This is a genomic window from Devosia sp. Leaf64 (assembly GCF_001421945.1).
Classification (GTDB): Bacteria; Pseudomonadota; Alphaproteobacteria; order Rhizobiales; family Devosiaceae; genus Devosia.
In genome coordinates this window covers 739,174-794,998 of sequence record NZ_LMLO01000021.1, presented here as the reverse complement: position 1 = coordinate 794,998, position 55,825 = coordinate 739,174, and the positions used below count along the sequence as shown (strand labels likewise).

Annotated in this window: 57 protein-coding genes and 1 tRNA gene (2 of these 58 running past the window's edge); 29 read left to right on the top strand and 29 right to left on the bottom strand. The window is 61.4% G+C overall.

Annotated features, from left to right (window positions below):
• The 10 genes from ASE94_RS16855 to greA form a co-directional block, all read right to left on the bottom strand.
• Positions 1-212 carry the 5' end (the start) of a TatD family hydrolase gene (locus ASE94_RS16855; protein WP_062631314.1) on the bottom strand. It extends 568 nt beyond the left edge of the window, so 212 of the gene's 780 nt are visible here — the first part of the coding sequence; the start codon lies at positions 210-212; its stop codon lies beyond the left edge, outside the window.
• Positions 213-214: 2 nt separating this feature from the next.
• On the bottom strand, positions 215-1,765 hold the full coding sequence (gene metG, locus ASE94_RS16850; protein WP_062631313.1) for a methionine--tRNA ligase: 1,551 nt from the start codon (positions 1,763-1,765) through the stop codon (positions 215-217).
• Complete coding sequence (locus ASE94_RS16845) at positions 1,765-2,787, bottom strand: AAA family ATPase (RefSeq protein ID WP_062631312.1); 1,023 nt, start codon at positions 2,785-2,787, stop codon at positions 1,765-1,767. Before ASE94_RS16845 ends, metG begins: the two co-directional genes overlap by 1 nt.
• The gene (tmk, locus tag ASE94_RS16840; RefSeq protein ID WP_062631311.1) at positions 2,784-3,470 is read right to left on the bottom strand and encodes a dTMP kinase; all 687 of its coding nucleotides are present in this window, start codon (positions 3,468-3,470) and stop codon (positions 2,784-2,786) included. The genes ASE94_RS16845 and tmk overlap by 4 nt, the downstream gene beginning before the upstream one ends.
• A gap of 216 nt (positions 3,471-3,686) precedes the next feature.
• Positions 3,687-4,829, bottom strand: a complete 1,143-nt coding sequence (locus ASE94_RS16835; RefSeq protein ID WP_244484092.1) for a D-alanyl-D-alanine carboxypeptidase family protein — start codon at positions 4,827-4,829, stop codon at positions 3,687-3,689.
• 58 nt (positions 4,830-4,887) lie between these two features.
• The gene (locus ASE94_RS21595) at positions 4,888-5,931 is read right to left on the bottom strand and encodes a septal ring lytic transglycosylase RlpA family protein (protein WP_280137178.1); all 1,044 of its coding nucleotides are present in this window, start codon (positions 5,929-5,931) and stop codon (positions 4,888-4,890) included.
• Positions 5,932-6,116: 185 nt separating this feature from the next.
• Positions 6,117-6,677, bottom strand: coding sequence for a GrpB family protein (locus ASE94_RS16825; protein WP_062631309.1), 561 nt, complete (start codon positions 6,675-6,677; stop codon positions 6,117-6,119).
• A 200-nt stretch (positions 6,678-6,877) separates the two neighbouring features.
• On the bottom strand, positions 6,878-7,450 hold the full coding sequence (locus ASE94_RS16820) for a DUF1643 domain-containing protein (protein WP_062631308.1): 573 nt from the start codon (positions 7,448-7,450) through the stop codon (positions 6,878-6,880).
• The gene (gene folD / locus ASE94_RS16815; protein ID WP_062631307.1) at positions 7,447-8,349 is read right to left on the bottom strand and encodes a bifunctional methylenetetrahydrofolate dehydrogenase/methenyltetrahydrofolate cyclohydrolase FolD; all 903 of its coding nucleotides are present in this window, start codon (positions 8,347-8,349) and stop codon (positions 7,447-7,449) included. Before folD ends, ASE94_RS16820 begins: the two co-directional genes overlap by 4 nt.
• Positions 8,350-8,637: 288 nt before the next feature.
• Positions 8,638-9,123 (bottom strand): transcription elongation factor GreA, encoded by a 486-nt coding sequence (gene greA, locus ASE94_RS16810; RefSeq protein WP_062631306.1) that lies wholly within the window; start codon positions 9,121-9,123, stop codon positions 8,638-8,640.
• A 438-nt stretch (positions 9,124-9,561) separates the two neighbouring features.
• Here greA and ASE94_RS16805 point away from each other — a divergent pair, with 438 nt between their 5' ends.
• Positions 9,562-11,037 (top strand): AMP nucleosidase, encoded by a 1,476-nt coding sequence (locus ASE94_RS16805; RefSeq protein WP_062631305.1) that lies wholly within the window; start codon positions 9,562-9,564, stop codon positions 11,035-11,037.
• Between the two features lie 86 nt (positions 11,038-11,123).
• Positions 11,124-11,306, top strand: coding sequence for a CsbD family protein (locus ASE94_RS16800; RefSeq protein ID WP_061906747.1), 183 nt, complete (start codon positions 11,124-11,126; stop codon positions 11,304-11,306).
• A gap of 274 nt (positions 11,307-11,580) precedes the next feature.
• Here ASE94_RS16800 and eno read toward each other — a convergent pair whose 3' ends face one another.
• Together eno and ASE94_RS16790 are read right to left on the bottom strand one after the other, a co-directional pair.
• Entirely contained in the window at positions 11,581-12,858 is a 1,278-nt protein-coding gene (gene eno, locus ASE94_RS16795) for a phosphopyruvate hydratase (RefSeq protein WP_062631304.1), read from the bottom strand.
• Positions 12,859-12,951: 93 nt separating this feature from the next.
• On the bottom strand, positions 12,952-13,908 hold the full coding sequence (locus ASE94_RS16790; RefSeq protein WP_062631303.1) for an NAD-dependent epimerase/dehydratase family protein: 957 nt from the start codon (positions 13,906-13,908) through the stop codon (positions 12,952-12,954).
• Between the two features lie 92 nt (positions 13,909-14,000).
• Between ASE94_RS16790 and ASE94_RS16785 the strand changes: the two genes are divergently transcribed.
• Complete coding sequence (locus ASE94_RS16785) at positions 14,001-14,432, top strand: VOC family protein (protein WP_244484090.1); 432 nt, start codon at positions 14,001-14,003, stop codon at positions 14,430-14,432.
• Between the two features lie 161 nt (positions 14,433-14,593).
• On the opposite strand, the gene ASE94_RS16780 is transcribed toward ASE94_RS16785, so the two are convergent.
• Positions 14,594-14,995: a rhodanese-like domain-containing protein gene (locus tag ASE94_RS16780; protein ID WP_062631301.1), complete on the bottom strand. Its 402-nt coding sequence runs from the start codon at positions 14,993-14,995 to the stop codon at positions 14,594-14,596.
• Positions 14,996-15,074: 79 nt separating this feature from the next.
• Between ASE94_RS16780 and ftrA the strand changes: the two genes are divergently transcribed.
• Positions 15,075-16,043 (top strand): transcriptional regulator FtrA, encoded by a 969-nt coding sequence (ftrA, locus tag ASE94_RS16775; RefSeq protein ID WP_082461281.1) that lies wholly within the window; start codon positions 15,075-15,077, stop codon positions 16,041-16,043.
• Between the two features lie 114 nt (positions 16,044-16,157).
• Here the strand turns inward: ftrA and ASE94_RS16770 are convergent, their stop codons facing one another.
• A complete protein-coding gene (locus ASE94_RS16770) occupies positions 16,158-17,447 on the bottom strand; it encodes an MFS transporter (RefSeq protein WP_062631299.1) in 1,290 nt (429 codons plus the stop codon).
• 199 nt (positions 17,448-17,646) lie between these two features.
• Here ASE94_RS16770 and ASE94_RS16765 point away from each other — a divergent pair, with 199 nt between their 5' ends.
• Positions 17,647-18,675, top strand: a complete 1,029-nt coding sequence (locus ASE94_RS16765) for a serine hydrolase (protein WP_062631298.1) — start codon at positions 17,647-17,649, stop codon at positions 18,673-18,675.
• A 68-nt stretch (positions 18,676-18,743) separates the two neighbouring features.
• Positions 18,744-19,415: a hypothetical protein gene (locus ASE94_RS16760; protein WP_062631297.1), complete on the top strand. Its 672-nt coding sequence runs from the start codon at positions 18,744-18,746 to the stop codon at positions 19,413-19,415.
• A 13-nt stretch (positions 19,416-19,428) separates the two neighbouring features.
• Here the strand turns inward: ASE94_RS16760 and ASE94_RS20735 are convergent, their stop codons facing one another.
• The 6 genes from ASE94_RS20735 to tpiA form a co-directional block, all read right to left on the bottom strand.
• A complete protein-coding gene (locus ASE94_RS20735; protein WP_082461260.1) occupies positions 19,429-19,605 on the bottom strand; it encodes a DUF4169 family protein in 177 nt (58 codons plus the stop codon).
• Positions 19,606-19,621: 16 nt separating this feature from the next.
• On the bottom strand, positions 19,622-20,101 hold the full coding sequence (locus tag ASE94_RS16755) for a GNAT family N-acetyltransferase (protein ID WP_062631296.1): 480 nt from the start codon (positions 20,099-20,101) through the stop codon (positions 19,622-19,624).
• 25 nt (positions 20,102-20,126) lie between these two features.
• Positions 20,127-20,438 carry a gamma-glutamylcyclotransferase family protein gene (locus ASE94_RS16750; protein WP_200913676.1) on the bottom strand — a complete coding sequence of 104 codons (312 nt, stop codon included), beginning with the start codon at positions 20,436-20,438 and terminating at the stop codon, positions 20,127-20,129.
• A gap of 26 nt (positions 20,439-20,464) precedes the next feature.
• Positions 20,465-22,093, bottom strand: a complete 1,629-nt coding sequence (locus ASE94_RS16745; protein ID WP_061906756.1) for a CTP synthase — start codon at positions 22,091-22,093, stop codon at positions 20,465-20,467.
• Positions 22,094-22,206: 113 nt separating this feature from the next.
• Positions 22,207-22,824 (bottom strand): preprotein translocase subunit SecG, encoded by a 618-nt coding sequence (gene secG, locus ASE94_RS16740; RefSeq protein ID WP_082461259.1) that lies wholly within the window; start codon positions 22,822-22,824, stop codon positions 22,207-22,209.
• A gap of 110 nt (positions 22,825-22,934) precedes the next feature.
• Positions 22,935-23,690 (bottom strand): triose-phosphate isomerase, encoded by a 756-nt coding sequence (gene tpiA / locus ASE94_RS16735; protein WP_200913674.1) that lies wholly within the window; start codon positions 23,688-23,690, stop codon positions 22,935-22,937.
• Positions 23,691-23,812: 122 nt separating this feature from the next.
• Here tpiA and ASE94_RS16730 point away from each other — a divergent pair, with 122 nt between their 5' ends.
• From ASE94_RS16730 to ASE94_RS16695, 8 genes are all read left to right on the top strand, one after another.
• Complete coding sequence (locus ASE94_RS16730; RefSeq protein ID WP_062631294.1) at positions 23,813-25,684, top strand: SurA N-terminal domain-containing protein; 1,872 nt, start codon at positions 23,813-23,815, stop codon at positions 25,682-25,684.
• A 21-nt stretch (positions 25,685-25,705) separates the two neighbouring features.
• Positions 25,706-27,214, top strand: a complete 1,509-nt coding sequence (gene trpE, locus ASE94_RS16725) for an anthranilate synthase component I (RefSeq protein ID WP_062631293.1) — start codon at positions 25,706-25,708, stop codon at positions 27,212-27,214.
• Between the two features lie 78 nt (positions 27,215-27,292).
• Positions 27,293-27,892, top strand: a complete 600-nt coding sequence (locus ASE94_RS16720) for an aminodeoxychorismate/anthranilate synthase component II (protein ID WP_062631292.1) — start codon at positions 27,293-27,295, stop codon at positions 27,890-27,892.
• Positions 27,889-28,911: an anthranilate phosphoribosyltransferase gene (gene trpD, locus ASE94_RS16715; RefSeq protein ID WP_062631291.1), complete on the top strand. Its 1,023-nt coding sequence runs from the start codon at positions 27,889-27,891 to the stop codon at positions 28,909-28,911. The genes ASE94_RS16720 and trpD overlap by 4 nt, the downstream gene beginning before the upstream one ends.
• Positions 28,908-29,720, top strand: coding sequence for an indole-3-glycerol phosphate synthase TrpC (trpC, locus tag ASE94_RS16710; protein ID WP_062631290.1), 813 nt, complete (start codon positions 28,908-28,910; stop codon positions 29,718-29,720). The genes trpD and trpC overlap by 4 nt, the downstream gene beginning before the upstream one ends.
• Complete coding sequence (moaC, locus tag ASE94_RS16705; RefSeq protein ID WP_062631289.1) at positions 29,720-30,202, top strand: cyclic pyranopterin monophosphate synthase MoaC; 483 nt, start codon at positions 29,720-29,722, stop codon at positions 30,200-30,202. Before trpC ends, moaC begins: the two co-directional genes overlap by 1 nt.
• Positions 30,199-31,401 (top strand): gephyrin-like molybdotransferase Glp, encoded by a 1,203-nt coding sequence (gene glp / locus ASE94_RS16700; protein ID WP_062631288.1) that lies wholly within the window; start codon positions 30,199-30,201, stop codon positions 31,399-31,401. Before moaC ends, glp begins: the two co-directional genes overlap by 4 nt.
• Positions 31,402-31,572: 171 nt before the next feature.
• Positions 31,573-32,394 (top strand): DUF1295 domain-containing protein, encoded by an 822-nt coding sequence (locus tag ASE94_RS16695; RefSeq protein ID WP_062631287.1) that lies wholly within the window; start codon positions 31,573-31,575, stop codon positions 32,392-32,394.
• 180 nt (positions 32,395-32,574) lie between these two features.
• On the opposite strand, the gene clpA is transcribed toward ASE94_RS16695, so the two are convergent.
• Both clpA and clpS read right to left on the bottom strand, forming a co-directional pair.
• A complete protein-coding gene (gene clpA / locus ASE94_RS16690; RefSeq protein WP_082461258.1) occupies positions 32,575-34,914 on the bottom strand; it encodes an ATP-dependent Clp protease ATP-binding subunit ClpA in 2,340 nt (779 codons plus the stop codon).
• A gap of 9 nt (positions 34,915-34,923) precedes the next feature.
• Complete coding sequence (gene clpS / locus ASE94_RS16685; RefSeq protein WP_062631386.1) at positions 34,924-35,289, bottom strand: ATP-dependent Clp protease adapter ClpS; 366 nt, start codon at positions 35,287-35,289, stop codon at positions 34,924-34,926.
• A gap of 386 nt (positions 35,290-35,675) precedes the next feature.
• Here clpS and ASE94_RS16680 point away from each other — a divergent pair, with 386 nt between their 5' ends.
• Positions 35,676-37,244 (top strand): D-alanyl-D-alanine carboxypeptidase, encoded by a 1,569-nt coding sequence (locus tag ASE94_RS16680; protein WP_156352178.1) that lies wholly within the window; start codon positions 35,676-35,678, stop codon positions 37,242-37,244.
• An 84-nt stretch (positions 37,245-37,328) separates the two neighbouring features.
• A complete protein-coding gene (locus tag ASE94_RS16675; RefSeq protein ID WP_061906767.1) occupies positions 37,329-37,601 on the top strand; it encodes a hypothetical protein in 273 nt (90 codons plus the stop codon).
• A gap of 168 nt (positions 37,602-37,769) precedes the next feature.
• On the opposite strand, the gene ASE94_RS16670 is transcribed toward ASE94_RS16675, so the two are convergent.
• Positions 37,770-39,128, bottom strand: a complete 1,359-nt coding sequence (locus ASE94_RS16670; RefSeq protein ID WP_062631286.1) for an MATE family efflux transporter — start codon at positions 39,126-39,128, stop codon at positions 37,770-37,772.
• 316 nt (positions 39,129-39,444) lie between these two features.
• On the opposite strand from ASE94_RS16670, the gene ASE94_RS16665 reads away from it, so the two are divergent.
• Positions 39,445-39,528: transfer RNA gene (locus ASE94_RS16665), tRNA-Leu, on the top strand.
• Positions 39,529-39,559: 31 nt separating this feature from the next.
• Here ASE94_RS16665 and ASE94_RS16660 read toward each other — a convergent pair.
• Positions 39,560-39,832 (bottom strand): hypothetical protein, encoded by a 273-nt coding sequence (locus ASE94_RS16660; protein ID WP_061906769.1) that lies wholly within the window; start codon positions 39,830-39,832, stop codon positions 39,560-39,562.
• A 136-nt stretch (positions 39,833-39,968) separates the two neighbouring features.
• On the opposite strand from ASE94_RS16660, the gene ASE94_RS21030 reads away from it, so the two are divergent.
• The gene (locus ASE94_RS21030; protein ID WP_156352177.1) at positions 39,969-40,169 is read left to right on the top strand and encodes a hypothetical protein; all 201 of its coding nucleotides are present in this window, start codon (positions 39,969-39,971) and stop codon (positions 40,167-40,169) included.
• A gap of 35 nt (positions 40,170-40,204) precedes the next feature.
• Here the strand turns inward: ASE94_RS21030 and ASE94_RS16655 are convergent, their stop codons facing one another.
• Complete coding sequence (locus tag ASE94_RS16655) at positions 40,205-42,676, bottom strand: penicillin-binding protein 1A (RefSeq protein ID WP_082461257.1); 2,472 nt, start codon at positions 42,674-42,676, stop codon at positions 40,205-40,207.
• 99 nt (positions 42,677-42,775) lie between these two features.
• Complete coding sequence (locus ASE94_RS16650) at positions 42,776-44,005, bottom strand: N-acetylmuramoyl-L-alanine amidase (protein WP_162236109.1); 1,230 nt, start codon at positions 44,003-44,005, stop codon at positions 42,776-42,778.
• Positions 44,006-44,289: 284 nt separating this feature from the next.
• Between ASE94_RS16650 and ASE94_RS21165 the strand changes: the two genes are divergently transcribed.
• The 4 genes from ASE94_RS21165 to ASE94_RS16635 all read left to right on the top strand — a co-directional run bounded on the left by ASE94_RS21165 (position 44,290) and on the right by ASE94_RS16635 (position 48,498).
• Entirely contained in the window at positions 44,290-44,688 is a 399-nt protein-coding gene (locus tag ASE94_RS21165) for a hypothetical protein (protein ID WP_156463935.1), read from the top strand.
• Positions 44,618-47,323, top strand: coding sequence for a ribonuclease E/G (locus tag ASE94_RS16645; protein ID WP_062631384.1), 2,706 nt, complete (start codon positions 44,618-44,620; stop codon positions 47,321-47,323). Before ASE94_RS21165 ends, ASE94_RS16645 begins: the two co-directional genes overlap by 71 nt.
• Before the next feature lie 40 nt (positions 47,324-47,363).
• The gene (locus ASE94_RS16640) at positions 47,364-48,056 is read left to right on the top strand and encodes a YafY family protein (RefSeq protein WP_062631285.1); all 693 of its coding nucleotides are present in this window, start codon (positions 47,364-47,366) and stop codon (positions 48,054-48,056) included.
• A gap of 70 nt (positions 48,057-48,126) precedes the next feature.
• On the top strand, positions 48,127-48,498 hold the full coding sequence (locus tag ASE94_RS16635; RefSeq protein ID WP_062631284.1) for a VOC family protein: 372 nt from the start codon (positions 48,127-48,129) through the stop codon (positions 48,496-48,498).
• Here ASE94_RS16635 and ASE94_RS16630 read toward each other — a convergent pair.
• On the bottom strand, positions 48,495-49,001 hold the full coding sequence (locus ASE94_RS16630) for a GNAT family N-acetyltransferase (RefSeq protein WP_280137177.1): 507 nt from the start codon (positions 48,999-49,001) through the stop codon (positions 48,495-48,497). The genes ASE94_RS16635 and ASE94_RS16630 overlap by 4 nt on opposite strands.
• Positions 48,998-50,152, bottom strand: coding sequence for an aminotransferase class I/II-fold pyridoxal phosphate-dependent enzyme (locus ASE94_RS16625; protein ID WP_200913672.1), 1,155 nt, complete (start codon positions 50,150-50,152; stop codon positions 48,998-49,000). Before ASE94_RS16625 ends, ASE94_RS16630 begins: the two co-directional genes overlap by 4 nt.
• 155 nt (positions 50,153-50,307) lie before the next feature.
• On the opposite strand from ASE94_RS16625, the gene ASE94_RS16620 reads away from it, so the two are divergent.
• From ASE94_RS16620 to ASE94_RS16590, 7 genes are all read left to right on the top strand, one after another.
• Positions 50,308-51,171: a DsbA family protein gene (locus tag ASE94_RS16620; protein ID WP_062631283.1), complete on the top strand. Its 864-nt coding sequence runs from the start codon at positions 50,308-50,310 to the stop codon at positions 51,169-51,171.
• 124 nt (positions 51,172-51,295) lie between these two features.
• On the top strand, positions 51,296-51,733 hold the full coding sequence (gene aroQ / locus ASE94_RS16615; RefSeq protein ID WP_062631282.1) for a type II 3-dehydroquinate dehydratase: 438 nt from the start codon (positions 51,296-51,298) through the stop codon (positions 51,731-51,733).
• Positions 51,734-51,765: 32 nt separating this feature from the next.
• The gene (gene accB / locus ASE94_RS16610) at positions 51,766-52,266 is read left to right on the top strand and encodes an acetyl-CoA carboxylase biotin carboxyl carrier protein (RefSeq protein WP_062631281.1); all 501 of its coding nucleotides are present in this window, start codon (positions 51,766-51,768) and stop codon (positions 52,264-52,266) included.
• Between the two features lie 12 nt (positions 52,267-52,278).
• The gene (gene accC, locus ASE94_RS16605; RefSeq protein ID WP_061906777.1) at positions 52,279-53,625 is read left to right on the top strand and encodes an acetyl-CoA carboxylase biotin carboxylase subunit; all 1,347 of its coding nucleotides are present in this window, start codon (positions 52,279-52,281) and stop codon (positions 53,623-53,625) included.
• Positions 53,626-53,631: 6 nt separating this feature from the next.
• Complete coding sequence (locus tag ASE94_RS16600; RefSeq protein ID WP_062631280.1) at positions 53,632-54,063, top strand: hypothetical protein; 432 nt, start codon at positions 53,632-53,634, stop codon at positions 54,061-54,063.
• Entirely contained in the window at positions 54,047-54,682 is a 636-nt protein-coding gene (aat, locus tag ASE94_RS16595; protein ID WP_062631279.1) for a leucyl/phenylalanyl-tRNA--protein transferase, read from the top strand. Before ASE94_RS16600 ends, aat begins: the two co-directional genes overlap by 17 nt.
• Positions 54,669-55,442: an APH(3') family aminoglycoside O-phosphotransferase gene (locus tag ASE94_RS16590; RefSeq protein WP_082461255.1), complete on the top strand. Its 774-nt coding sequence runs from the start codon at positions 54,669-54,671 to the stop codon at positions 55,440-55,442. Before aat ends, ASE94_RS16590 begins: the two co-directional genes overlap by 14 nt.
• 3 nt (positions 55,443-55,445) lie before the next feature.
• Here the strand turns inward: ASE94_RS16590 and ASE94_RS16585 are convergent, their stop codons facing one another.
• Positions 55,446-55,825: the 3' portion of a GyrI-like domain-containing protein gene (locus tag ASE94_RS16585; protein ID WP_062631278.1), read on the bottom strand. The gene runs 118 nt beyond the window's last position; only the last 380 of its 498 coding nucleotides appear in the window; its start codon lies off the right edge, out of view; it ends in the stop codon at positions 55,446-55,448.

Here is a 55,825-nt window from a genome sequence, read left to right as displayed (position 1 = left end):
AGTTCCTTGTCCGCATTGTGTGGATGCGTGCCGACCGAGAACCAGACGTTCGGGAAACGTTCCGCGATGGCGGCATAGGTGGAAAAGTTATCCACCAGTGTGGATATCGTCACCATTCCGGTAACACCGACGGCGGCAGCGCGCGCCATTACGCCGTCGATGTCAGCAGAGAGCGCCTCGAAGTCGAGATGGCAGTGGCTATCGATGAGCATGCTTATTCGGCCGGTTTTTCGAGGCGCGCGAAGACGCCTTGCGGTACTGGCATGTCAGTATTTGGTACCATTCCGTTAACATTGAGCGCGGCCGAGAGTGTTCTCTGGTCCTCGGGCACTGCCAGCTGGTCCAAAAGGCGCGCTGCCGAAGCCGGAACGAAAGCGAGCATCGGAATGGCGATGCGGCGGACGGTGTCAGCGGTGACGTAGAGGACGGTGGCCATGCGGGCCGGATCGGTCTTTTTCAGCGCCCAGGGTTCCTGGCCGGCGAAATAATTGTTGGCCGACGAAAGGGCCGCGACGAGTGCGCCGGTGGCTTCGTGGACGAGTTGTGCGTCCATGGCCTTTTGGGCAGCGTCGAGCGCTTCGGTGACCTCGGCAATGATGGCATTGTCCGCGTCGGTCAAAGTGCCGAGTGTGGGCACCTTGCCGTCGCAGTTCTTGTTGATCATCGAGAGCGAGCGCTGCGCGAGATTGCCAAGATTATTGGCAAGGTCGGCGTTGACGCGATTGACCAGCTTCTCGTTGGAATAGTCGCCGTCGTTGCCGAAGGAAACTTCGCGCAGGAAGAAGTAGCGGACGGCGTCGGGACCGAAGGTGTCGACGAGCTGGAACGGATCGATGACATTGCCGAGCGACTTGCTCATCTTCTGGCCATCGACGGTCAGGAAGCCATGAGCGAAGACGCGGTGCTGCACCGGGAGGCCAGCACTCATCAGGAAAGCGGGCCAATAGACGGTGTGGAAGCGGATGATGTCCTTACCCACGACATGGAGATCGGCGGGCCAGAATTTCTTGAAGAGTTCGCTCTGCTCGTCGGGGTAGCCGACGCCGGTAATGTAATTGGTCAGGGCATCGACCCAGACATACATGACGTGGCCTTCGCCGCCTGGAACGGGCACGCCCCAATCGAAGGTGGTGCGGGAGACCGAGAGGTCTTGGAGGCCGCCTTTGACGAAGGAGATGATCTCATTGCGACGCTCTTTGGGCGCTATGAAATCGGGGTTGGCTTCGTAGAGGGCAAGCAGCTTTTCTTGATAGGCGGACAGGCGGAAGAAATAGGTTGGCTCTTCGACCCATTCGACTTCGGCGCCAGAGGGGGCAAAGCGCTTGCCGTCCTTTTCCGTCAGCTCGGCTTCGTCGAAATAGGCCTCGTCGCGGACCGAGTACCAGCCCTTATAGGTGGACTGGAAAATGTCGCCGTTCTGGCTCGCTTCCATCTTCTTCCAGATGGCTTGCGAGGCGTCATAGTGGCGCTGTTCGGTGGTGCGGATAAAATCGTCGTTGGAGAGATTCAGTTCGGCGGCGAGTTTGCGGAACTCGGCCGAATTGCGATCAGCCAATTCGCGCGCGGTGATGCCCTCCTTGGCCGCGGTCTGCACCATCTTGATGCCGTGCTCGTCCGTCCCGGTGAGGAAGTACACTTCCCGGCCCTCGAGCCGCTTCCAGCGGGCGATGGCGTCGGTGGCGATCATCTCGTAGGCGTGCCCGATATGCGGCGCACCATTGGGATAGGAGATCGCGGTCGTGACGTAAAAGGGCTTGGCGGTCATTATGGCTCGGCGGGAATGGCAGTCGTGTTGAGGTGCTTCCTGATAGCATCGAAGAGCACGGACAGTGTCTGCTTCATGTCGAGATTGACGCTGTCGGCTTCGCTCAGGAGCGCGTTTGCCTTGTCCCATAGGTCTGTGGCGGAGGCAAGCCGCAACCGCGAACCCGGGCCGAAAGCGGCGTTGCGGGCTTCGTCAGCCAGCCAATCGAGAAGGATTTCGCGGGCAAAGGACATGTCCGGCCCCTGCGGATCGGCACCGAGCGCATCGGCGAGCGCTATCGCGGCACCGGCGGGGAGGCTTCGAGGCGATTGGAGCCAGGCGATGAGAACGCCGACGGACGAGTCAGGCGAAAGCGCTAGGGTTTCAAAGGCGCGCCGGGGTCTACCGCCGGCGAGGCGCAGGGCGCGATCGAGGGTTTCGCCGTCGATATCGGGCAGGCTGCCGGTGACGACGCTGGCCACCTGATCATCGGGCAGCGGGCGCAGCGCGATATTGTGGCAGCGCGATTTGATGGTCGGGAGAAGCTGGCCTGGGCGGTGCGACACGAGGAGGAAGGTCGTGTCGGCGGGTGGCTCTTCGAGGGTTTTGAGGAGCGCATTGGCTGCGGACGGATTGCAATCGTCGATGGAGTCGAGAATGGCGATGCGATGACCGAGGCGACCGCGCGTGTGGTGCAAGGCATCACGGAGTTCGCGGACGTCTTCGACGCGGATGATGGTGTAAAAGCCCTTGGCGTCCTTGGGACGACGACGGAGGACGAAGAGGTTTGGGTGGGACAGCGCCGTGACCTGTTCGGTCACGCGCGCGGCGCTTTCATCGCCGGTCGCCGTCAGGATGGCCGCGGCGAGTTCGAAGGCGAAGGTGGCCTTGCCAATGCCTTGCGGGCCATGGAGCATGATCGCTCCGGGTAAGCGGCGTTCAGCGACCTGCTGCAGGATCGCGGCGCGGGCGACGTCGTGGCCGATGGCCTGATGGCGCTCTTCGGGGAGCGGCAGGCCGGCAAGGGCGGCTGGATCAGTCAAGCCTCGATCCCGGCATGCAATTCCGGAAAGCGCGACTGCACGACTTTCCAGATTTCCTTTTCGAGATTTTCCTCGCCCTGATCGGCTGAGAGCACCACGCATCGATCAGTGTTGTTGCGGGCGATATCGAGGAAGCCATCGCGGAGGCGACGGTGCCAATCGAGCTCTTCCTTTTCGAAGCGGTCGCCGGTCAGGGCCAGGCCGTCTTCGATGGCGCGTTGGGCGACGCGCTTGAAAGCTAGTTCGGGATCCATGTCGAGGACAAGCGTGAGATCGGGCGTGTGACCATCGAGGGCCAGGCTTTCAAGCGCGTCGATCAGCTTGGGATCAACGCCGCCGGTGAGGCCCTGATAGGCGCGGGTGGAATCGGCGAAGCGATCGGAAATGACCCACGTGCCCTTGGCGAGATTGGGCGCGATTAACTGATGGACATGGTCGAGACGAGCGGCAGCGAAAAGCACGGCTTCGCCACCTGCGCCCCAGCTCTCGCTGCGGCCCTGGAGGATATACGAGCGGATCGCTTCGGCCTTGGGCGTGCCGCCGGGCTCACGGGTTCGCACTGCTTCGACCGATGCCGCTGCCAGATTGCTGACCAGCCGTTTGACCTGGGTCGATTTGCCAACCCCTTCCCCACCTTCAAAGGTGATGAAGCGTGCCGGCCTGCGATTTGGCGCTTCGAGCATGGGTTGGGTGATTCCTTGGTCGGATATCTTTTAGGTCAATGCGGGATGGGGGGAAAGGTTTTGGGACTTGGTTGAAATCCCGACCCCACCTAGCCTCCCCCTGGGAGGGGGAGGAATCGGTCGGTGGCTTACGGACAGCGAGACAAACTCGGTAAGTCCCTCCCCCTATCAGGGGGAGGTTAGGTGGGGGCGAACGGCTACCTGCCTGCGGCCGGCTCAAAGCCAACCCAGCGCCAACTGCTTGAGCGCATCGGTGGCGCGGCGAACCAAGTCGCCCTGGGGGACGTCTTCGGCCGCGAAGAGCGGGGCGCTTTGAACGAGTTCCTTGTTGCAGAACACTTGGAGTTCGGCGACCTGCTGGCCGGCGGCGACGGGGGGCATGAGGGGACCGGTATATTTGACCTCGGCCGAGAGGCAATCGCGGGAGCCGCGGGGCAGATAGAGAGCGATTTCGCCCTTGCCGACGAGGCCGACGCTGCCGATTTCGCCACCATAGACATCGGCATAGGCGACGACGCTGCCATCGGGATAGGCGGCGAAGCGCTCGAATGCGCGGGTGCCCCAGGTGAGAAGCTTGCGGCCTTCTTCGGCGCGTTCGCGCATGGAGCCAAGTCCGTGGACGACGGCGACAAGGCGGCGATCGCCCTGGGCTGTCGAGATGACGGCACCATAACCCGCGGCTTGGGTGTGGCCGGTCTTGAGGCCATCGACGCCGATGCCGACTTCGATCAGCGAATTGCGGTTGGCCTGCTTGATGCCATTCCACTCCATCTCGGGTTCGGAGAAGTAATGGTAGAATTCAGGGAATTCGCGAATGAGATAGCGCCCGAGATTGGCGAGATCGCGGGCCGTCGAATATTCCTCCGGGTCCGGCAAGCCCGTTGCATTGGTGAAATGCGAGCCTTCGAGGCCGATCTGGCGGGCCAGTTCGTTCATCATGCCGGCAAAGGTGCCCTCGGTGCCAGCAATGCCCTCGGCGAGCGCGATCGCGGCGTCATTACCCGACTGGATGATCACCGAGCGAATGAGATCTTCGACCGGAATCTGGGAATTGAGATCGGCGAACATGGTGGAGCCGCCGGAGGATGCGCCACCCGTGCGCCAGGCATTTTCGGAAATGAAGAAGGGATCGCTGAGCTTGATGCGGCCGGAGCGAAGCTCGTTGAAGACCACGGCCAGGGTCATGAGCTTGGTCATGCTGGCCGGCTCGAGCCGGGCGTCCGCATCCTTTTGGAAGATCACGGTGCCGGACTCGTAATCCATCAGCACGGCAAAGCGGGCATTGGTCTCAAAGCTCGTTTGACCGAGCGCCGGGAAGACGCCAATCACAGCGATCAGCAGGGCAAGAAGCAGTCTCACGGGCGATACCTTGCGTTGCGGCCGTATCGCCGGACAGAGGCGCTGGACCGACTTTGATTTAATAGAGAATTATATCGCCGAGTCCAAGTTCTCGCGCCAAGTTGAGCGCATCTTCCTTGGTGGCGCCGGGCTTGAGATAGCTCAGAGTGAGGCGCGTGGCAGGATGGCCATTGACCAGCACCTGCTCTTCATCGACCGCGCCGATGACGGCGAAGCGTTCGGACAGCGCTATAGCATTGTTCTGATTGCTGAAAACGCCGAGGCCCATGCGGAAGTGACGTTGGTTGACATCAACGCTGTTGGCCCACTCCTGGAGTGCCGATGGTTCGGTCGCCATGGCGTTCACGGCGGCGAAGGCGGAGCTGATATTGCCGTCAACCGCTTGCGGCGTTGAATCCGAATAGGAGAACAAGCCATTGAAGAAATTGGATGTTATGCCGACGAGGCTGCGGTCGCTGCCGGCACTGGCAACGCGAACATTACCGGTGTCGTAATTGGCGGGGCCGGTATAGGAGGCGACCAGCATGCGGGTGTCGTCGCCTTCGAGTGGCGCCGGGCCGACATATTGGACATCGACGCTGGTCGAGCCATTGTTGACATAGCCGAGCATGGCGGCGGCTCTGTGGGATAGATCGACGATGCGGCCGGGCATGTAGGGGCCACGATCGTTGATGCGGACGACGAGCGAGCGGCCATTATCCTTATTGGTGACGCGCACATAGGACGGCAGCGGCAGCGTCGGATGCGCGCCGGTAATGGCATTGGCGGAGAAAATTTCGCCATTGGCAGTGCGGCGACCGTGGAAATCGGAGCCATACCAAGAGGCTGTGCCGGTGGCCTGATAGAACGGATCTTCCTGCGGCACATAGGTTTTTCCGCGGACGGTGTAGGGTTTGCCGACCTGATAGCGGCCACCGCCGCGCGGCGGATTAGGATTGTTGGTCACGCGGGGCGAAACGGCGACGCCATATTCGCTGGAGGTGAAGGCGCCGCGCTTGACTGTCGCACCGAGGCCCATGCCACCCATACAGGCAGCGAGCGAAGGGGCGAGCAAAGCACAAAGGGCGAGGCCGCGGATAAGGTGGCGCCAAGTGGTCGTCACGGTACTCTTTACTCAACACGCTTGGATCAGGGCGCACGCGATAAACAGCGTACGGACAATTTTCCCTAATTTGTCATTCGGCTGGTTGAGGAGAGGTTAAGGGTGACAATTCGTTAGCTTTGAACGCGGGTAATGTCGGACTTGGTTACTCAAATGATAATTTTGGATTTTCCCGGCCGACGCGCTCAATCCGGCTGGGGCTCTTTCCAATTCGTGCGCTCGGCCCACTCGCGCGCGCCGTCGTGGATGATGTCGAAGACCGGGTCCTTGATGTCGTAATAGGCGTCCTGATCTTCGGGGAAGAAACCGGCAAGGCGTTGCTTGATCAATTCATAGGCGCCGGTCGTGACCGGGTGGGCGCGAAGGTAGTCGCGCATAAGGAGCGGGAACTGCTGATTGAAGGCGCCCCGCTGGCGGATATGGATATGGGCGCGCCGCGGCGTGGTGGCGACGAAGAGAAGTTTGGCCAGATCGTGGGGGGCGAGGTCCATGCCGGGAGGGCAATGATCGGACGTGTGTTCGCTTTGACGGTGGCCGGTGGCGAGGAAGCCGGCGGGGTCGACTTGGGTGAGATCGTCGACGGTGATCTGGATATCGATGATGTCCTTGGCGGCGAGGCCGGGGACGGCGGTGGAGCCGATATGGTGGGCGTAGGCGCCGGGCGGGCTTAGGGCGAGGAGCTGGGGTTTGAGGCGCTGGAAGTCATCGGGCCAGGAGGGATTGGCGGGTTCGATGATGATTTTCATGGGGGTGGCCTCCTCGCTTTTTGAGGAAGTTTGAGGGAGGGCTTGGGGGAGTGCAAGGGGCTGAAAGGGGCGACTTGGCACCCGGATGCCTAAGCATTCACTGGCTGTCATCCCGGCGCAGGCCGGGAGCCATCTCTAGATCTCAGGATGGGCCCCGGCCTGCGCCGGGGTGACGATCGGGGATTGGGGTTCAGCTGTGATTAGGCCGGGAACGGCACAAGGGGGGTGTCGGCGCGGAGGTAGAGGGGGTGTTTGGGGGAGCCGTCGGCGTTGGTGCCGAAGCACCAGAGGGTGATGCCGTCGGCGCGGAGGGTTTCCACCAATTCTCGGCCGGCGGGGGCGAGGGCTTTGTTGAGTTTGCCGTGGCAGAGGACGACGCGCCCTGCCCCGTTGGCGGCCTTGCGGATGGCAGGGAGATTGGCGGGCGAGACGGCGACGGTGTCGGGCGCCAGGAGCGATTTGGGATCGGTGGCGCGGTAATCGCCGACATTGCATTTGACCATGGCAGAAAAACCTTCGCGGCGGGCGAAGGTCCATTCTCTCGCGCAGGTGGGGTCGTCCACCGTGGCATCGGCGGTGGAGGGATTCATGCCGATGAAGAGGATGTAGTTTTCCGGAAACGTTTTGCCGAGCCAGCGGCGCATGAGCTGGCGGTAGCGGCCGTCGGGGCTCAAGACCGCATCGCCAGAAACCCCGGCGCCGAGGCGCAGGCGGACCTTGCCGCCGGGATCATGGGCAGCTTTCCCGCCGAGGTCTAGGCTCGTCTGGCTCATGCGGTCAGGTCGCTCGGGGGGACGAGGCCGTTGATGAGCGAAGCGGTCGTGATGGTGTTGGCGAGGAGGCAGGCGATGGTCATGGGGCCGACGCCGCCAGGAACGGGCGTGATGGCACCAGCGACTTCGACAGCAGAGGCGAAATGGACGTCGCCGACGAGCTTGGTCTTGCCCTCTCCCTTTTCGGGGGCGGGAACCCGATTGATGCCGACATCGATGACCACGGCGCCGGGTTTCAACCAATCGCCTTTGATCATTTCGGGGCGGCCGACGGCTGCGACGACGATATCGGCCTGGCGGACGACATCGGCGAGGTTCTGCGTCTTCGAATGGGCGACGGTGACGGTGCAGTTGTCGCGTAGGAGGAGCTGCATCATCGGTTTGCCGACGAGATTGGAGCGGCCGATGATGACGGCGTTCTTGCCCTCGAGCTTACCGAGGTGATCGCGCAACAGCATGAGCGAGCCGAGCGGGGTGCACGAGACGGGACCGGGAAGACCGATCTGGACCTTGCCTACATTGGCGGGGGTGAAGCTATCGACATCTTTCATGGGGTCGATGGCTTCGATGACCTTGTTAGGGTCGATGTGCTTTGGCACGGGGAGCTGGACGAGGATGCCGTGGACGGCTGGGTCAGCGTTGAGCTGATGGACAAGCGCAAGAAGATCCGCTTCGGAGACGTCTTCTGGCAGTTCGTGCTTATAGGAATTCATCCCGACTTCGGCGGTCTGTTTGGCCTTATTGGACACATAGACCTGGCTCGCCGGATCGTGGCCGACGATGACCACGGCGAGGCCGGGCGTGATGCCGTGTTCGGATTTGAGGCGCTGGACATGGCCAGCGATACGACCGCGCAGATTCTCGGCAAAAAGTTTTCCGTCGATGATTTTTGCGGTCATGCTGGCCTCGTTTTCTTGGGGATTTGGAGGCGCGGGAAGACGCTCCCGCGTTTGCGCTTGGACATAAGGGATGGTGGGGCATCCGTCCATGGTTTTGCGCGGGTTGGGTACCCCCACCTAACCTCCCCCTGGTAGGGGGAGGGACACATCGGGGAGATTAAGAGAGCGGATATAGGGCCGCGTCATTCCCGCGAAAGCGGGAATCCCTCTTTTGGTGCAATGGGATTCCCGCTTTCGCGGGAATGACGCCGAGGACTGGGAGGAATCTGGAGTGGTGGCGCCCTGCCCTCAGAGCTTGATGTCGATGATTTCGAGGTCGTGGTTTGCGAGCGTTGCAATGTCGCCGACGGATTTGCCGAGGAGGACCTGGGCGATTGGGGAGGCGTGGGAGATGGTGCCCGATTTTGGATCGGCTTCGTCTTCGCCGACGATGCGGTAGGTTTCTTCGCGGCCGTCGTCGCGGGTGAAGGTGACCTGGCTGCCGAAGGTGACGGCATCGGTGGTCGTTGGGGCGGCGACCAATTGCGCTGAGCGGACGCGTTCGGTGAAGTAGCGGAAGTCGCGGAGGGGCACGGCGGATTGGCGGCGGCGCTCGTTGATGTCTTCGATCGTGTTGGCCGTTTCGAGGGCAGCGCGGGCGGATTCGAGCTGAGTATGGAGGGCTTCGAGCCCGGTGTCGGTCACGAGATTGAGGCCGGATGGAATCGGGCGATCCGGGAGGACGGATTCGGCGGCGGTTTCGGCACTTTCTTCCTTGGTGAAGGCGACGCTCACGGCGAACTCCGGGTTGGTATCTTTAGGCACGCCCTCGTGGTTCGAGGCTTCGCTTCGCTGCGCACATCACCATGAGGGCTACTGCGAAGCGCGGCGCGGTCCTATGCCATAATTGACAGGTGGTCTAAACGGCTCGTCTGCAAATGAAAAGACCGCCCGGCACGAGTGCCGGACGGCCTTGGGGGACATAGTCCGCCGCGCTGTTGAGGGCTTGGGGGACAAGCGGCTGACCATATCCTGCTCACTGGTGCATGGGTCGTTTGCCTTGCCAGTGAACTGACTGCAAAGATGGTGGCCAAATGCGGCAAGAAAAGTGCAGCTCACCGAAGTGTGAAAGACTGGTTTACTCCCGGCGGTTCCGTTGAGAAGGTGTCGTGCGGTGCTTATATTGACCGGTCAAACAGGCGCGATTCCGAAGCGCCGAGATGAGGATGTGCAATGACGACACTCACCCCGCCCCGACTTGAGACGCAAAGTTTCACCGATCCGGAAGCGGCATGGGCGCGCATTGCCGAAATCTATCATCGTAACTGCGATTTCATCCGCGACCATCTGCATGGACTGGCCAAGGGCGAGGTACCGGCGGGGCGGGTGCGCGCCTGTTATCCGCAGGTGGAAGTGCGCTCGACGAGTTATTCCAAGCACGAAAGCACCCTGCCCTATGGATATCTCCATACGCCGGGCATCTATCGCACGACGGTGACGGCGCCGGACCTGTTCCGGACCTATTTCCAAGAGCAGTTCACGGTGCTTCTCCGCAATCATGGCGGCACTATCGACGTGGGCGAGAGCGAGACGCCGATCCCGCTGCATTTTGCGCTGCCGCCGCATGAACATGTGGATGGCGCAGCGCTCAATGCGTTGGGGATTCCCCTGCGCGATGTGTTCGACGCGCCTGACCTGACCAATACGGACGATGAAATCGCCAATGGCACTTATGTGCCGCCACGGGGCGGGCCCTACCCGCTTTCGGCTTTTACGGCGCCGCGCGTCGACTATTCGCTGTTCCGCCTGGCGCATTATACCGGCACGGCGGCCGAGCATTTCCAGAACTTTGTGATTTTTACCAATTACCAGTTCTATATCGACGAGTTCTGCCGGGTCGCGAAGGCGTGGATGGCGGAAGGCCATGAGCACTATCAACGGTTCATCGAGCCGGGGAATGTGTCGACCGACAATATGCTGACCGGTGGCGAGGTGACGGGCAATGCGCCGCCGCGCATGCCGCAAATGCCGGCCTATCATCTTGTGGGCGATCGTGGGCGTGGGATTACCATGGTCAATATCGGTGTCGGGCCGAGCAACGCCAAGACGATCACTGACCATATCGCGGTGTTGCGGCCGCATGCGTGGATCATGCTCGGGCACTGCGCGGGGCTGCGGAATAGCCAGGAGCTTGGCGACTATGTGCTGGCCCATGCTTATGTGCGCGAGGACCATGTCCTCGACGCCGATCTGCCACTGACTGTGCCAGTGCCGGCGCTGGCGGAAGTGCAGGTGGCACTCGAGCAGGCAGTGGAGGAGATTACCCAAACCGAAGGGATCGAGACCAAGAAGATCATGCGGACGGGGACCGTCGCGACCTTCGACAATCGCAATTGGGAATTGCGGGATCAGGCCGAGATCGTTCGGCAATTGAGCCAATCGCGCGCCGTGGCACTCGATATGGAAAGCGCGACGATCGCGGCGAACGGGTTCCGGTTCAGGGTGCCCTACGGGACGCTGCTCTGCGTATCCGACAAGCCACTCCATGGCGAATTGAAGTTGCCTGGCATGGCCTCGGACTTTTATCGGACGCAGGTGAACAAGCATCTGCAGATCGGGCTCAGGGCTATGGAGATCCTGCGGGATCAGCCAGCGGAGCGGTTGCATTCGCGGAAGCTGAGAAGCTTCGCGGAGACCGCGTTCCAATAACTAGTCAATCACGTTTTTGTTCGGATCCGGAACATAGCGTGGGTTAGTCCGTTGATGGTGCATAACACTTTCGATAGGAGCGAAAGATGCACAAGGACGAAGCTAAAGGCGTTGGCAATCAGATCAAGGGCGCAGTGAAGGAAGCGGCGGGCCGCGTCACTGGTAACGAGCGCCTTGAAGCCGAAGGCAAGGCCGACAAGGCTGCTGGCAAGGTTCAGCAGAAGTCCGGCGAGTTCAAGGATAAGGCGCGGGACGCGCTGAAGCACTAAGGTCCAGAGGACTTTTGAAAAAGGGGTCGCGGCAACGCGGCCCTTTTTTGTTTTGGGGATTACCCCCTCCTAGCCTCCCCCTGCGCACCGAGGTCTCCAGCCAACTCGCCGGGGTTCCCTCGGGCTTGACCCGAGGGTCGCTCGTCAAGGACCAGACGCTTGTGGCTCTCGAACTGGCCCTCGGGTCAAGCCCGAGGGAAGCACAGTGGGTGGGGAGGTTCGAATGCAAAAAGGCTCGGTGTTTCCACCGAGCCTTCCAGTAAGTAAGGGCCGATCAACGGCCCTTGACGACGGAGTAGCCGGCGTATTTGGCGGAGGTGCCGAGCTGTTCTTCGATGCGGATGAGTTGGTTGTACTTGGCCATGCGATCGGAGCGGCTGAGGGAGCCGGTCTTGATCTGACCGCAGTTGAGCGCGACAGCGAGGTCGGCAATGGTCGAGTCTTCGGTTTCGCCCGAGCGGTGCGACATGACCGAGGTGTAGCTGGCGCGGTGGGCGGTTTCGACGGCGTCGAGGGTTTCGGACAGCGAGCCGATCTGGTTGACCTTGACGAGGATCGAATTGGCGACGCCCATCTTGATGCCCGAGACAAGACGCTGGGTGTTGGTGACGAAGAGATCGTCGCCGACGAGCTGAACCTTCTTGCCGATGGCGTCGGTCAGGGCCTTCCAGCCATCCCAATCGTCCTCGGCCATGCCGTCTTCGATGGTGATGATCGGATAGCGAGCAGCGAGATCGGCGAGGAAAGCGACGTTTTCTTCGGAGGAAAGCGACTTGCCTTCGCCCTTCATCTCGTACTTGCCGTTCTTGTAGTATTCGGTGGCGGCGCAATCGAGGCCGAGGAAGACGTCCTCGCCGGGCTTGTAACCGGCCTTTTCGATCGAGCGCATGATGAAGCCGAGGGCTTCATCGGCCGAGCCGAGGTTTGGCGCGAAGCCACCTTCGTCGCCGACATTGGTGTTGTGGCCGTCGGCGGAGAGGTTCTTCTTCAGCGTGTGGAAGATTTCCGAACCGATGCGGACGGCGTCGGCGATCGAGGTCGCGCCGGCGGGCAGGATCATGAATTCCTGCATGTCGATCGGGTTGTCGGCATGCTCGCCGCCATTGATGATGTTCATCATCGGCACTGGGAGAACATGGGCATTCGGGCCGCCGATGTAACGGTACAGCGGCAGTTCGCTCGATTCAGCGGCGGCCTTGGCGACGGCGAGCGAAACGCCAAGAATGGCGTTGGCACCGAGCTTGCCCTTGTTGGCGGTGCCGTCGAGATCGATCATGGCCTGGTCGATGGCCAGCTGATCGAGCGCATCCATGCCCTGGATTTCGCTGAAGATGATGTCGTTGACGTTTTCGACGGCCTGGGTGACGCCCTTGCCATTGTAGAGCTTGCCGCCATCGCGGAGCTCAACGGCTTCGTGCGCGCCGGTCGAAGCGCCCGAGGGCACGGCGGCGCGGCCGAAGCTGCCGTCATCCAGAACCACATCGACTTCAACGGTGGGATTGCCGCGGCTATCGTAAACCTGGCGACCCTGGACATGGATGATGGATGACATGGAAATTCCCTTCGGGGCAGTTTTCTCGGTGTGGAGCCTGTCTAGACGCGCCTTGTGACAGAGAAAAGAGGGGCGCGCAAAAATACTGACGGGTTAGGCTTTGATCTTGCCATTGGCGACCAGCCAGTCGAGCGCGTCTTCGACGCCGGCGAGGGAGGAAAAACGCGGGGCGTAGCCGAGGAGGCGCTTGCCCTTTTCGATAGAGCAATTGGGGCTGCGGGCGATGTGTTCCCAGGTGGCGGCGGCGTTTTGTTCGGACTGGCGGGATTTCCAATCGTCCCAGGGAGCGAAGGCGAGGTTCGGTTCGTGGCCGAAATAGCGATAGATGGCGCTCGCGTAGTGGCGGAGGGTGACGGCGCCGGGGGAAACGGCGTGGAAGGCTTCGCCCACTGAGGCGCCCCAATTGGTCATGGCTAGGATCAGCAGCGCGGCGATGTCGTCGGCGTGAATGTGATGGACGGTTTCCATGCCGAAGTTCGGCAATTCGAGCGTGTCGCCGCGCGCGATGGTCTCGAAAACGGCGATATCGCCATTGCCGGCGGGATTGAGCGGCGCCCAGCCCTGCCCCACGATATGGCCGGGATGGATGATGGTGGCGGGGAAATTTTCGCGCCGGGCGAGGTCGAGCAGATAGGCTTCGATGGCGGCTTTCTGGATGCCGTAATCGCCGAAGGGACGCTTGGTGACGTCCTCGGGGGTTGGGACGACCTCGGACAGGCCATGGGTCCATATGGTGCCGATGTGGAGGAAATGCTGGACCGTGCCCTTGAGGGCCTCGACGAGCTGGCGGGCGCTATCGAGGGTAAAGCAGATATTGTCGATGACCACATCGCCCTGAAGATTGGCGATGGTCGAGCCAAAACTGCCCTGGCGCTCGAGGGCGTCGCGATCGAGCGTGATGCTTTCGACCTGGGACCAGGCAGCGTCGGGCAGATAGGGCTTTGAGGTGCCGCGCGTGACGGCGACGACTTCATGGCCCAAACGCACGAGGCGCGGGACGAGATAGGTTCCGATATGGCCAGTGGCCCCGATGACGACGACGCGTGCCATGATTGAAAATCCTCCCGCGGCTGGTTTGGACCGCGGCTTCGTCCTAGCATGTATGGAAGGGCTATACAGCCCACCGATTCCGGGAGAGAGAATTGACCAAACCACTCGTCAAGCAAATGGCGCATACCTGCATTTTTGCGCGCGACCTCGACGCCGTCGAGACGTTTTATCGCGACGTGATCGGCATCGCGCCGAAGTTCGATTTCAAACGGGGCGAGGAGCGGATCGGGTTCTATCTCGATTTCGGCAATCGGACATTTGTCGAGGTTTTCCTCAAAGGCGAGTCGCGGTTTGAGGAGAGCAATCAGATCAACCACATCTGCTTCGAAACGGACGATCTCGACGGGTTTATCGCCAATGCGAAGGCGCATGGGGTGGCGATTACGGACAAGAAGCTCGGGGTCGACCACACCTGGCAGAGTTGGCTAGCGGATCCGAGCGGGGTGAAACTCGAGATTTTTGAATATACGCCGGAGAGCATGCAGTTTGGGGCGGATGGGGTGGTTTGCCAGGTGGATTGGTAACAATCCACTGACGCGATCGGCTTCCAAGATTGTCGTCACCACCGGCTTGTCCGGTGGTCCACGCGGAGGCGAGATGGATTGCCGGGACAAGCCCGGCAATGACGGCGGGGGAGCTATGGTGAGCCTCGGATCGTGCAGCGGTTCAGATGGAGACTAGGCCGTCACACCACGTCGCTCTTTTCCAAATCAAAACCCTCGTCGATCCAGCCGGTGATGCCGCCCGCCATGATTTTTACGGGGCGGTCGAGGTTCGCGAGGCGGAGGGCGCCGCGGGCGGCGCCGTTGCAGTGGGGGCCGGCGCAGTAGGTGATGAAAAGGGTTCCGGCGGGATAGGCCTCCATCTTTGTGCGGGTGATCTTGCCGTGGGGCAGATTGATGGCTCCGGGGATGTGGCCTGCGGCGAACATCGTGGGGCTGCGGACGTCGAGGAGGACGAAGTCGGGACCGTTGGTTAGGGCGTCATGGACGTCCCAGCAGTCGGTTTCGAAGGCGAACTGGGCAGCGAAATGCTCGCGGGCGAGGATGCTCGGTGCGGCGGGGGTGGCGGCGACGGAAGTGGGCATGGTTTTTCTCCTATGCCCTCTTGATAGAAGCGCCCTGCCCGGCTGAATATTGGCGCGAATGACAATATGCGTCGATATCATGCCAAACTTGACCGGTCCCCTCGTCGTCGCCCTGATCTACGATGGGCTTTGCACTTTTGAATTCGGCATTGTCGCCGAGGTTTTCGGGCTGTCCCGGCCGGAAATGGGGACAGGATGGTATCGGTTTGCGTCAGCGGCGGTCGATGCGGGACCGATGCGGGCGCATGGCGGGATGACCGTTGTGGCCGACCATGGGCCGGAGATCCTGGCCGAGGCTGACGTGATCGTGGTGCCAGGGTGGCGGGGTGCGGATGCGCCGGTGCCGGAGGCGCTGATCGAGCAATTGCGGGCGGCGTATGGGCGCGGAGCGAGGCTGGCGTCGATCTGTTCGGGTGCGTTTGTCTTGGCGGCGACAGGGCTACTGGATGGCGGCAAGGCGACGACGCATTGGCGGTATGCCGACAAGCTCAGGGAGCGGCATCCCGCCATCAGCGTCGATGATGCGTCGCTCTATCGGATCCATGATCGCATTCACACCTCGGCAGGCAGTGCGGCAGGAATCGACCTGCTGATCGAGATGGTCCGACAGGATTTTGGGGCGGCGGCCGCCAATTCGGTGGCGCGGCGACTGGTGATGCTGGCGCATCGGGCGGGTGGACAGGCGCAGTTCCTCGAGCGGCCAGTGGGCGTGCGCGAGGGCACGGAGATCGGGCCGCTGCTGGAGGAGGTCCGGAAGAGCCTTGCGGCGGACTGGACCGTGGCGCGGATGGCAGACGCCATGGGGATGAGCGTGCGGACGTTTTTGCGGCGATTTAGCGAGGCGACGGGGCAATCGCCGGGGGATTGGATTGCCGATGAACGGGTGAGCGAGGCGAAGCGCCTGCTGACGCGGGGCGAACCGAAAATGGAGGATGTGGCGCTGACGGTGGGCTTTGGAAGTGCCCATGCGCTGCGGCATCATTTCAGGCGGAAGGTGGGGGTTAGTCCGAGTGAGTATCGGGCAAGGTTTTTGGAGGTGTCGGGGTAGCATAGTCTAGCAACCGGCCGTCACCACCGGGCTTGCCCGGTGGTCCATGCGGAGGAGAGATGGATTGCCGGGACAAGCCCGGCAATGACGATGGAGTGGGGTGCGGAGTACCTCTTACTCCGAGGTCTGGCGGATGAAGCCGAAGGCGACGAGGGTGATCACGGCGGCGAGGATCATGTAGTAGCCGACGGTGTGGAGGCCATAGGTGGTCGCGAGGTAGGAGGCGATGTAGGGCGCAAAGCTGGCGCCGAAAATGCCGCCGAGGTTGAAGGTGAGCGAGGCGCCGGTATAGCGAACGGCGGTTGGGAATGGCGCGGCGAGAGCAGTGCCGAGGGGGCCGTAGGTCATGCCCATCAGCGCAAAGCCGATGCAGAGGAAGCCGAGGACGCCATAGACATTGCCCGAGCCGAGGAGCGGGGCGAGGATCAGGCCGAATACGGCGATGCCGATGGAAACGCCGATCATGACCGGGCGCATGCCGAAGCGATCGGCGAGCACCGCGGACAGTGGGATGAACGCGCCGAAGAACAGGACGCCCACCATCTGCAGGATGAGGAATTCTTCGCGGCTATATTTTAGCGTGCCTGTGCCGTAGCTCAGCGAAAACACCGTCATGATATAAAACAGCACGAAGGTGGCGAGGGCTGCCATGGTGCCGAGGGCAAGGCTGACCTTGTGCGAACTGATGACATCGAAGAACGGGACTTCGACGCGCTCGGACTTTTCGACGGCTTTTGCGAATTCGGGCGTCTCGGTGATTTTGAGGCGAATGAAGAGGCCGAAAATGACCAGCACGGCGCTGGCGAGGAACGGCACGCGCCAGCCCCAGGCCATGAAGGCGTCATCGCCAAGGAAATGGGCAAGGACGAGGAAAATGGTTGTGGCGAAGAAGAAGCCGACCGGAGCGCCCAATTGCGGGAACATGCCATACCAGGCGCGCTTGCCTTCGGGGGCATTTTCAGTGGCGAGGAGGACTGCGCCGCCCCATTCGCCGCCGAGACCAAGCCCCTGCCCCAAGCGGCACAGCGCCAGGAGCAGCGGCGCCAAAATGCCGATCTGGCCATAAGTGGGCAGAACGCCGATCAAAACCGTCGAAATACCCATGGTGAGGAGCGCGGCGACGAGCGTTGCCTTGCGGCCGACCTTATCCCCGAAATGGCCGAAGAAGGCGGCGCCGATCGGGCGGGCGAGGAAGGCAATGGCGAAGGTCGCGAGCGAGGAGAGGAGCGCCGAATTGGCATCGCCCGAGGGGAAGAAAAGCTGCGGGAACACGATCACCGCGGCTGTCGCATAGATATAGAAATCGAAAAATTCGATCGTGGTGCCGATCATGCTCGCGGCGAGGACGCGGCGGGCGGAATTCCGCGGCTGTGCAGCCGGGGATGTTTGCATATCTATGGTCATGGCAATCCGGAGTGTTCTTTGATCTGGTTTTAAGCCAGCGCGCCTCCATCCCGCAACGGCCGCGCCTTCGCTCGTTGACGGCGGAGTACCGTAGGGTACGGTTGGGCGCAAAGGATTTTGCCTGCTTCATCACGGGGACGTGGGGTAATTCCCGGAGCCTTCCCCAAATTTTGCCTCATGTGGCGGTGATCAGTGCTGCATGACGCTTATTCGCCCTGCCCTTCTCGCCGCCGTTTTCCTTCTGCCACTCTCTGCCTTAGCGCAGGAGGTGGACCTCGCCCCCATCCTTGAAAATGCTGAAACGCTGGAGCCGTTGGAAACGGTGATGGTGGCGGTGGATGGCAAGATCATCGCCGAACGCGGCTATGCCGGGCATACGGTGGACGAGCCGACCAATATCAAATCGGCGTCGAAAACCGTGGTGTCGGCGCTTGTGGGAATCGCGATCGACAAGGGTTTGATCGATGGCGTCGATCAGAAAATATCGGATTTTCTCAGCGATGATTTTCCCGAGGATGCCGATCCTCGGCTCAATGACGTGACGGTGGGCAGTTTGCTGTCGATGCAGGCGGGCTTGGCGCCGACTTCGGGGCCGAATTATGGGCGCTGGGTGGGGAGCCGGAACTGGGTACGCGCGGCGCTGGACCAGCCCTTCGAGACCGATCCGGGCGGGAGGATGCTTTATTCGACGGGATCGACGCATCTGCTCTCCGCCATCCTGACCAAGGCGGGCGGCGAATCGAGCCTCTCGCTGGCGCGGGAGTGGTTTGGCGCGGTGGATAATTTTGGGATCGGTGGCTGGGAGCGCGATCCGCAGGGGATCTATCTCGGCGGCAACCAGATGGCGATGAGCCCCCGGAGTCTCCTAGCTTTTGGCGAGGTCTATCGGACAGGTGGATTGGCGCCGGACGGCAGCCGGGTATTGAGCGCCGAATGGGTGGAGCAATCCTGGACGGAGCGGACAAATTCGCGGTTTACCGGGGACGGATATGGCTATGGATGGTTTCTGCGCGAGATCGGCGGCGAGGATGTGCGCTATGCCTGGGGCTATGGCGGGCAGATGCTCTATATCGTGCCGAGCCTGGACCTAACCGTGGTGATGACCTCGGACGAGAATTCGCCATCCGCCGGGAACGGGCACCGAGATGCGCTGCATGCGCTGTTGGCGGAGATTATTGGGGCGGTGCGGGACGAGGATGAATTGGAGGCCTCGCAGCCACAGGCCTAAGCCTCTGATCAGTCGCTAAAAAGTCGCTTTTACTGGGGACGGTTCGCCAGTTTCGGAGGAGCGTCATCATGGCATTGGAAACGGTTTCGGCAGGAGAGTGGCTGGAGCGGGTGAAGCGGGGAATCGCGATTTTGCCGGCAGGGCTCGGCGACTATGTCGGCCGGTTTGAACTGACGCCCACCGGCATGCCGCTTGATGATATCGCGGCGGGATTTCACGCTGGTGATTTGCGGTTCGACAGTGAATTTCGACCCGAAAGCCTGATCACGGCGGTGGATGGCGACCTCTTGGTCGAGGGGCTTGTGTCGACGCAGGGCGGCGAGGATGCCGATGGCAATGCGACGCTGATCGTTTTTGGCGATCTGCGTTGCAAGACGCTGATAAACGACTGGGCGAGCATCATCATCGTGACGGGCGACTTGATCGTCGAGGATTGGGTGTTTGCGGCGCGGGAGGATTCAGCGCTGCTGATCGGCGGTGATTTTAAGACACCGCTTTTTATCGGCGCGGATATCGGGGTGACGGTCGGCGGAGAGATCGTCGCCGACTATGCCTATGGCTATGCCAATGGCGTCCCTGCCCCGGGAAAGACCTATGGGGACAGCAAGGCAATGGACAATCGGAGCTGGCGCGAGATCGCGACGCGACTGGGGCTAGGGCGCGAAGTGACGGCAGAGGAAGAATTGATGCAGGCGGTGGATTTGCGGGTGATGACGACGCGGAGCTTGCTGCCGGTGTGAGCGGGGCGAGTGTTCAGTCTTCGCGCTTGTGGCTGTCCAGCTTTTTGTCGGCCAAGGATTTTTCGGCGGCGGACTTTTGCTTCTCGGCTTTGGTGCGGCCGAACTTGATACGGTTGGCTTCGGCAGCCGCTTCTTTTTCGGTGCGGGCCTTGGCCTTCCGGGCACTGCGGAGATTGATGATTTCGGCCATGGCGACAAATCTCCATTCACTGCTTGGCAAGATGAAACCGTGTGTAGGTTTCGAACTGCTTAATGGCGTCGAACCCGAGGCGGCGCAGGAGGGCAACGCTGCGGTCGTTGCCGTGGGTGACGCCAGCAAATATATCCGTCGCGGCGGATTGGTTGAAGGCGTATTCTATCGCCGCTTGGACGGCAGCAGTCGCGAAGCCTTGGCCAGTGTGTGACGCCGAAAGCCAATAGCTGAGGCAGTATCGCGGCAGTTCGACTGCGACGAGGTCGACGCGGCCGATCAGCGCGGCGTCGTGAAATATGCCGAAGCGAGTGCTCTGATCACCAGTGGATAGTTCCGCCGCGATTGCTTCTATGCTCGAAGCCACTTGGGCACTGTAGTCGCCATGGGCGGTGAGATGCGTGTGGTTCGAATGGATAAGATCGTACAGCATTGCTGCGTCGACAGGCGTCAGCTGCCGGAGAGTTAGATCTGGTCGCGATGTAGTTAAAATCATCCGCGCGGCCCCACGCTTTAACCGCTCAAGCGGCGAGGTAGATGTTGGCGAGGACGGGGCCGTCTGGCGTTTGGACCTCAATGACAGCGCGACGATAGCCTTCGCCTTCGAAGGCATCAAGGCGGGGCCAGTGGGTGGGGAGATCGGGGCTATAGAGGAGGTGGACCGGGACTTCGGGGCCGGAAGGATCGGCGCGGAAGACGGGGTAGCCTTCGGCAGGACCGGTGCCTGAGGGGAGGCGGTGGCCGCGGACGGTGCCGCGGCTCCAGGTGCCTTGAAGGTCGGCGAGCTGGGCGAAGTTGGATTCGCCCGGGCTCAAGGTGCCGTAGGTGGCCAAGCGGTGCTCTGGCCCCTGCCCGGTCATCAGACCAAGCGACTCTGTTCCATGGCTGCCGAGATGAAGCTCGTGAACAACGGATGGGGTTCGAAGGGTTTGGATTTCAGTTCCGGATGGAACTGGACGCCGATGAACCACGGGTGGTCGGTGCGTTCGACGATTTCAGGGAGCTTGCCATCGGGCGAGACGCCGGAGAACAGGAGGCCGTTCTTTTCGAGGAGTTTCCGGTAGTCCATATTCACTTCGTAGCGGTGACGATGGCGCTCGGAGATGCGGGTCGAGCCGTAGATGTCGGCAACGCGAGAGCCGCGGGTCAGCTGGGCGGGATAGGCGCCGAGGCGCAGGGTGCCGCCGAGATTGCCGGAGCTGTCGCGGGTTTCGGTGTCGTTGCCCTTGACCCACTCGGTCATCATGCCAACGATCGGCTCCTTGGTGGGGCCGAATTCAGTGGAGGAGGCATTCTTGATGCCGGCGGTGTTGCGCGCGGCCTCGATGCAAGCCATCTGCATGCCAAAGCAGATGCCGAAATAGGGCACGTCCTTGACACGGGCGAAGCGGGCCGCCTCGATCTTGCCGGCAGAGCCGCGCTCGCCGAAACCACCGGGCACGAGAATGCCGTGGACATGTTCGAGATAGGGCGCGGGATCGTCGCGCTCGAAGACTTCCGAGTCGATCCACTGCAGGTTGACCTTGACCTTATTGGCGATGCCGCCATGGGTCAGGGCTTCCGAGAGTGACTTATAGGCGTCCTTGAGGCCGGTATATTTGCCGACGATGGCGATGTTCACTTCGCCTTCGGGGTTGTGATAGCGACGGGAGACTTCGTCCCATGCCGACATATCAGGCTCCGGCGCGTCGGTGATGCCGAGGGCAGCGAGGATTTCGCGGTCGAGGCCTTCGTGGTGATAGGCGACGGGCACATCGTAGATCGAGGCGACGTCGAGGCCCTGGATGACGGCGGATTCGCGCACGTTACAGAAGAGCGAGAGCTTCTTCTTTTCGCCTTCGGGAATCGGACGATCGCAGCGGACGAGCAGCACGTCGGGCGCGATGCCGATGGAGCGGAGCTCCTTGACCGAGTGCTGGGTCGGCTTGGTCTTCAGCTCACCGGCCGAGGGGATATACGGCATCAGGGTGAGGTGAAGATAGCAGGTGTGGTTGCGCGGCAGATCGTTGCCGAGCTGGCGGATGGCTTCGAAGAAGGGGAGGCCCTCGATGTCGCCGACCGTGCCGCCGATTTCGACGAGGACGAAATCGTAGTCCTCATTGCCATCGAGGACGAAGTTTTTGATCGAGTCGGTGACGTGCGGAATGACCTGCACGGTGGCGCCGAGGAATTCGCCCTTGCGCTCTTTCGAGAGCAAATCCGAATAGATGCGGCCCGAGGTGATGTTGTCGCGCTTGTTGGCCGCGCGGCCCGTGAAGCGTTCGTAGTGGCCGAGATCGAGGTCGGTCTCGGCACCGTCGTCGGTCACGAAGACCTCGCCGTGCTGAGTGGGCGACATCGTGCCGGGGTCCACATTGAGATAGGGGTCGAGCTTTCTCAGGCGGACCTTATAGCCGCGCGCCTGCAGCACTGCGCCGAGCGCCGCTGAAGCCAAACCTTTGCCAAGGGAGGAAACCACGCCTCCGGTGATGAATACGTACCGTGCCATGGGCAATCACCATAAGCCTATAAGGAGCGATTCGTGGAGCCGAACAAAACGGTCCACACAAAAAGAAGAAGGGGATGTTTCCATCCCCTTTTTCGGCTTTGCCTTGCGGCGTCTTAGTTGCCGGTCGTTGGAGCCGGCTGTTGATTTTCCGTCGCCGGAGCAGCTTCCGGAGAAGCTGCGGGCGCTGCATCTGGTGCAGCGGCCGGGGCCGTTTCCGAAGAAGCGGCCGGGGCGGTCGTCTCGGTCGTTGCTGGAGCGGACGGGACAGGCAGATCGCTGGTCGATGCCGGAGTGGTCGCCGCTGGTGCCGTGGTGGTGGCAGGAGCTGCGGGAGTCGTCGTGGTGGACGGCGCCGGAGTCGAGGTCGCAGGTGCCGAAGCGTCGGCCGGAACCGGAAGATCCGATGTCGTGTCGCCCTGGAGAGCGTTCAGCGCATCGAGAACGTTGGATGGCTGAGTGCCATCTTCCGTGGTCGTCGCCCGATCGAGAATGCTCGACGTGCCGCGATCGAGTTCGCTGAGAATAGTCAGGCCAATGGCCGTGGCGAAGAAAAGCGTTGCCAGGATTGCCGTGGTGCGGGTCAAGAGATTGGCCGAGCCACGCGCCGTCATTAGGCCGCCACCGCCGCCACCACCGATACCGAGCGCACCACCTTCGGAGCGCTGGATCAGGATGACACCGATAAGGGCCAAAACGATCAGCAGATAGACAACAATAAGGACGTTCGCCATGAGGTCTTGGTCTTCGCGTCAGTCATAAAAGATGCGGCGTCATACACGCCTAAAACGGCAAAGGCCAGAGCGTTGCCATGTTTTTCATGGCAACGACCTAAGCCGTTCGGTCATACCGACGAGATAATGGTGTAAAAGTCTTTTGCCAAGAGGCTGGCGCCGCCGATAAGCCCGCCATTGACGTTGTCGACATTGAGGATTTCGCGCGCATTGAGCGGCTTCATCGAGCCACCATAGAGAATGCGAAGCGTGTTGCCGCGCTCTTCGCCGAAGCGTTCGACAAGACGAGCGCGGATATTGGCGTGCATCTGGGCGATTTCTTCGAGCGTCGGGGTACGGCCAGTGCCGATGGCCCAGACTGGCTCATAGGCAACGACGATCTCATGATGTTCCGCGGCGTCGGGAATAGAGCGCGAAAGCTGTTGATTGACGATGGATTCGGCTGAGCCACCATCGCGTTCGGATTCGGTCTCGCCGACGCAAATGATCGGCTTGAGGCCAGCGCCGATCGCGGCTTCCGCCTTGGCGCGGACGATGTCGTCGTTTTCAGCGTGATTGGCGCGGCGCTCGGAATGGCCGACGATGACGAACTGCGCGCCAGCATCGGCAAGCATATATGCGGAAATGTCGCCTGTGTGGGCGCCGGAGGCTTCCACGTGACAATCCTGGCCACCGGCCATGATGCCGCTCGAAGCGCCCTGTGCCGCGACGGCGGCAAGGATGGTTGCGGGTGGGCAAACGACGACGACGGCGCGCGGGGCCTCCCCCGTTGTGAGCAATTGGGCCAGTTCAGTCAGCTCATCGAGCGACTGTGACAGCCCGTTCATCTTCCAGTTCCCGGCGATTAGCGGTGAGATGGTCGTCAATCTTGCTACTCCTGCCTCTTGCGCCAAGGTGGGCTTTGCCCTAACCCCGGCAGTCGGAATGTCTTACTAGTCTCAGGCAACCCATGCGGTAAAGCCTCAGACCCCAAACTGGAACGTTCGAAATGCTCGATGGTTTGCGTGGCTTTGCAAAATCCTGGCCGGGAAAGATCATGGGAGCGTTTCTGCTCGTCGGCGTGGCAGGGTTCGGCATCAATAATGTCATCACCGATCTCGGCAGCAATACCGTTGCGCATGTTGGGGATCAGGAGATCACCTCCCGCGAATTTCTCCGCGCCTACCAGAGCCAGGCGAACCGTTTGGCTCAGCAGCTTGGCCGTGTGCCGACCGGCGCGGAAGCCGAAGCCATGGGGCTGCCGAGCTTCGTTATTCTTAACCTAGCGCAAGGCGAGGCTCTCACCGGCCTTGCCAACAAGATGGGTCTCGGGGTTTCCGAGGACAAGCTGGGGCAGATGCTGCGCCAGGATCCGTCCTTCCAGGGAACGCTGGGGAACTTTGATCCAGCCGTGTTCAACCAGGTGCTGCAGGCCAGCGGCTGGACGGAATCGGAATATTTTCAGACACGCGGCGACGAAGCCAAGCGCGAGCAGCTTGTTTCGACGCTGTTCCCCGCCAAGACGCTGCCCGATGTCGCGGCAACTCTGATCAACGACTATGCCGGCACGCAGCGCACGATCGACTATGTGACGCTCAACGAAGCCAATATCGAAACGCCGGCAGCGCCGACCGAAGAGGAACTGGCCGCCTATCTCACCGAGCACCAGAGCGAATTCCGCACTGTCGAAACGCGCAAGGTGCAGATGATCGATCTCTCGATCGCCTCGCTTGCGGCGACGAAAACCATCGCCGACGATGCCGTGGCCGCGGAATATGAGCGGATCAAGGCCAGCCTGACGACGCCGGAAAAGCGGACGATCGAGCAGGCCGTGTTGACCGCCGATCAGGCGACCGCCTTTGAAGCCGGGCTGGCAGCAGGCAAGGATTTTGCGACGCTCACAACCGAAGCCGGCGTGACGCCAACCAGCCTTGGCACGCTGACCAAGGCTCAAGTGACGGATACGGCGCTTGCCAATGCGGCCTTTGGGCTGCAGCAGGGTGGCGTGACCGTTATCGATGGTGTGGCGGGCAAGCGCGCCATCCACGTTTCGGCGATCGAGGCGGAACGCCAGCCAACGCTCGAAGAAGCGCGCGCCGATATCGTCAATACTCTCGCAACGGCGGAAGCCCGCACCGAAGTCAACGACGTGCTCGACCAGGTCGAAGAACTGCGCGCTGCCTTCCGGCCGCTGAGCGAAATTGCCGAACGGTTCAAGCTGCCGCTCTATGAAGCTGACGTGACGAGCGGCGGCAACCAGCTCGACGTCTTGACCAATGTATCGCCGGAAGACCGGACCAAGGTGAGCCAGGCGATCTTCAAGGCGACTGCAGGCCAGTTGACCCCGTCGATCCCGATCACCGGCAATGCCCATGTGTTCTTCGATCTCGTCGAAGTGCAGGCTGCACGCGACCAGACGCTGGACGAAGTGCGCGACGCCGTGACGACGGCGCTGACCACCGAGCGCATCAATAATGCGCTGCTGGCCAAGAGCGAAGAAATCGTGGCGCAATTGCGCGGCGGCGCGACGCTTGCCGATGTTGCGACTGGTCTCAACCTCTTCCCGCAGATTTCGCCGCCCTTCTCGCGCTTTGGCTCGGATGACGGCTCGATCGACAATGTCGTGGCGCAGGCCGCATTCAATGGTGGGCCGGACTATAAGGGTTCGGTGGTTTCGAGCTCCGGCGATTTCATGATCTTCGAGGTGGTCGACAACACGACGCCGACCGAACCGCTTGAAACCGCTGCGGCCGACAACCTGCAGACGGAAGCGCAGAACGGGGTCTATGGCGATTTCGTCGCAGCACTGCGCGACGATGCGGGCCTGAAAATCAATCAGCAGGCGCTGCAGCAACTGATTACTCTCAACTTCGGCCAATAACCCACCAACGGATCGGACACGATGGGCGACGATTTTTCCACGCGTTTTGCAGAGCAATATGAAGCCGGCAAATCGCAGATCGTCTGGCGTCGCATCGTGGCCGATCTCGAAACGCCCATCGGGACCTATCTGAAACTGGCGCAGGAGCGGACGCACTCGTTCCTGCTCGAAAGCGTGCAGGACGGGACGACGCGCGGGCGCTATTCGATCATCGGGCTGCTGCCGGACCTCATCGTCCGCGTGGAAGACGGCACGGCGCGGGTCAATCGGCAGGCGCAGCTTGACCCCGGTGCTTTTGAGGTGATGACGGAAAAACCGCTCGATGCGCTGCGCGGGCTGGTGGCGGAAAGCCAGATCGTTGTGCCCGAAGGGCTGCCGCCGCAATCGGCTGGGATTTACGGCTATCTCGGCTATGAGATGGTTCGGTACATGGAGGTGTTGCCGAACACCAATCCGGACGATTTGCAGACGCCGGAAGCGGTGCTGATGCGGCCGTCGCTGCTCGCGATCTTTGATACGGTCAAGGACGAGCTCTATCTGACGGCGCCGGTCTATGTGAAAGCGGGAGTTTCGGCGCGGCAGGCGCTTGAGGCGGCTGAGGCGCGGATCGACGATGCGATCGGTCGGCTTGGCCGGGCGCTGCCGGCGACCCCTGCCCTGCCTGATCTCGCGGCTATTGAAGTCACCAGCAACACCTCGCGCGACGAATATTTTGATATGGTGGCGCGGGCCAAGGACTACATTTCGGCGGGCGATATTTTCCAGGTGGTGCTGAGCCAGCGGTTTTCTGCTGATTTTACGCTACCGCCGACGGCGCTCTATCGGGCGCTGCGCAGGACCAATCCCAGCCCCTATATGTACTTCCTCGATTTCGGCGACTTTGCCGTGGCGGGGTCGAGCCCGGAAATTCTGGTGCGGGTGCAGAATGGCGAAGTGACCATTCGGCCGATCGCCGGGACACGGAAGCGCGGGACGACGCCGACGCGGGATCAGGAACTGGCGGCGGAGCTGCTGAGCGATCCCAAGGAATTGGCCGAGCACCTGATGCTGCTCGATCTTGGGCGCAATGATGTGGGCCGCGTGGCGGAGACGGGTTCGGTGAAGGTGACCGACAAGTTCTTCCTCGAATATTATAGCCACGTGATGCACATCGTTTCCAATGTCGTGGGCAAGCTCGATCCGCAGTATGATTTTGTGGATGCGCTTTCTGCCGGGTTCCCGGCGGGGACGGTTTCGGGTGCGCCAAAGGTGCGCGCGATGGAAATCATCGACGAACTCGAAAAATCGCGACGTGGGATTTATGGCGGTTGCGTGGGGTATTTTGGGGCCGATGGCACCATGGATACCTGCATCGTCTTGCGCACCGGCATTGTGAAAGACGGCAAGCTCTATGTGCAGTCGGGAGCCGGGATCGTTGCCGACAGCGTGCGTGAGTTGGAACAGCTCGAATGCGAGAACAAGGCGCGTGCCCTTTTCAGCGCGGCAGAAGAAGCGCTACGCTATGCCGGCGAAGCGGGAGTGGGACAGTGAGCGTGCGTGTGAATTTTCTGCGATGGCGGGGCTGGTTCTGAACGATTTCACCAGAACCACTCTTGAGGACAGGCCCAAATGACCAAAACCCTCGTCATCGATAACTACGACAGCTTTACCTATAATCTCGTCCACTTTCTGGGCGAGCTCGGCGCGACGATGACTGTGCGCCGCAATGACAAGATCACCCTTGAAGAAATCGCCGCAATGGCGCCGGAGGCGATCGTGCTTTCGCCCGGGCCGTGCACGCCGACCGAGGCGGGCATTTGCCTTGCAGTCATTGATCGGTTCAAGGGGCAGATTCCGATGCTGGGCGTGTGCCTTGGGCATCAGGCCATGGGTCAGGCGCTGGGCGGCGATGTCATTCGCGCGCCGCATCTGGTGCATGGCAAGACCAGCAAGATCAACCACACAGGCACGGGTATCTTTCGCGGGTTGAATGCGGGCTTTGAGGCAACGCGCTATCATTCGCTGATCGTAAAAGCGGAAACGCTGCCGGATGTGCTGGAAGTGACGGCGACGACGGATGATGGGCTGATCATGGGGATGCAGCACAAGACGCTGCCGCTGCATGGGGTCCAGTTTCATCCCGAGAGCATCGCATCGGAAAATGGCCATGCGCTGCTTCAGAATTTTCTAAACATCGCCCGCGACTTTAACGGCCAGAGGGCGGCGTGATGGATATCAAGCAGGCCCTCCACAAGATTTCCGAAGGGCGCGACCTGACGGGCGAAGAGATGCGTTCGGTGATGCGGCTGATCATGGATGGTCAGGCGACGCCGGCGCAGACTGGCGCGTTCCTGATGGGCATGCGCATCAAGGGCGAAAGCGTGGGCGAGATCGCCGCAGCGGTTTCGATCATGCGCGAGAAGATGGTTCCGGTCGATGCACCTGAAGAGGCGATCGATATCGTCGGGACCGGTGGCGATGGCATCGGGACGCTCAATATTTCGACGGCGGCATCCTTTGTGGTCGCGGCGGCTGGTGTGCCGGTGGCCAAGCACGGCAATCGGGCGCTATCGTCCAAGTCAGGGTCATCGCAGGCGCTTGAGGCGCTGGGGGTGAAGTTGGATCTGACGCCGGCGCAGATCGGCGAATGCGTGCGGCAGGCCAACATTGGTTTCATGTTTGCGCCATCGCATCATCCGGCGATGAAGCATGTGGGCCCTGCCCGCGCCGAGCTTGGCGTGCGGACGATGTTCAATCTTTTGGGGCCGCAATCCAACCCGGCGAGCGTTCGACGCTATGTGCTCGGGGTTTATTCCGAGCAATGGGTAGAGCCGGTGGCGGCTGCGCTTTTGGCCAACCGGGCGATCAAGGCCTGGGTTATGCATGGCAGCGATGGGCTTGATGAGCTCACGGTGACGGGGCCGAGCTTTGTAGCACAGATTGCCAATGGCGACCTGCGCAGCTTCGAGATCACGCCGGAACAGGCGGGGCTGCAGCGCTATGAGCTCAAGGATATTTTGGGTGGCACGCCGGACGAAAACGCTGCGGCGATCCACGCGCTCTTTGATGGCGCGTCGGGCGCTTATCGCGATATCGTGCTGCTCAATGCCGCGGCGGCGTTGATCGTTGCGGACAAGGCGGATGATCTCAAGCAAGGCGTTGCCATTGCCCGCGAGGCGATTGATTCTGGCGCCGCAAAACAGACCTTGGCCAAGCTGGTGGCCGTTTCCAACGGACAGGTTGCATGACCGATATTCTCAAGCAGATCGAAGCCTATAAGCGCGAGGAAATCGCGGCGGCGAAGTCGATGCGGCCATGGGCCGAGGTTGTGGCGCAGGCCCATGACCAGCCGGCGCCGCGCGGGTTTTTGCGCGCGCTTAGGGATAAGCGGGCGCAGGGGCAATATGGCCTCATCGCCGAGGTGAAAAAGGCGAGCCCGTCCAAGGGGCTAATCCGCGCAGACTTCAATCCGGCGCAGATTGCGCGGGATTATGAGACGGCTGGGGCGGCGTGCCTCTCGGTGTTGACGGATAGGCCGAGCTTTCAGGGTTCGCCGAGCTATCTGATCGAGGCGCGGGCGGCGACGCGGCTGCCGGTGCTGCGAAAAGACTTTTTGTTTGAGACCTATCAGGTGGCGGAAGCGCGCTCCTGGGGGGCAGATTGCATTCTCATCATTCTTGCGGCCGTCGATGATGACGTGGCGCGGTATCTGCTCGATTCAGCGGCGGAATGGGGCATGGATGCGCTGGTGGAAGTGCATGACCAGCTGGAGCTTGATCGGGCGCTGGCGCTCGACAGCAAGTTCATCGGCATCAATAACCGGAATTTGCGGACGTTTGAGACGACACTCGAAACGTCGGTGACGCTAGCGGCCGGCGTGCCAAGCAATGTGACTCTCGTCAGCGAGAGCGGCATCGTCAGTCATGACCATGTGCGCATGCTGGAGGAACGGGCCGGGATAGGCCATTTCCTCGTCGGCGAAAGCCTGATGCGGCAGGACGATGTGGTCGCGGCGACGCGGGCTCTATTGCAAGGCGTGCCGGAAACGGTGCGCTGATGGCCGAGCGGCGTCTGACCCATCTCGATGCCAAGGGCGAGGCGCATATCGTCGATATCGGCGAGAAGGCGATCACGCGGCGGCGGGCGGTGGCGCAGGCGCGGTTGAGCGGCGGGGCCGAAACGATTGCGACCATTTTGGGTGGTGGGCTCAAGAAGGGCGATGCGCTGGCCGTGGCGCGCGTTGCCGGGATCATGGGCGCCAAGAAGACTTCGGATATCATTCCGCTCTGTCATCCGATTCCGCTGACCAAGGTGAGCGTCGAAATCGAGGGCGAGACCGAGACGACGATCCTCATTCGCACGGTTGCCGAGACGACGGGGCAGACCGGCGTCGAGATGGAAGCGCTGACGGCGGCGACGACTGCGGCCCTGACGCTTTACGACATGGCCAAGGCGCTCGACCGGGCCATGGTGATTTCAGACATTTGCCTCGTGGAAAAATCCGGCGGCAAATCGGGCGATTATCGAAGAGAATCATGAGCTTGCTTCCGGTTGATGACGCGTTGAATCGCATTCTGGCGCGTGTGCCGGAGGTGGTTGGCGAGAGTGTAGCCTTGGGCGATGCGGCGGGACGTGTGCTCGCCGCGCCGGTGATTGCGACCCATGACCAGCCGCCGTTCAATGCCAGCGCCATGGATGGCTATGCTATGCGGGCGGCAGATGTCGCCGAGGGCGTCTGGCTCAAGGTGATCGGCATGTCGCAGGCCGGGGCGGGTTTTGCCGGCAGCGTTGGCGCCGGTGAGGCGGTGCGGATTTTTACCGGGGCGCCGGTACCGGAGGGTGCTGATACGGTCATCATGCAGGAAGAGGCGGAGCGGAACGGGGATCTTGTTCGGTTCACGGCCCCTGCCCGGCTTGGCCACAGTATCAGGCCACGCGGCTATGATTTTGCGGTTGGGCGGACGATTTTGGAGCGCGGGACGCGGCTTGGGGCGTTTCAGGTGGCGGTTGCGGCGGCAGCGAATGCTGGGACTGTCAGCGTGGCGCGGCGGCCGAAGATTGCGCTACTGGCCACGGGTGATGAACTGGTGTTGCCGGGGACTGTTTTGGGGCCGGACCAGATCGTGGCGTCCAACAGTGTCGGGTTGGCGGCGTCGTTGGCGCCTTTTGCCGAGACGGTGACGGACTTTGGGATTGCACGGGACAGCCGCGAAAATCTCGATGCGGTGCTCGATCGGATTTTTGCCAGTGATCCCGACGTAGTGGTGACGACCGGCGGGGCGAGCGTTGGCGAGCATGATTTGGTGCAGGCGGCGCTGGTCGAGCATGGGGTGACGCTCGATTTCTGGCGGATCAATATGCGGCCGGGAAAGCCGCTGATGTTTGGAACGCGTGGCAAGACGCTGGTGTTTGGGCTGCCGGGCAATCCGGTTTCGGCCATGGTGACGGCAGAGATATTTATCAAGCCAGCGTTGCGGCATTGGCTGGGTTTGCCGGAGGTCGAGGCGCTGCACCTGCCGCTCTTGGGGCCGACGCCGAAGAACACGGCGCGGCGGCATTTTATGCGGGCGCGGGTGACGACGCTGGATGGCGTGACGGGGCTGTTGCCGATCAATGAGACGGATAGCGGGCATACGTCTTCGTTGGCGGCGGCGGATGCGCTGATTGTGCAGCCGGAGTTTGATCCGGGGCAGATGGCGGGCACAGTGGTATCGGCGCTGCCGATTGGCGCGGTTTGAGGGCTACGGGGTTCTTGAGCGGTATGCGGCATCCCCCTCATCCGGCGCTACGCGCCACCTTCTCCCCGAGGGGGAGAAGAATAGAGAGCTGCGATGCGCTGAATCTTGCGTTCGAGCAATCCAGCGGTGATTGCATAGCGTAACAGTCGTCTACGACTGGAGGTTGCGATCATGGGCGCCTTTGCTGCTTATCCTTTTCCTGCACTCATCTTGGCTTTGGCGCTGACGCTAACGGTTTCGGCGCTGGGGTTTCGGCGGACGGATTATTTCGTCAGCCTTGGGTATGGGTTTTCGATTGCCGCGCAGGCGCTGCTGTTTCCGCTGGCTTATCTCGCCACACTGGATTTCTGGCTTGGGGCGCAGTCGATCCTGTTGCTGGCATATGGCCTGCGGCTCAGCAGCCATCTGATCGCGCGGGAGCGGCAGCCGAGTTTTGCGCGGGAGTTGGAGGCGTCGAAGGAGCGCAGCCGGCATATCGTCGGTTGGCTCAAAATCGTCATCTGGGTGAGCGTGGCGGCGCTTTATGTCGCGATGTATGCGCCGGCGCTGATCAGTCTCTCACGGGCTGGCGAAGGTGTGGCCCTGCCCTCGCTTGGTTGGGGGCTGGCTGTGGCGGTGGTCGGGCTCGCCATTGAAAGTTTGGCGGACTGGCAAAAGTCGCGGTTCAAGGCGGAGCATCCGAGCCGGTTCTGTGATGTCGGGCTTTATCGCGTGGTGCGGTCACCGAACTATTTTGGCGAGATGGTTTTCTGGCTCGGGATTTTTGTGTCGGGGATTTCGGCTTATGCGAGCTGGCTTGATTGGGGGCTGGCGATCGTGGGGTTTGTCTGCATTCAGTTGATCATGTTGGGGTCGGCGCGTCGGTTGGAGTTGAAGCAGACGGAGCGGTATGGCGCGGATGCGGCGTTTCAGGATTATGTGCGGGAGGTGCCGATCCTCTTTCCCATGGTGCCGGTTTATTCGCTGAGGGATTGGAAGATTTATTTGGGGTGAGTTGTGCCACGCCCTTGTGGTTCGAGGCTGCGCTGCGCTTCGCACCTCACCATGAGGGCTACTGGCGGAGGCGGCGATCCAAGACAGGAAGCCCCCCTCACCCGGCGCTTTGCGCCGACCTCTCCCCCAGAGGGAGAGGTGAAGAAAGAGAAAGGCCGGGATTGCTCCCGGCCTTTTTGTTTAGTTCTTTTCGGCCGTGGCCTTGGGCTTCTTTGGCTTGGGCAGAGCCTTGGGCTTGGCTGGGCGCGGGGGGACCGCGACGAGTTCGAGCTTGGCTTCGGAGCCTTCGCCGACGACGGCGACGGTGACGTTACCACCATTGACCAGTTCGCCGAAGAGCACCTGGTCAGCAAGGGGCTTCTTGACGTGTTCCTGGATGACGCGACCGAGGGGGCGCGCACCCATGCGTTCGTCATAGCCGTGTTCGGCCAGCCAATCGGCAGCTTCCGGGGTCAGGTTGATCGTGACGCCGCGTTCGGCCAACTGGCCTTCAAGCTGCAGCACGAACTTTTCGACCACGCGACGGACCACTTCGCGCGGGAGCGGCGCGAAGGAAATGATGGCGTCGAGACGGTTCCGGAACTCGGGCGAGAAGGTGCGGTTGATCGCATCCTCGTCGTCTCCCTGCTCGCGCTTGCGGCCGAAGCCGATGGGCGAACGAGCAAGATCCGCGGCGCCGACATTGGAGGTCATGATCAGGATCACGTTGCGGAAGTCGACGGACTTGCCGGTGTGATCTGTGAGCTTGCCGTGGTCCATCACCTGCAACAGGATGTTGTAGAGATCCGGGTGGGCCTTTTCGATTTCGTCGAGCAGCACCACGCAATGCGGGTTCTGGTCGACGCCATCGGTCAGGAGACCGCCCTGGTCGAAGCCGACATAGCCTGGAGGGGCACCGATCAGACGGCTGACGGTGTGACGCTCCATGTATTCGGACATGTCGAAGCGCAGCAGTTCGACGCCGAGGGTATCGGCCAACTGCTTGGCAACTTCGGTCTTACCCACGCCGGTCGGGCCGGTGAAGAGGTAGGAGCCAATGGGCTTTTCCGGTTCGCGGAGGCCGGCACGCGCCAGCTTGATGGCGGACGAAAGGGCCGTGATGGCGGCATCCTGACCAAAGACCACCGTCTTGAGGCTCTGTTCGAGACCCGAGAGCAGTTCGGCATCGGATTTCGAAACCGACTTTGGCGGGATGCGGGCGATCGTTGCGATAGTGGCTTCGATGTCTTCGACGTCGATGACCTTCTTGCGCTGATCTTCCGGGACCAGCATCTGGCTGGCGCCGGTCTCGTCGATCACGTCGATGGCCTTGTCCGGGAGCTTGCGGTCGTTGATATAGCGCGCGCTCAATTCCACGGCCGCCTTGAGGGCATCGTCCGTGTACTTGATCTTGTGGAACTCCTCGAAATAGGGGCGCAGGCCCTTCACGATCTCGATGGCATCGGGAACGGTCGGTTCGTTGACGTCGATCTTCTGGAAGCGACGGACGAGAGCGCGGTCCTTTTCGAAGAACTGGCGATATTCCTTATAGGTGGTCGAGCCGATGCACCGGATCGCGCCGGAAGCCAAAGCGGGCTTCAGGAGGTTCGAGGCATCGAGCGCGCCGCCGGACGTAGCGCCAGCGCCGATCATGGTGTGGATTTCGTCGATGAAGAGAACCGCATGCGGCATCTTCTCGAGTTCCTTCATCACCGATTTGAGACGTTCTTCGAAATCGCCGCGATAGCGAGTGCCGGCGAGCAGCGAGCCCATATCGAGCGAATAGATGACGGCTTCCTTGAGCACTTCGGGCACATCGCCTTCGATGATCTTACGGGCAAGGCCCTCGGCAATGGCGGTCTTACCGACGCCAGCGTCACCCACATAGAGCGGGTTGTTCTTAGAGCGGCGGCAGAGAACCTGAATGGTGCGACGCAGTTCGCTGTCGCGACCGATCAGTGGGTCGATCTTGCCCTGGCGGGCCTTCTCGTTGAGGTTAACGCAGAAATCGGCTAGCGCCGATGTCTTCTTGGCCTCGGCGCCACCTTCGGTATTGCCTTCACCTTCTTCGGAGCCGCGGACCTTGCGATCCTCGGCGGGACCGGACTTGGTGATGCCGTGAGAGATGAAATTGACCGCGTCGAGGCGGCTCATATCCTGCTGTTCGAGGAAATAAGCGGCGTGGCTTTCGCGTTCGGCGAAGATGGCGACGAGCACGTTGGCGCCGGTCACTTCTTCGCGGCCGGATGACTGGACGTGAATAACGGCGCGCTGAATGACACGCTGGAAAGCCGCCGTGGGGCGGGCATCCTGGCCATTCTGCACGACGAGGCTGTCCAATTCCTCGTTGATGAAATCTTCCAAATCGCTCTTGAGCGCGTCGACATCGACATCGCAGCCATTGAGCACGGCGATCGTTTCCCGGTCGTCGGTCAGGGCCAGCAAGAGGTGCTCAAGCGTGGCGAACTCATGGTTCCGCTCGCGCGCCAGGTTCATCGCCTGATGCAGAGCCTTTTCGAGTCCGCGGGAGAATGAGGGCATCTGATGTTCCTATTGCTTTTCCATCACGCATTGCAGCGGATGCTGGTTCTTGCGTGCCGTATCCATAACGCGGGTCACCTTGGTCTCGGCGACCTCGTAAGGATATACGCCGCACTCACCGACCCCCTTCTGGTGAACGTGCAGCATGATCTGCATGGCGTCTTCACGTGATTTGTTGAAGACGTCCTGCAAGACCAGAACGACGAATTCCATCGGCGTGTAATCGTCGTTGAGCAGCAGAACCCGATAGAGGTTCGGCCGCTTGGTCTTGGGGCGGGTTTTGGTAACCGTCCCAATCTCGAAGCCACCATCGCCGTCCCCCTTGCGACCTCCATCATCATCCTTGGGGCCGGCCACAAGCTTTCCGAGGGGCATCTTGAAGCCTTTGGCGGGACGGTTCGACAGGTGATGAGTGGTGGTAGTGGTCATATTGGATTGGGGTAACCGCAGAGGAAAGCGAAGCAGCTGGTCGGCCCATTATGTAAGCAAAATCTCGCCGCTGTTAAGGGGCTCACGTTCCCGAAAAGTTGAGCGCCATTATCCTAACTCCGACAAACCCTTCCGCAATGACTGCAAACGGAAACGGCGAGTGGCGGGATTGAGACTCTGAAACGGAAATCGTTGGCATTTTACGGATTCGTAACGTCGGGGCCCTATGGTCCCATGAGAAGCACGATCGGGGTGGGGGCCGCTGATCTGCAAACCATGTTTCAGTTGCGTACGGGCGTGTTGTGCCCGGTGAGTAAAGTTGGAGTTCAGGGTTGACCTCTCAGGCCATGACCCCTTGGCGCGTTTCCCTTTGTCGCGCCTTCGCCGCGTTCGCCCTTGTCCTGGGCCTCAGCTTGCAGCTGGCGGCTCCGGCGCACGCTATCGAAAACCTGCGCAAATATGCCGGCATCGTGGTCGACGCGAAATCGGGCGAGGTGCTTTACGAAGAGCAGGGTGACAGCCGGCGCTATCCCGCCTCCGTCACCAAGGTGATGACGCTCTACATTCTCTTCCAGGAATTGCAGGCGGGCAATCTCAGCCTTTCCACCAAGATGACGGTGTCGAAGTTCGCTGCTTCGGCCGTGCCGACCAAGCTTGGCCTCCGCGCCGGCTCGACCATTGCCGTACAGGATGCGATCAAGTCGCTGGTGACGCTTTCGGCCAATGACATGGCCCGCGTGATTGCCGAACATATTTCGGGTAGCGAATCCAAGTTTGCCGAACGCATGACCGCGACGGCCCGCGCCATGGGTATGCGCAGCACGACCTACCGCAACGCCTCGGGCCTGCCCGATGGCGGCCAGGTGACCACGGTGCGCGACCAGGCCATCCTCGGCATCGCGATCTATCAGCATTTTCCGCAATATTACGAATTCTTCCAGACCAAGTCCTTCAGCTACAACGGCAAGACCTATGGCAACCATAATCGGGTGCTCGGGTATATGGGCGCGGTCGACGGTATCAAGACCGGCTATATCAACGCTGCAGGCTCGAACCTTCTGACCGCGGCCCGCAAGGACAATCGTCACATCGTCGTCGTGGCCTTCGGCTTTAACTCTGCCGGTTCGCGCGACGAAAAGGTCCGCCAGCTCGTCGCGTCCTACCTGCCCAAGGGCCGTCGTGGCGACTACCTGGCGCAGGCCATGGTTCCGCAGCCCGGCCGCCAGGGCAATTCCAATGTGCAGGTTGCTGTGGCACAGCCCGCCCAGCCGGTCTACGTGATGCCCATGCCCCTGCCCGGCTTCCGCCTCGCAGAACTGGCGCGTGCACAACAGGGCGGCCAGCCGCAGGTTGTTGTGGCCAGCGCTGTGCCGATGCCCGCGCCTGTGCCGGCCGACGTGAACCAGCAGGCCGCCGTGCAGGCTGCGGCCGTGCTCGCTGCACCGACACAGGCGCCGACACCGGCCTATCCGAGCCAGGACATTATCGGCGCGTGGTTGAGCGACACGTATAATCTCGGTGCGCCGCCATCCGCTCTGGGCTCGACCCGCGCTTCGGCTCCGCTCGAGCCGCCAGCCAATGTTGGCGGGTCTGCGCCGGCCGAACAGCCAGTCGATCTCCTGACGAGCGGCAGCGTGCAGACAGCGGGCCTTGAAGCCGGTGCCTGGATCGTCCAGATCGGCGCCGGCCCATCGGAAGACAGCGCCCGGGCGATGCTCTCGACTGCAGCGACCAAGGTCGGCGGTCTTGGTGACTTCCGCTCCTATGTCGAGCGTTTCGAAAAGAACGGCCAGATTTTCTATCGTGCCCGCTTCGTCGGTTTCGGCGATCGCGACGACGCGACGACCATGTGCAACCGCCTCAAGGACGCCGACATGGCGTGCCTGGCGATGCAGGGCTAACGCCCCTCGAAGTATCGATGTGGCGGGCCTGTCGCCTGCCGCACCTTGTGTAAGCAGTTTGGTGCCTGTGTTTGGAGTAGCCCAATGAGCGAACGCAATGCCTTGATCGAGCTTGCCAATTTTATTGGTCGCTCGCCCCTTGCCTCTCCGGACATGACAGCCCGGAACAAGGCACTATCGGGGATGACGGAGCGACTGCTGCCCAAGCAGCGGCGCTCGGTGGGCGAACTGATGAATGTCGTGCTGGCCCTATCGGCGCGGACGCGCCGGATGGTGCAGGAGCCGGTCAGCATCGATATCGATGTGTTTGCCCCAGGGGGCAAACGGGCGGTGTCGATGAAGTTCGGCGAGAAATGAGAAAGGGCGCCTTGGGCGCCCTTTTTGTTTGTGATGGGCTGGTGGCTCTGTTCACCCCCTCCCAGCCTCCCCCATCAATGGGGAGGTGTCTGGCCGGTGGTCGTGACGTGATCTAGCCCCAAACTCGCTCCCCCCTTGATGAGGCGGCCGGGATGGGGTTTCCTCACTTCAGACCAGGGCCACGATCTTCTTTTTCTTCCACACGAAATGGTACCAGGCGGCCTGGAGGACCATCATGCCGGTGAAGCTCGTGGCGTAGGCGACCCAGATGCCGGAGAGGCCGAGGCTGGTCTGGCTGAGCCAGATAGCGCCGGGAAGCTCGATGAAGAGGATACCGCTGAGCGAGAGGAGCATAGGGGCATAGACCATGCCGCTGGCGCGCATCATCCCGGAGAACACCACGCCGAAGCCGAAGGGGATGATGGCCCAAAGGACGATGCGGAGAAGATGTTCGGTCAGTTCGATGACGCTTGGATCGGTGATGAACAGCGCGACCAGGTGCTCACTGAAGAGATAGGCGATGAGGACGAGGCCGCCGGTGATTATGAGGTTCATCAGTAACGCCGTGCGGGTGATGGCTTCGAGCTGATCGTTGCGCTTGGCGCCGATGGCCTGGGCGCCGAAGATCGAGGTGGCGATGCCGATCGACATGGCTGGGAACTGCACATAGTTCAGCACCTGGTTGAGCGCGCCATAGGCCGCCGTGGCATTGGAGCCAAAGCGATTGACGAGGCCCACAACGACGATGCCTGACACCGAGGCGACGACCATTTGTAGGCCGGCAGGGACGCCGAGCTTGAGAATGAGGCCCAGGAGTTGGAAATCGGGCTTCAACGCGCGGAGCAATTGGGCATCCGGCGCGAGGGGAAGCTTGCGGGCACGCATATAGAAGAACAGGAAGATCAGCACGACAACGAAGCCGGCAATGAAGGCCCAGGCGGCAGAATTGACGCCGAGCTGCGGCAGGCCCCACCAGCCCTCGATGAGCGCGGGAGTGAGGATGACGCCGACGATCATTGAAAGGACCAGCGAGAAAAGTGGGGTGATCGTATCCCCCACCCCACGCAGGATCGAGGTGATGATGAGGAAGACGAAGAAGCCGGGCATGCCGAGGAACATGATGCGGCCGTAGCCGATGGAGGTTTCCCGGATGTTGTCGGGCGCGCCTAGGACCGACATGATGCTCTCGATAAAGACGCTGCCGATGATGGCGACGATGAGACCAAGGACGAACGCCGTCGTCAGGGTCGTACCGGTGACCTGCTTGACCCGTTCGAGATTGCGCGCGCCCCAAGCCTGGCCGATCAGAATGGTCGAGCCGGCGGAGAGACCGATGATGAAGCTGATGAGGAAGAACAGAATCGGGAAGAAGGTGGCGAGGGACGCCAGCGCATCGACGCCGATCATCTGACCGATGAAGATGGAATTGAAGGTGCCGGACAGAGCCTGAAGAATATTCGAAGCCATGAGGGGCAGGAGGAAGATGGCGAAACGCTGCCACAAGGGGCGCGTAGAATCGGGGTTCATGAATGCACTCCAGAGGAACTGGTGGTTAGCTCTATCGCATTTTGCCGGGCCGGTAAGGCAGATCGGCAAGGGCGAGCATCACAGCAAAGGCCCCTTCGGACGGCGGACTGACTGAATCAGAAAGCCGGAGGGACCAATTCACACCCAAAAGACTGGGTGCAGGCTGGACGGGCACTGGAGGCTTGGCGATGACACGTGCGATTTCTAGGCGCATCGGCAAGGACGGTCAATCGGGGAACTGATCGGTTTTCCGATGCGGAATATCGCCTGCGGCCTGTTGCCAGATTCGATGGGCTGGGCTAGGAACCCATCCCGTGCCCCTCTGGCGGAATGGTAGACGCAGAGGACTCAAAATCCTCCGCCGCGAGGCGTGCCGGTTCGAGTCCGGCGGGGGGCACCACTTTTTCCGAAATCGATGATGTGCTGACTGCTTAGAGCTCTGGTGGCTCGAAGTTGAGCGCGTCGAATTTGCGCTGAAGCTGGATCTGATCGACGCTGCGCCCGATGGCCTCGATCTCAAAATCGCGTTGGCGATCCTCAGAGGTGCGGGCGATTTCATTCTGCAGGCACACAAGGCGCTCCCGCTGCTGCGCGAGATGTTCAGGCGTGTCTTCAGTCGCCGTTGGCGCCGGGCATGCGGCGAAGGCGGGCGATGCAAAGGCGCTCAACAAAAGGACAGCGGCGACGGTGTGCTTGATGGTCATGCGGTAACAATGGGCAGAGATCGGGACCGTTGCAAGGCGGGACGTAATCTATAGGCCTTACCCTGGATCAATAAGGCGGGAGCGGGCGAACTCTTGGCTGTCCAGGGCGGTTGCATCTTCGTCAATGGAGGATGCGATGTCTTTTCCGCCGCTCGAACCAAGCCCTACACTGCCCGATCCCGGGCCGGTACCGCCCATTTCCAACCCGACAGAACTGCCGGATCCCGATAGCGATATTCCCGCGCCTGACCCCGATGAGCCTTTCGACAACCCAGAGCCGGGCCCGGATTTGCCGCCGGAACGAGCACCGTTTCCAGACCATGAGCCAGCGCTCTAGGTTGGGGTTCCGGCTTTTACGGGAATGACGAGTGGTCAGTATCCCGGGGCGCTCAGGCTCGGATCGAGATACTGGCCATTGCCGCTCGGCTGGGTGGTGTAGCCGCCGCCATATTGCTGCTGCATCTGCATCTGGCGGGCAGCCGCATCATAGCCTTGGACATCGACACCGATAACAGAGGTCATCAGATTGGGGCCAGTGCCGGGCTTGAAGGCTTCTTCGATGGCGGATTGGCCTTCATAAGCCTGGACGCCGGTGCTGGGATTGATCCAGGCGGTGGTCATGCCAGCCGGGACGTTGAATGGGGTGGGCGGCTTACCCTGCATGGCCTTTGCCATGAAATTGGTGAAGATCGGCACGGCCATGCCGCCGCCGGTCGACGAATTGCCCATCGAGCGGGGCTGGTCGTAGCCGATATAGATGCCGACGGCGAGTTCGGGGGTGAAGCCGACGAACCAGGCGTCCTTGTAGTCGTTGGTAGTGCCGGTTTTGCCGGCGACGGGACGATTGAGGGCACGGGCGGCGGTGCCGGTGCCACGCTGGACGACGCCTTCCATCATCGAGGTGATCTGGTAGGCGGTCATCGGGTCGAGGACCTGATCGCGATTGTCGAGGATGCGCGGCTCGCCCTGATTGTGCCAATCGGTGGCGGTGCAGCCCTCGCAGACACGTTCATCATGGCGATAGACGGTGTGACCGTAGCGATCCTGGATGCGGTCGATGAGGGTGGGCACGATCTTGCGGCCGCCATTGGCGATGGTCGCATAGGCCGAAGTCATGCGCATATTGGTGGTTTCGCCGGCGCCGAGCGACATGGCGAGCACGGGCTGCATATCGTCATAGATGCCGAACATCCGGGCGTAATCGGCGATGAGCGGCATGCCGATGTCGCGCGCGAGGCGCACGGTCATGACGTTTCGGCTGCGCTCGATACCGCGGCGGAGGGTCTGGGGACCGTAAAATTCCTGGGCATAGTTTTCGGGGCGCCAGATGGAGCCGTCGCCATTGCGGATTTCGACGGGCGCGTCGAGGATAACAGAGGCGGGCGTATAGCCATTGTCGAGCGCGGCGGCGTAGACGATGGGCTTGAACGACGAGCCGGGCTGACGGAGCGCCTGGGTGGCGCGGTTGAACTGGGATTCGGCAAAGGAAAAGCCGCCGACCATGGCAAGGACGCGACCGGTGCGCGGATCCATGGCGACGAGCGAGCCTTCAACTTCGGGGACCTGCTCGAGTGTATAGGCGCCCTCTTTGCCCGCGACTTGCGAGACATAGATGACGTCGCCGACCTTGAGGATGTCCTGAACAGGTTTGGAAACCCAGCGGATATCGGGGCCGGCCAATGTGCCCTCGACGCGAGCCGGGGTGACGGCACCATCGACGTCGTTTTCCGGGCGGAGGCCGATGCGGGCCTGATTGCCGCCGACTTCGAGGACGACGGCGAGCTGCCATTCGGGCACGTCGCTGAGCGGCTTTACCTTTGCAACATCGAGGCCCCAATCTTCGCCGAGCTCGATGCTGGCGACGGGACCGCGGAAGCCGCGGGTGTGGTCATATTGGATCAAGCCATCCATCAGTGCGCGGCGTGCGTATTCCTGAAGGCGCGGCTCGAGGGTGGTGCGGACCGAAAGGCCCCCGCCATAGAGCTGGTCTTCGCCATAAAGCTTGGCGAGTTCGCGGCGCACGTCTTCGGTGAAGTATTCGGCGGCGTAGACCTGGCTGCCCGCGGCGCGGGGAATGACGTTGAGTGGTTCCGCCTTAGCGGCTTCGGCTTCCTCGGGCGTCGCATAGCCATTTTCGACCATGCGATCGATCACCCAGTTGCGACGCTCGATGGCGGCCTGCGGGCGGCGGAACGGATGGTAATTGTTCGGGCCCTTGGGGAGCGCGGCGATATACGCGGCTTCGCTGAGATTGAGCTGATAGAGCGCCTTGTCGAAATAGTTGAGCGCGGCGGCGGCAACGCCATAGGAATTGAGGCCGAGGAAGATTTCGTTGAGGTAGAGCTCGAGGATCTTGTCCTTGGAGAAGGTCGACTCGATGCGGATGGCGAGGATGGCTTCCTGGATCTTTCGATCCCAGGTCTGCTCAGAGGTGAGCAGGAAGTTCTTCGCTACCTGCTGGGTGATGCTCGAACCACCGCCCTGGATGGAATTATTGCCCTCGGCGCGCGCGAGGATATTGTCGCGGATGGCGCGAACGATGCCGTCGATGGCAATGCCGTTGTGGGAATAGAAGTCTTTGTCTTCAGCCGAGAGGAACGCGTGGACGAGCAGCGGCGGGACAGTCTCGATCGGCTGGAACAGACGGCGTTCGCGGGCATATTCGGCGAGCAGCGTACCATCGGCGGCGTGGACGCGCGTCGTGACTGGCGGTTGGTAATCCTTGAGAACGGTATAATCGGGAAGCTGCGCGGAGACGGTAGCGAGATAAACCGCGGCTGCGGCAACGCCGCCGAGCGCCAGGAACATGCCGAAGCCGAAGAGCCAGCCGAGTAGTCTAAACATGCATCAAATACCTCACGACGCGAATACGGGGCGCCCTGCCCCGATTCACATCGGTAAAAAAACAATAGCAGAAGCCGAAGCGCCTAAGAATCCCGTCGCTCACTGCTCCGGCCCGACGCTGTCAAAATAAGTTGAGATGCCGCGAGCGATGGCCTCTGCCGTACGGTCCTGCCAATCGGACTGGGTCAAATTGGTGATGTCATCGAGATTGGAAAGAAAACCGAGTTCGATAAGGACCGACGGAACGTCGGGTGCCTGGAGTACGAAGAAATCGGCCTGACGCACCGGGAAGCGGCGGAGGGCGACGCTGGGCTCGAGCTGATGCACAATGGCCTGAGCTGCCACATAAGACTGGACGCGCATTTCGCGCCGCATGAGATCGAGGAGGATATCGACAACCTCGGGGGCCATTTGCGGCATGGCGAAGCCGGCGATGACGTCGGACTTGTTCTCGTTATCGGCGAGAACCTTATCGAGCACGTCGGTGGCATTTTCATCGCGCGTATAGACGCTGGCGCCGCGGATTTCGGGCTGCTGAAAACTATCGGCGTGGATGGAGATAAAGATATCGGCCTTATTGGTGCGCGCCAGTTCGACGCGCTCTTCGAGGCGGAGATAGGTATCGTCCTCGCGCGTCAGGGCGACATCGAAGCGACCGGAGGCGATCAACAATTGTTGGAGCTTTTTGGAAAAGGCGAGGACTATGTCCTTTTCCTTGATGCCATTGGCGGCTTCCGCGCCGCTATCGATGCCGCCATGGCCGGGGTCGATGACGACGAGGGGCTTTGTCGCTACGGGGAGTTCGGAGCCACCGGCGGGGGTCGATTGCGCTGCGGTCTCGACGGCAGCCGAGGCGGCGCGGTCTTTTTCGACATTGGCGGCGAAGGTTGCGTCATCGGCGGGGATGATATCGACGACGAGGCGCGCGGGCTGGTCTTCGAAGGGATCAAGAACATAGGCCTGCTGCACCTGGGCGGGGCCAGCGAGGAATAGGGTCGTGCGGACGCGGTCGGGGGCGGCCTGTTCGACCGCATAGGAGGAGATGATCGTCGTATCGGTGGGCTCACCGGTTGGCTCTGGGACGGAGAAGGTCCCGGCGCGCACGTCGATCGCGAGGCGGTCGGGCTCGGTGAGGGATACGAAGGAGAATTCGGTCTTGGCGGCAAGATCGATGACAAGGCGCGCGCGGTCTTCGCCCACGGTGATGCGGGCATCGATGACATTGGGCAGGCCTATGGGGGCGGCAGCATCCTGGGCGAGAGCCGGCAAAGCGGCGCCGAGGACAGCAAGAAAGCCGAAAAGCAGCGAACGAATGACGCTTAAAATCAAAACCAGACTGAGCCTCACACGTAGCGATAAGCCGTGTCTCATGCGCTTCGGGCGATTCTACGGCAAGTTCGGCTTATGCGATGATTTGGCAGTAGAGGCAAAGAACTGGCGCTCGCAAAAGTCCCGATAATCCTCACTTTTAGAGTTTCCTGTTGCTAATCTGGCGCAAGCCCCCTACACGCTTAGATGAAGGCGCAGGTATTTCGCGAGCGCCAGCGACCGACCCTTGGAGGTCTTGTCGCGCCGCTGCGGAACCCGTCCGGCTCTTTGTGCCACACAAGCACATGACCGGTTTGAAAGCGGCGATTTTCAGCGCCTTCGATGACGAATTTCGATTCCTATGGGATCGGACGGTGGCGGACCGTTTTCAGGTTCACTGCCCAATAGGAAGAGGTCATATGGCCCGCAGGCGGACAAAGCGCGACGCGATCGAAAAAGACGATTGCCGTTTTGCTTCGCCCTTTCTCCCGGCCATGACCGAATTTGCCGGTGCGCAGAACGTGAGAGGTTCGCGCCCGATTGTTTTCAACACATTCGCCCCGCAACGCGCCGAGCCTGGTTATCTGGTTCGCCGGCTGCCTGCTTTTGGCGCGCGGGTGCGCGGAGTTTTTTATGGCAACCAAGAGAATGCTGGTGGATGCCATCCACCCGGAAGAAACACGGATCGTCGTTACAGCCGGTAATCGGCTCGAGGAATTCGACTTTGAATCGGCGACCCGCCGCCAATTGCGGGGCAATATCTACCTCGCCAAGGTGACGCGCGTCGAACCGTCCCTGCAGGCAGCTTTTGTCGAGTATGGCGGCAATCGCCATGGGTTCCTCGCCTTCAGCGAAATCCACCCCGACTATTATCAGATCCCGGTCGCCGATCGCGAAGCTCTGCTCGCTGAAGAAGAGCACGACGACGAGAGCCACGACGAATCTGAAGAGGCCGCGCCCGTTGCAGAAGCTGCACCGGAGGCCGAGGCTGAGGCCGAGCACCACGACGGCGAAGAAGAAAGCCACATCGAGCAGGCACCGGCTAATAGCGAGCCAGTGGAATCGATTGGTGGCGCAGATGCGCTCGAGGAAGTGCCGGAGCGTCGCCAGCGTAGCCAGCAGCGTCGCCATCAGTACAAGATCCAGGAAGTGATCAAGCGCCGCCAGGTGATGCTGGTGCAGGTGGTCAAGGAAGAGCGCGGCAATAAGGGCGCGGCTCTTACGACCTACCTTTCGCTCGCCGGTCGCTATTCCGTGCTGATGCCGAACACTGCACGCGGTGGTGGCATTTCGCGCAAGATTACCAATGCGGCTGATCGCAAGCGCCTCAAGGAAATCACCTCGGACCTGGAAGTGCCACAGGGCATGGGTGTCATCCTGCGCACCGCAGGCGCGACGCGCACCAAGGCCGAAGTGAAGCGCGATTTCGAATATCTGATGCGCCTCTGGGAAAGCGTGCGCACGCTGACGCTGCAGAGCCAGGCGCCCTGCCTCGTTTACGAGGAAGGCTCGCTGATCAAGCGGACCATTCGCGATCTCTATAACAAGGACATCGACGAAGTGTTCGTGGCGGGCGATGACGCCTTCCGCGAAGCCAAAGACTTCATGCGCATGATCATGCCGAGCCACGCCAAGAATGTCGTGCTCTACAAGGACGATCAGCCGCTGTTCTCGAAATATGGCATCGAAGCGCAGCTCGATTCGATGTTCTCGCCGACGGTCACCCTGCCCTCGGGCGGCTATATCGTCATCAACCCGACCGAAGCGCTGGTTTCGATCGACGTCAATTCGGGCCGCTCCACCAAGGAGCACAATATCGAGGACACCGCGCTCCAGACCAATCTGGAAGCGGCGGACGAAGTGGCTCGCCAGTTGCGCCTGCGCGACCTTGCCGGCCTTATCGTCATCGACTTCATCGACATGATGGAGAACCGCTCCAACCGTGCGGTCGAACGCAAGCTCAAGGACGCATTGAAGGACGACCGCGCGCGCATCCAGGTGGGCCGGATTTCGCACTTTGGCCTCATGGAAATGAGCCGCCAGCGCATCCGGTTCGGCGTCGTCGAAAGCTCGACGCACAGGTGCCCGATCTGCGACGGTACCGGTCTCGTGCGCTCGACGGAAAGCCTGGCGCTGATGATCATGCGTCACATCGAAGACCACGTGCTGCGCAAGCAGGGCCAGTCGATCAATGTGCGCGTGCCGACGGACGTGGCGCTCTATATCCTCAACTTCAAGCGCGACACGCTGACGGCGCTCGAAGCCCGCAATTCGCTTTCGATCACGATCACGGCCGACAGCAAGCTGACCGGCCATCAGTTCTCGATCGAAAAGGGCGAAAATCGCGTTTCCTCTTATGTCGATCAGCGCGTCGCAAGCCATGTGCGTGTCGATAGCGCTGTGATCGACGAGGCGGACGACGACGTCGAGGTCGAGGAAGAAGAGACCGAGGACGAAGAAGAAGCCGTCGAAGCCCGCCAGGACAATGGCGAGGGTGAAGGCAACGGCCGTCGCCGCCGTCGTCGCCGCCGTCGTGGTGGCAATGGCGAGCGTGGCGAAGAACGCCCGCCGCAGCAGGCCCGCGAAGTCGAAGCCGTGGAAGCCGATGCCGAGACTTCGGAAGAAGACGCCGGCGAAGGCGAAGGTGGCGATGACGCCAATGCCCTCGACGCCGATGGCGAACCGCGTCGCCGCCGCCGCCGCGGCCGCCGTGGTGGCCGTCGCAACCGTCGCGATGGCGAAGGCACGACCGATGGCGCCGATAGCGGGGAAGTTCTGGCTTCCGTGCTGACGAGCGAAGCCGAGCAGGCCGAGATCGCCGAAACGGTGCTGGCGCAGGACATACCGGCAGAAGCCAGTGCAGAAGAGGCTATCGCTGCAGTGGAAGCCGTGGCTCCAGCCGCGGAAGAGGCACCGGCCGAAAAGCCGAAGCGCAAACCGCGCACCCGCAAGGCCAAGGCGACAGATGCCGAAGCACCGGTAGAAGTGGTTGCAGAAGCACCCGCCGCTGTTGCCGAGGAAGCCGCGGAAAAGCCGAAGCGCAAGCCGCGGACCCGCAAGAAGGCTGAGCCGGTTGCAGAAGAAGCGGTTGCCGCTGAGGCGCCTGCTGCGGTCGAGGCGCCAGCCGCTGCCGCGGCTGAGGCCGAAGCACCGGTGACCGAGACGGTTGCTGAAGCCACCGAAACCCGGCCGAAGCGCCAGAAGAAGGAACTGCCGCCTGAGGGCGTCGTGGTTTCCTCGAGTGCTAACACGCCGGAAGCGGCAGAGGCCGAAAGCGAAGGCGAGCCGGATAAGAAGAAAAAAGTCGGCTGGTGGCAGCGCCGGCTGGGTCTCGGCTAGGATTTGAGGAGGGCGGCTTTCGGGCCGCCCTTTTTCCATCATGTCGCGATCCGAACGCCTGCTCTATCTCCTGCAATTGCTACGCAACAAGCGCGTGCCGGTGACCGGGCCGGACCTCGCGCGCGAACTCTGTATTTCCATTCGCACGCTCTACCGGGATATCGCGACGCTGCAGGCGCAGGGCGCTGACATTCAGGGCGAGCCGGGGCTTGGCTATGTGCTGCGGCCGGGTTTTACGCTACCGCCGCTGATGTTTTCGGCCGATGAAATCGAGGCGATCGTGCTTGGCTCGCGTTGGGTGGCGAGGCGATCGGCAGATGAGCGGCTGAGTCGATCCGCCGAACAGGCGCTGAGCAAGATTTTGGCAGTATTGCCAAGTGAATTGCGCGAGAGTGCCGAGGCGACAAATCTGCTTGTTGCGCAGACGGCGAGGCAGGCCGAGGATCATATCGATGCTGGCGTGATCCGGCTGGCCATTCGCAACGAGCGGAAGCTTGTAATCGGCTATCGCGGGGCGGAGGGCGCGGTGTCGGAGCGGACGATCTGGCCGTTCATGATCGGCTTTTTCGAAGCGGTGCGCGTGGTCGTCGGCTGGTGCGAATTGCGCGAGGATTTTCGCAGTTTCCGCATCGATCGGATCACGGCGCTGACGCCCACGGACGTTCGCTATCCCAGACGGCGCGCCGTGATGCTGAAGGCGTGGCGGGAGCGCGAAGGGATTTTGCCCCGGTGAGCGAGCAAGGCACTGCCGGAAACTGACAGTCCCCAGCGTTAGAGTGAGCTCATCGAAAAGGAGCTTACCGATGCGTATTCTTAATTACATTCTTCTGGCCGTCGCCGATATCGCTGGCAGCCGCGCCTTTTATTCACCGATCCTGGGGATCGAGCCGGTCGAGGCGTCGCCGACTTTCCTGCTTTATGTGCTGCCCAATGGGATCAAGCTCGGGTTTTGGATCGCGAAGGAGATCGAGCCCACGCCACGTGCAGCGGGCGGGGTGGAAGTGACATTCAGCGAAGAGAACGATGCTGCAGTGGATGCGACATTCGCCGATTGGTCCGGTAAGGCCGAGGTCTTGCAACAGCCGACGCGGATGGATTTTGGCTATACGTTCGTCGTAGCCGATCCTGACGGGCATCGGTTGCGTGTGTTTACGCCAGCGGCGCGGCCACGCTAAACGTCGGTTTTCGTATAGCGGAAGACTAGATCGATTGGGTCCTGGCGCTGGGCAGCGGGGTCCTCGATCCCGCCAAGACGTCGGGCAACTTTGGCGGAGGCGAGATTATTCTGGTCGACATAACTGACCAGCGTGCCGATACCCAAGATTTCAAAAGCCCAATTGCGCATCGCCATGGCGGCCTCTGTGGCATAGCCGTGGCCTTCAAAGCCATCATAGAGAAACCAGCCCAGTTCCTTTTCTGGGAATAGCGGGCCGTGGTTGATGCCGACCTGGCCGATGCGGAGGCCGTTGGACTTGAGGTCGATCATCAAACCGCCATGGCCGTAAATGGTCCATAGCGCGATATCCTGGCAGAACATGTGCCACGCGGCGAGCTCGTCGTGCGGTCCACCCCTGTAGGTTGCGCGCGGGGAGGCCATCAATTCGCAATAGGGCCAGAGGTCATCCTGCCGCATCGGCCGGAGGATCAAGCGCTCAGTTTGCAAGGTCGGGACGGTCACGCGCCGGCCTTCAAGAATTTATCCAGACGATCGAGGGCGAGTTCGACCGTTTGGCTGGTGCCGGCGTAGCTGAAGCGGATGTAGCCTTGGCCGCTGGTGCGGTCGAAGTCGACGCCGGGGGTGCAGGCGATGCCGGCTTGTTCGAGAAGTGATTCACAAAAGGCCAGTGAGTCGTTGGAAAACTTCGATATTCCGGCATAGGCGTAGAAGGCGCCGTCGGCGGCGGTGGGGAGATCGAAGCCGAGGTCTTGCAGGCCCTTGGTGAGGATGCGGCGGTTCTCGGCGTAGATGGCCTTTTGCTCTTCGGAATAATCGCGTTCGCCGAGCGCCGCCTTGGCGGCGATCTGGCTGAGTGTTGGCGCGGAGATGAAGAGGTTTTGCTGCAAAACTTCGGCGCGGCGGACGAGGCTTTCGGGCAGGACCATCCAGCCGATGCGCCAGCCGGTCATGCAATAATATTTCGAGAAGCTATTGATGACGATGGCATCGCGCGTCAGTTCGAGCGCCGACACTGATGGGCCGCGATAATCGAGGCCGTGGTAAATTTCGTCCGAGATGAAGGTGATGTCCAGCCGCTTGCAGGTATCGATGATGTCGACGAGGCCGGCGCGATCGACGGCGGAGCCGGTGGGGTTGGCGGGACTGGCAAAGAGCAGGCCGTCGAAGGGCATCTTGTTGTAGGCGGCTTCGATCTGGGCGCCTGTGAGGTGCCAGTTATTGGCAGCTGAAACCGGGATTTCGGCGACCTGGAAGCCGAGGCCGATAATGGTATTGATATAGGCGGGATAGCCTGGACGCGTGATGGCGATGCGGGCGCCGGGGCGGAAGGCGGTGTGAAAGGCGAGGATGAAGCCTGCCGACGAACCCATTGTCGCCAGAATCAAATCCGGGCTGACGGCGACGTTGTGCTGGCGCTCATAATAGTGTGCGAGTTCTTCGCGTAACGCGGGCAAGCCCTTGGCGCTGGTATAACCCTGCGGATTGGGGAGCGCGCGGGCGACGGCTTCGAGGACTTTTGGCGCGGGGGGTTGGCCGGGCTCGCCCAGTTCAAGATGGCAGATCGTTCGGCCCTGCCCTTCCAGCACCTTGGCGCGGTTGAGGATGTCCATGGCGAGAAATGGCATCAGGCCGTCGGTGCTGGGGGCGGTCATCGGCTTTGTCCTTGTTTGGACACGGGACTAGCGGCAAGTGTGGTGCAACTCAACAACAATTGAAACCGCGCTTCAGACGGCAGCAATTGTTCCGTGCCAGTGTGGCGCGCGGTCTGCTAGAAGGCCGCAAGTGAATTCAAAGCGTTGGGGATCAGATGAACCGTCTGTCTATCGTCTTGGCGGCCGTGGCCGGCATTCGTGCAGGGGCGCTGGGCTATTCGCAGCTCAACCGTCCGGCGCCGGCCACAGATACCGTCGCGGTTCGCGCCATCGTTGAAAAGGTGCTCGACGAGCGTCAGGCGGCAGCGCCAGAGGTGACGGCGCCCGTGCAGGAAACGGCGGCGATCGACCCGGCGGTGCTCAACCCGATGATCGAGAGCTATTTGATGAGCGACCCCAAGCTGTTGCAGCGGCTTTCGGTGGCGCTGGACGATACGCTCAAGGCCGAGGGCGAGACCAAGGCGCGCACGGCGATCGCTGAGATGCATGATGCGATCTTCAATGGCCCCGGTCAGGTCGTCCTGGGCAATCCCAATGGCGACGTGACGCTGGTTGAATTCTTCGACTACAATTGCGGCTATTGCCGTGCTGCCCTGCCCGATCTCGCGACGCTGCTGGCGGAAGATTCTGGCCTAAAGGTCATTCTCAAGGAATTCCCGATCCTTTCCAACGAGTCGATCGATGCGGCGCGGATCGGCGTGCTCGTCGGCGAGTCGGATGTCGATTATTGGACGTTCCACGAGGCGCTGTTTTCGAGCCGCGGCAAGGTGGACAAGTCAGTGGCCCTCGCGGCAGCGGCTGACCTGGGCCTGAGCCCGGTCAATCTTGAACTGCAGATGGGCGAGGATCGGGTGGCCAAGACCATCCAGACGTCTTACCAGATCGCACAATCGCTCGGGATTACGGGGACGCCGACCTATATCATCGGCAATGAGATCATTCCTGGCGCGATCGGGGTGGATGATCTGCGCACCCGCATCGCCAATATGCGCGCTTGCGGCGAGACGGCTTGTAGTTAGCCCTTATATCGCCCGACTCTTTGGATAGTTGGCCTCAACGCACCGGGAAGGCTCGCCTTTTCGGTGCATTTCGTGTAACCGGCCTTGCACCACCGGAAACAGCCGGTGCACAACGCTAGAGATCATGGCAAAGCACGTTCTCGTCCTCAACGGCCCGAACCTCAACATGCTCGGCAAGCGCGAACCGGCAATCTACGGCGCGCAGACCCTGGCAGATGTCGAGGCCCTTTGCCGGGCTGCCGGAATCGATTTCGACCTTGCCATCGACTTCCGCCAATCCAATCACGAAGGCGAACTGGTTACCTGGATCCAGGAAGCGCTCGGCACGGCCGATGGCATCCTGATCAATCCCGGCGCCTATTCGCACACTTCGGTGGCAATCCACGATGCCCTCAAGGCCGTGGCGCTGCCGGTTGCGGAAGTTCACATCAGTAATATTCATCAGCGCGAGGCCTTCCGACACCATTCCTATGTGTCGGCAGTCGCCTTTGGCGTCATTTGCGGCTTTGGCACGCTAGGGTATAGATTGGCCCTGGAAGCCATGGCTCAGAAACTGAAATAACGCTTCGCCGCGAAGCCGGGAGACCGACAAGAATGACCAAGTCATCGCAGGTGGATCAGGACCTGATCCGCGCCATCGCCGAACTTCTCAACAAGGAAAACCTTGCCGAGATCGAAATCGAGCACGAAGAGGGTTTCAGGGTCCGCGTGACGCGCTCCTACCCGGTCGAAGCTCCGGCCTATGCGCCTGCCCCGCAATATTTCGCGCCGCCGGCTGCCCCTGTTCCCGCCGCACCGGCCGCTGCCGGCGCTTCGGCTGTTCCGGCCGCCGCAGCGACCAAGGAAGACCTGACGTCCAATCCTGGCACGCTGACCTCGCCCATGGTTGGCACTGCCTACCGTTCGCCAGAGCCGGGCAAGCCGATGTTCGTCGATGTCGGCACGAAGGTTTCGGAAGGCCAGACGGTTCTCATCATCGAAGCGATGAAGACCATGAACCAGATTCCGGCGCATCGCTCGGGCACTGTCACCCGCATTCTCGTGGACGATGCCCAGCCGGTTGAATATGGCGAGCCGCTCGTCGTTATCGAGTAAGGAGGCCTTTCGATGTTTCAGAAAGTCCTGATCGCCAATCGCGGCGAAATCGCCCTGCGCATCCTGCGTGCCTGCAAGGAGCTGGGCATCCAGACCGTTGCAGTGCACTCTACGGCCGACGCCAATGCCATGCATGTTCGCCTTGCCGACGAGAGCGTCTGCATCGGCCCCAATGCGGCCAAAGACAGCTACCTCAATATCCCGTCGATCCTCGCCGCCTGCGAGATCACGGGCGCGGATGCCGTCCATCCCGGCTATGGTTTTCTTTCGGAAAACGCCCGCTTTGCCAAGATTCTCGGCGAGCACAATGTGACCTTTATCGGTCCATCGGCGCACCATATCGAAATCATGGGCGACAAGATCACGGCGAAGAAAACCGCTGTGGAGCTTGGTATTCCCGTGGTTCCCGGTTCGGCTGGTGCGGTTGAAACCGAAGCCGACGCGCTCTCGACGGCCAAGTCGATCGGATACCCAGTGCTGATCAAGGCAACTGCCGGTGGCGGTGGTCGCGGCATGAAGGTGGCGCAGACGGAAGCCGACGTGCTTGTCGCCTGGTCGACCGCGCGTTCGGAAGCCAAGGCCGCTTTCGGCAACGATTCCGTCTATATGGAAAAGTATCTCGGCAAGCCGCGCCATATCGAAGTGCAGGTGCTTGGCGATGGCCAAGGGAATGCCGTGCATCTTGGTGTGCGTGACTGCTCGCTGCAGCGCCGTCACCAGAAAGTCTGGGAAGAAGCCGGCGGCCCGACGATCGCTCCGGCAGAGCGCGACCAGATCGGCGAAGTCTGTGCGGCCGCCATGCGGAAGCTCAAATATTCCGGCGCCGGCACGATCGAGTTCCTCTACGAAAACGGCGAGTTCTATTTCATCGAGATGAACACGCGCCTGCAGGTGGAGCATCCCGTAACGGAGCGCATCACCGGCATCGACATCGTCTATGAGCAGATCCGTGTCGCATCGGGCGAAGCGCTGTCGATGACGCAGGATCAGGTGAGTTTCTATGGCCATGCCATCGAAGTGCGCATCAATGCGGAGGATCCGCAGACCTTTGCACCATCACCTGGCACGATCACCTTCTATCATCCAGCGGGTGGCGTCGGTGTACGCGTCGATTCGGCTGTCTATCAGGGCTACAAAATCCCGCCCTATTATGACTCGCTGATCGGCAAACTGATCGTTTATGGCCGGACGCGCGAGGAATGCCTCAAACGCCTGAGCCGTGCGATCGACGAATTCGTGGTGGATGGGGTCAAGACCACCCTGCCCCTCTTCCAGAGGCTGATCAAACAACCGGACATCATCGCCGGCAACTATGATATCCACTGGCTCGAGAAATTCCTGGCCGAAAACAAGGTCTGACGACACATGGGGCCCGCACCCGCCATCGAGGCGCTTGCGGGCCTCACTTTCAATCGCGTGGCTTTTGCCGCCGATATGGCCATGTTCGATTTCGGGCCGCTGCACTCCAAAATCATCGGTTATGGGCCGCGCGTGGGTGCGACAATCTTTGTCGGCTCGCATGCGCTGCATGTGCAATGTTGCTGGCAAGTCGAGCAGGCTGGGCGAGTGGTTGCTGACTTTAAAGGCGCCTTGGTGCCGGGCGCTCTGGCGCCGGTCGAAGGTATGGTCGTTGAGAGTGTCGCCATGACCCATGGCGTCATTGAGATCGATATAGGCGCTTTCAAGCTCACGGTTTGGCCTCGCGCGGATCATTCCGGCGAGCAGTGGCGGCTATTGGGCGCCGGGCCGGACGACGACCACTTGGTGTGGGGAGGCGAATTTGGCGCGCAAGGTTGACCCGTTCGATATCGAGGTGACGCCGGAGCTGATCGTGCGTGCCTATAGCGCCGGCATATTTCCGATGTCGGAAGACGCGGCCGACGAGGATGTCTTCTGGGTTAGTCCGGAATGGCGCGGGATCATGCCGCTCGATGGCTTTCATGCCTCCAAAAGCTTGCGGAAGGCGATCCGGCAATCGGATTGGGATATTCGCGTCGATACCGACTGGGAAGGCATTATCGAAGGCTGCGCGACGGAGGGTGAGGACCGCTCGACAACCTGGATCAACGGGACAATCCGCGCAGTTTATGGCGAACTGTTTCGGCGCGGAGTGGCGCATACGGTCGAGGTGTGGGACGGCGAGGATCTCGTCGGGGGGCTCTATGGCCTTGCGATCGGCGCAGCATTCTTTGGCGAATCGATGTTCCACCGCCGGACCGATGCCAGCAAGATGGCGATGGCGCATCTGGTCGAGCGGCTGAACGCGGGCGGCTTCGAACTGCTCGATACGCAGTTTATCACGCCGCATTTGGCCTCGCTGGGTGGGATCGAGATTTCGCGGGCGGACTACGAGGACCGGCTGGCGCTGGCGCTCTCATCCGAAGGCAATTGGGGAGCGCTTGATGGATCCGCGTGAGAGGCTGCCGCTGCAATTCAAATCGCTGGCTGGGCGAGACTGGCAAACAGTAACGATCGGCAAATCCGGCGCGTCGGTTTGGCGAATTCCGATGGGCGAGACGGCGCTTTTCCTTAAGGCCGAGGCGGCGCATGAACTCAGCGAACTTAGCCAGGAACTGCTGCGGCTCGACTATCTGGCTGAGATGGGTTTTCCGGCGCCACGCATTGTCGACGAGGTAACGGCGGACGCGTTCAACTGGCTCTTGATGACCGAGGTAAAAGGCAGGGATTTGACGCACCTGGTGGGTCAACCTCAGGTTTTGATTCAAGTGCTTGCGGACGGATTGAAGCGGCTGCATGCGCTTGATCCAGCGCAATGTCCCTTCGATCATTCGATCGATCAACGGCTCCGTGATGGCGAGGCCAACATGCTGGCGGGGCGGGTGGACGAGACTGATTTCGATGATCGGCATGAAGGTTGGACGGCCCAGCAGGTCTATGACTGGCTGCAGGCGAACCGGCCAGCGGAGACCGATCGGGTCGTGACGCATGGTGATGCGTCCTTGCCGAATTTCCTTGCCCATGAGCGACGGTTCAGCGGCGTCGTCGATTGTGCGCGGCTCGGGGTGGCGGATCGTTGGCAGGATCTGGCGCTGGCCTGCTGGAGCCTCGAATTCAATGGCGGCATGGATATGGTCCATGCCTTTCTCGACGCCTATGGGGTGCAATTCGACGCCGAGCGCTACAGGTTTTACTGCGCGCTCGACGAGCTTTTTTGAGGATCAGTCCTTCAGTTTGAAGGACAGGTTGGTCACCCATTCTTCCATGTCAGGCACTTCTTCCGGGTCGCTCTCGTAGATTTCGAGCCGGCAGGCGAAGTGGTCACCGTCGGGACGTTCTTCCATATCGAAATCCTGCTGGGTGAGGCGCGCCCAGCCGATGAGCATGCCGGTGACCGTTTCGAGCTTGTCCGGATGGCCGACCCAGCTCAGACCGAGGAAATTGCCGCCGGGCAGTGTGCCGTTGCGCACATTGCCCTCGTCAGGGCCAGCAGATTCGACGGCAATGCCCGCTTCCACATCGAGCGTCGACGCCATATCGATGCGGCGATAATTGTAGAAAGCAGGGCTGACCGGGGTCAGGCCATGCTTACCGATATAGT

What these genes read in the sequence shown, in the direction of transcription:
- moaC (WP_062631289.1), top strand. Translation starts at nt 29,720, where the DNA reads ATGGCCGAGCGGCGTCTGACCCATCTCGATGCCAAGGGCGAGGCGCAT.
- ASE94_RS16755 (WP_062631296.1), bottom strand. Translation starts at nt 20,101, where the DNA reads ATGATTTTAACTACATCGCGACCAGATCTAACTCTCCGGCAGCTGACG.
- clpS (WP_062631386.1), bottom strand. Translation starts at nt 35,289, where the DNA reads ATGCCCCTCGGAAAGCTTGTGGCCGGCCCCAAGGATGATGATGGAGGT.
- folD (WP_062631307.1), bottom strand. Translation starts at nt 8,349, where the DNA reads ATGACCGCAAAAATCATCGACGGAAAACTTTTTGCCGAGAATCTGCGC.
- ASE94_RS16825 (WP_062631309.1), bottom strand. Translation starts at nt 6,677, where the DNA reads ATGAAAATCATCATCGAACCCGCCAATCCCTCCTGGCCCGATGACTTC.
- eno (WP_062631304.1), bottom strand. Translation starts at nt 12,858, where the DNA reads ATGTCATCCATCATCCATGTCCAGGGTCGCCAGGTTTACGATAGCCGC.
- ASE94_RS16820 (WP_062631308.1), bottom strand. Translation starts at nt 7,450, where the DNA reads ATGAGCCAGACGAGCCTAGACCTCGGCGGGAAAGCTGCCCATGATCCC.
- ASE94_RS16780 (WP_062631301.1), bottom strand. Translation starts at nt 14,995, where the DNA reads ATGCCCACTTCCGTCGCCGCCACCCCCGCCGCACCGAGCATCCTCGCC.
- ASE94_RS16760 (WP_062631297.1), top strand. Translation starts at nt 18,744, where the DNA reads ATGGCATTGGAAACGGTTTCGGCAGGAGAGTGGCTGGAGCGGGTGAAG.
- ASE94_RS16770 (WP_062631299.1), bottom strand. Translation starts at nt 17,447, where the DNA reads ATGACCATAGATATGCAAACATCCCCGGCTGCACAGCCGCGGAATTCC.
- aroQ (WP_062631282.1), top strand. Translation starts at nt 51,296, where the DNA reads ATGGCAAAGCACGTTCTCGTCCTCAACGGCCCGAACCTCAACATGCTC.
- ASE94_RS21165 (WP_156463935.1), top strand. Translation starts at nt 44,290, where the DNA reads ATGACCGGTTTGAAAGCGGCGATTTTCAGCGCCTTCGATGACGAATTT.
- ASE94_RS16790 (WP_062631303.1), bottom strand. Translation starts at nt 13,908, where the DNA reads ATGGCACGCGTCGTCGTCATCGGGGCCACTGGCCATATCGGAACCTAT.
- ASE94_RS21030 (WP_156352177.1), top strand. Translation starts at nt 39,969, where the DNA reads ATGTCTTTTCCGCCGCTCGAACCAAGCCCTACACTGCCCGATCCCGGG.
- ASE94_RS16800 (WP_061906747.1), top strand. Translation starts at nt 11,124, where the DNA reads ATGCACAAGGACGAAGCTAAAGGCGTTGGCAATCAGATCAAGGGCGCA.
- ASE94_RS16600 (WP_062631280.1), top strand. Translation starts at nt 53,632, where the DNA reads ATGGGGCCCGCACCCGCCATCGAGGCGCTTGCGGGCCTCACTTTCAAT.
- ASE94_RS16670 (WP_062631286.1), bottom strand. Translation starts at nt 39,128, where the DNA reads ATGAACCCCGATTCTACGCGCCCCTTGTGGCAGCGTTTCGCCATCTTC.
- ASE94_RS16645 (WP_062631384.1), top strand. Translation starts at nt 44,618, where the DNA reads ATGGCAACCAAGAGAATGCTGGTGGATGCCATCCACCCGGAAGAAACA.
- clpA (WP_082461258.1), bottom strand. Translation starts at nt 34,914, where the DNA reads ATGCCCTCATTCTCCCGCGGACTCGAAAAGGCTCTGCATCAGGCGATG.
- ASE94_RS16660 (WP_061906769.1), bottom strand. Translation starts at nt 39,832, where the DNA reads ATGACCATCAAGCACACCGTCGCCGCTGTCCTTTTGTTGAGCGCCTTT.
- ASE94_RS16675 (WP_061906767.1), top strand. Translation starts at nt 37,329, where the DNA reads ATGAGCGAACGCAATGCCTTGATCGAGCTTGCCAATTTTATTGGTCGC.
- ftrA (WP_082461281.1), top strand. Translation starts at nt 15,075, where the DNA reads ATGCCAAACTTGACCGGTCCCCTCGTCGTCGCCCTGATCTACGATGGG.
- ASE94_RS16720 (WP_062631292.1), top strand. Translation starts at nt 27,293, where the DNA reads ATGACCAAAACCCTCGTCATCGATAACTACGACAGCTTTACCTATAAT.
- ASE94_RS20735 (WP_082461260.1), bottom strand. Translation starts at nt 19,605, where the DNA reads ATGGCCGAAATCATCAATCTCCGCAGTGCCCGGAAGGCCAAGGCCCGC.
- accC (WP_061906777.1), top strand. Translation starts at nt 52,279, where the DNA reads ATGTTTCAGAAAGTCCTGATCGCCAATCGCGGCGAAATCGCCCTGCGC.
- ASE94_RS16805 (WP_062631305.1), top strand. Translation starts at nt 9,562, where the DNA reads ATGACGACACTCACCCCGCCCCGACTTGAGACGCAAAGTTTCACCGAT.
- tmk (WP_062631311.1), bottom strand. Translation starts at nt 3,470, where the DNA reads ATGCTCGAAGCGCCAAATCGCAGGCCGGCACGCTTCATCACCTTTGAA.
- glp (WP_062631288.1), top strand. Translation starts at nt 30,199, where the DNA reads ATGAGCTTGCTTCCGGTTGATGACGCGTTGAATCGCATTCTGGCGCGT.
- ASE94_RS16655 (WP_082461257.1), bottom strand. Translation starts at nt 42,676, where the DNA reads ATGTTTAGACTACTCGGCTGGCTCTTCGGCTTCGGCATGTTCCTGGCG.
- ASE94_RS16590 (WP_082461255.1), top strand. Translation starts at nt 54,669, where the DNA reads ATGGATCCGCGTGAGAGGCTGCCGCTGCAATTCAAATCGCTGGCTGGG.
- accB (WP_062631281.1), top strand. Translation starts at nt 51,766, where the DNA reads ATGACCAAGTCATCGCAGGTGGATCAGGACCTGATCCGCGCCATCGCC.
- ASE94_RS16765 (WP_062631298.1), top strand. Translation starts at nt 17,647, where the DNA reads ATGACGCTTATTCGCCCTGCCCTTCTCGCCGCCGTTTTCCTTCTGCCA.
- ASE94_RS16730 (WP_062631294.1), top strand. Translation starts at nt 23,813, where the DNA reads ATGCTCGATGGTTTGCGTGGCTTTGCAAAATCCTGGCCGGGAAAGATC.
- trpE (WP_062631293.1), top strand. Translation starts at nt 25,706, where the DNA reads ATGGGCGACGATTTTTCCACGCGTTTTGCAGAGCAATATGAAGCCGGC.
- ASE94_RS16695 (WP_062631287.1), top strand. Translation starts at nt 31,573, where the DNA reads ATGGGCGCCTTTGCTGCTTATCCTTTTCCTGCACTCATCTTGGCTTTG.
- ASE94_RS16620 (WP_062631283.1), top strand. Translation starts at nt 50,308, where the DNA reads ATGAACCGTCTGTCTATCGTCTTGGCGGCCGTGGCCGGCATTCGTGCA.
- metG (WP_062631313.1), bottom strand. Translation starts at nt 1,765, where the DNA reads ATGACCGCCAAGCCCTTTTACGTCACGACCGCGATCTCCTATCCCAAT.
- trpC (WP_062631290.1), top strand. Translation starts at nt 28,908, where the DNA reads ATGACCGATATTCTCAAGCAGATCGAAGCCTATAAGCGCGAGGAAATC.
- ASE94_RS16745 (WP_061906756.1), bottom strand. Translation starts at nt 22,093, where the DNA reads ATGGCACGGTACGTATTCATCACCGGAGGCGTGGTTTCCTCCCTTGGC.
- ASE94_RS16625 (WP_200913672.1), bottom strand. Translation starts at nt 50,152, where the DNA reads ATGACCGCCCCCAGCACCGACGGCCTGATGCCATTTCTCGCCATGGAC.
- ASE94_RS16635 (WP_062631284.1), top strand. Translation starts at nt 48,127, where the DNA reads ATGCGTATTCTTAATTACATTCTTCTGGCCGTCGCCGATATCGCTGGC.
- secG (WP_082461259.1), bottom strand. Translation starts at nt 22,824, where the DNA reads ATGGCGAACGTCCTTATTGTTGTCTATCTGCTGATCGTTTTGGCCCTT.
- ASE94_RS16640 (WP_062631285.1), top strand. Translation starts at nt 47,364, where the DNA reads ATGTCGCGATCCGAACGCCTGCTCTATCTCCTGCAATTGCTACGCAAC.